This is a genomic window from Streptosporangium saharense (genome assembly GCF_014203715.1).
GTDB lineage: Bacteria > Actinomycetota > Actinomycetes > Streptosporangiales > Streptosporangiaceae > Streptosporangium > Streptosporangium saharense.
The window spans coordinates 1-54773 of the sequence record NZ_JACHJP010000013.1 but is presented as its reverse complement, the minus strand read 5'-3'; the positions used below and the strand labels follow the sequence as shown (position 1 = coordinate 54773).

Here is a 54773-nt window from a genome sequence, read left to right as displayed (position 1 = left end):
CCGGCGCCGTGCCTCCCGAGCCCGTCGTCCTGCCCTGGCACCACCCGGCCCTGCTCGTCGAGGACCATTGATGTCGCTCGACCTGACCGCCGACGACCTCGACCTCATCGAGCACGCGCGCCGGATCGTCGAGCGTGGCGGGGACGGATCCGTGCACACCGTGGGCTCCGCCGTACGCGACCGGGAAGGGCGGGTGCACGGCGGCATCAACCTGTACCACTTCACCGGGGGGCCGTGCGCGGAGCTGGTGGCACTCGGGCAGGCCGCGGCCCAGGGGTCGCGTGAGCTGGTCACGATCGTGGCCGTCGGTGACGAGGGACGCGGCCCGATCGCCCCGTGTGGCCGGTGCCGTCAGATCCTGTCCGACTACCACCCGGGCATCAGGGTCCTGCTGCCGACGGGGGACGGCGTCAGGAGCGTACGGATCTCCGACCTGATCCCGCTGAACGGCCGCTGGGACATGGACACCGGCACCCGGCCGTTCACGATTTTTCCTGACGAGAACTGACATATCCGGCTATTACAGTATTGATCCTTGTTGGCTGCCCTGAAAGGACGCCGGATGGAAGCCAGGGGACAGTCAGCCGAGATCATGGTCGCCGAGGCCCGCAAGGCCTTCTGGCTGATGGTCGGCTTCCTCGCCCTCATCTGGGCCGTCCAGATCGTCAACTGGACCTTCGGTTACTCTCTCAGCTACCAGTACGGCCTGCGCGCCTGGACTCCCTCCAGCCTGCCCGACATCGCCTCGGCGCCGTTCCTGCACTGGAGCTGGGAGCACATCGAGGCCAACTCGGGTCCGCTGTTCATCTTCGGCTTCCTGTCCGCCTACCGGGGAGTCGCCAGGTTCCTCGGGGTGACCGGCCTCATCATCGTGGTCAGCGGTCTCGGCGCCTGGTTCACCTCAAGCCCGATGACCGTCGGCGCGGGCGCCAGCGGCGTCGTCTTCGGCTACTTCGGCTACGTCCTGGTGCGCGGCGCCTTCGACCGGCACCTGATCGACATCGTGGTCGGCGTGGTCATGGCGCTGTGCTTCGCCTACCAGTTCACCGGCCTGCTGCCCAAGGAGGGCATCGGCTGGCAGGCCCACCTGTTCGGCTTCCTGGCCGGCGTCCTCGGCGGCTGGCTCTTCCGCGACCGCCACCCCCACGCCCCCAAGGCACCCCCCTCCCCCGACACCTCCCGCTCTGCCCTCCTGAAGGAACTCGACGACCTCGGCCTCTGAAAGTAGCGGTGCAAACCACCGCTAATCCCATCGAACTGGTCGGCTTGCCGGACCGTCACCACGGCCGTCAACGAAGCGGTCCACCTAAAGACACGGAAAAGAACGCGCCAGTACTTGGTCAGGTCCTAGCTTTCACCCCATGCCTCCACGCGAAGAAACCGCCCTGGCCCTTGATGGGCGGCCACCGTTACTGTCCAGAGCGCTGGTGTTGCGCTTCGTGACCGTGGTCGGCGCCCTGGGAAGTCTGTTCCTGCTGATGTCGGTCGTGCCGCTGCGCGCGACGACCTCCGGTGGACAGGACGCCGCCGGGCTGACCACGGGGGCGCTGATGCTGGCCACGGTGGTCGGCGAACTGACCGCGCCACGCCTCGTCACCCGGTACGGCCACCGCCTCCCGCTGGCCGCGGGCCTCGTCCTGCTCGGTGTGCCCGCCCTCCTGCTGACCGTCTCCGACGATCTCACGTGGACCGTGGTGATCTGCCTGCTGCGCGGCCTGGGGTTCGCGCTCACGATCGTCGCGGGCGGCACGCTGACCGCCGCGCTGATCCCACCGGAACGCCGCGCGGAAGGGCTGGGGCTGGTCGGCGTCGTGTCCGGGGTGCCGTCCCTGATCGGGCTGCCGCTCGGGGTGTGGCTGGCGGACAAGGCGGGCTACGAGACCGTGTTCGTCCTGGCGGCCCTCGTCGCACTGGCCGCGCTCCTGGCGGTTCCCGGTCTGCCGGACGGGCGGGACCTGCCGGGGCCGACGATCGGGGTGGCCGCCGGGTTCCGTACCGGTTCCCTGGTCAGGCCCGCCGTCGTCCTCGCCACCACGGCGCTCGGTTCGGGGATCGCCGTCACCTTCCTGCCGCTGGCCGTACCGGACAATCTTGGTGGGGTGATCGCCACGGCCCTGTTCGTGCACCCGGCCGCCGCGACCGTCGCCCGCTGGCTCGCCGGACGGCACGGCGACCGGTACGGCTCGGCCGGACTCGTGGTGCCCGCCCTGCTGGCCTCGGCCGCGGGGATGCTCCTGACCGCGCTGACCAATGACGCCGTGGCCGTCGTCACCGGGGTCGTCCTGTTCAGCGCGGGCTTCGGGATCGCCCAGAACGCCACCCTCGCGCTGATGTACGCCCGGGTCACGGCCTCCGGCTACGGCACGGTCACCGCCCTGTGGAACTTCGCCTACGACGCGGGCATGGGGGTCGGCGCCGTCGCCTTCGGCCTGATCGCCCAGCGGACCGGCTATCCCCTCGCCTTCGCCCTCACCGCCGTCCTCACCCTGGCCGCCCTCCTGCCCGCCTTCACCGACCGCGCCGCCAACGGCTGAGTCCTCACCCCCCGCGCGGGGGTGAGGGCTTCCCCGTTCGCCCATCGGGGTCTTTTCTCGCGTTGTCACCCACTTCACGTACCTCATGAACGGGGTAACCGAAATTGGGTTTTTGGTGCGTTCAGCGAAAACGCGGCCTCTTCATGGACCGGATATCTGCCATGTTCGTACGGCTTGACCGCTGGGCGAATTCCGAATGTGTCCCATAACACATGCCTTATCGGGCAAACCTCTACCGGGTCCCAGCCGTCCGTCTTCTGGCCCCTGTCTTCCTCTGCCCTGACCCCCGCGAACGGAGACAACTATGACCAGCATCATCAGCCCGGACGGCTCCTTCACCAACGCGACCGGAACCACCGACCGCCTTCTCACCCCCACGGAGGTCGCCCGACTTTTCGGCGTCGATCCGAAAACCGTCAATCGCTGGGCGTTGACGGGAAAGATCCCCTCGGTCCGCACCCCCAGCGGACAGCGCCGCTACAGAGAGGGTGACATCCAGGCCCTGTTATTCCCCGGCGACCCCGCGTGATCATGTGAGCGACAGCGCTCCTCCCCGTTTGGTTCAGGCGGTGCCGTCCGAGGGCGTCTCGGATTTCGTGTGGAGAATCTCGCGGGCCTGGTCCGCGGCGCGGACGATGCTTTCGGAGACGAAGGCGACGAAGCGGGCGATGTTCTCCAGACGGGCGGCGGCCGGGGTGCCGGCACCGAGAACGCCGGCGCCCTGTCGCGCGACCTCGCCGAGGTGGGCGGTGGCGCGGGCGCTGGCCATCATCGACTGATACAGAACGTCGTCGTCGACCACATAGCGTTCACGGCGGCGTTCGTCGCGCTCCCGGCGGACGAGGCCCTGATCTTCGAGGAACGCGACAGCCTTGGACACCGACGCCGGGCTGACCTGGAGGCGTCCGGCGAGCTCGGAGGCGGTGAGGCTGCCCGCGTCGGTGGTGTAGAGACCGGCCAGCACCTTGGCCGTCATCTTGGGCAGACCCGACCGCATGAAGACGGTGGCGAACTCCTCCTCGTACTCACGCACCGCCTCGGCGTCGCGTCCGTGGGCCTGAGGGGGCGTGCCGGGGCTCCGGGGGGCGCTCTTCCTGCGGTGGGTGCGGCGTTCGGTGGCGCGGTGGGCCAGGTCGGCGCGGTAGGCGGTGGGACCGCCGTTGCGCATCACCTCGCGGGTGATCGTCGAGGTGGGACGGTCGAGGCGCCTGGCGATCTCCGCGTAGGCGAGACCGTCGGCCAGCCCCAGCGCGATCTGCTGACGGTCCTGCTGGGTGAGCCTGCCTCCCGGCATCCCGGCCTCCTTCGTGGTCTGCGATCTCCCCAGCATAGCGTTCACTCCCAATCCGTTGCAACGAATCGACCGATGGACGTTGCGTTAAAATCTGATCCATCGCAACGATTTCTCGGCTTCTAACTGGGACGATAGCGCTTACACGCAACGAACTGGTTGCCAAAACTTGAAAGGCAACGTAGCATTTCCATTGTTCGAAACGACAGTTCACAGGAGAGCACATGAAGACCTTCGGTACCACCGCCCCGATCTCCGCCGTCCTGGACATCCCCGCGGGGCACGTCCAGCTCATCGCCGCCGACCGGACCGACACCGTGGTCGAGGTCCTGCCCACGGACCCCTCGAAAGGCCGCGACGTGAAGGCCGCGGAGCAGACCAGGATCGAGTACGGCGACGGCGTCCTGCGGGTCGAGGCCCCCGCCGGGAAGAACCAGTTCCTCGGCCCCTCGGGTTCCGTCGAGGTGACGGTACGGCTGCCCGCCGGTTCCCACATCGAGGTGAAGGTGGCCAGCGCCGAGTTCCGGGGAGTCGGACGGTTCGGCGACGTCACCTTCGAGGGCGCGCACGGCCCGGTCAAGATCGACGAGGCCGCGAGCGCCCGCGTCACCACCGCCGCCGGTGACGTCTCGGTCGGCCGCCTCAACGGCTCCGCGGAGATCACCGTCGACAAGGGCGACATCCGCGTCACCGAGGCCGTACGCGGCACGGTCGTGCTGCGCACCGAGGCCGGGGAGGTGTCGGTCGGCGCCGCCCCCGGGGTCTCGGCCTCCCTGGACGCCCACACCTCCTACGGCAGGATCCACAACTCGCTCAACAACACCGAGGGTGCCGCCGCCCAGCTCGCCATCCGCGCGACCACCGCCTACGGCGACATCGTCGCCCGCGGCCTCTGATCCTCGCCGCGGAGGTGTTCCGTCAGACGCCGAACGGGGCCGGATAGCGGATGGTGCCCGCAGGAGTTGGCCGGGTCTCGTCGAGGACCAGGGCCATCATCGCCTCGTCGGGCACCTCGAAGGGGGCACGGACGCCGAGGCGGGAGGCCGGGACGAAGCCGAACCTCGGGTAGTAGTCGGCGTGCCCGAGGACGACGACAAGGTTCTCCTCCGCGTGCCTGGCCCGGGCGGCGGAGAGGGCGGCGCGGATGGCCGTGGACCCGGCGCCCGTGCGCTGGGCCGAGGGCAGCACCGCGCAGGGGGCCAGGGCCAGCGCGGGGTGGCCGCCGACGTGGCAGCGGGTGAGCAGGGCGTGCCCGGCGGGGACGCCGTCGGGGCCGACGGCGACGATGGACAGGCCCTCGATCCACACCTGCGGGTCCGCGCGCAGGGCCTCGACGAGATCGGCCTCCTCGGCCGTGGGAAAGGCCGCGAGATTGACGGCGCGGATGGCGGCGACGTCGTCGGCGGTCTCGGGCCGCGCGATCCAGGTGGTCATGGCGTTTCCGTTCTTGTGTCCTGGGAATCGAAGGGGCAACCGTACGCCGTCATCTTCGCCAAGTCGCTCAGCTAAGTCGGGTGAGCGCGCGTTCCAGGTCGGTGTGGATCAGTTCGGCGTTGAGGGCGGCACCGGCGCGGTATCCGGCGCTGGCGGAGTTCACCACCTGTTCGGCAGGTCCCGTGGCGTTGCCCACGGCCCACACGCCAGGGACGCTGGTCTGGCCCGCCGGGTCCACCTCGACGAACGGCCCCGCCGGGGTGTCCTTCGTCCTGGCGCCGAGTTTGGTGAGGAGTTCGTCACGGGGCACCATCCGCGTCGGCACGACCACCACCGAGCGCGGGACCACCTGTCCGTCCGCGAGCCGTATGCCGGTGAGGTGGTCGTCCTCGACCACGAGTTCGCCGACCTCGCCGCCGATCACGCGCACCCCTGCCGCCTCGGCCATTCGCCGGTCGTGCTCGGGCGGTTCGGCGGCGCCGTTCAGGAACAGGATCACGTCGCCGGAGAGCTGGCTGAACAGCAGTGCCTGGTGGGTGCCCGTGGCCTCGCCGTACAGGACGCCGATGGGTTCGTCGCGGACCTCCCAGCCGTGGCAGTAGGGGCAGTGGATCACGTCCCTGCCCCACCGCTCGGCGACGCCGGGGACGTCGGGAAGCTCGTCGACCAGGCCGGTCGCGACGACCAGACGGCGGGCGTGCACCCGGCCGCCGTCGCCGAGCGTCACGGCGAACTCGCCGTCCCCGTCCGGCTCGGCCGCCGTCACCCGGTCGCGGACCAGTTCGACGCCGTAGGCGGCGACCTCCCGGCGCACCTCGGCCAGGAACTCCCCCGGCGGTGTGCCGTCGCGTGACGGGTAGCCCTGCATGTGCGCGGCGGGCGTGTTGCGTTGCTCGCCCGCGTCGACGACCAGGACCGAACGGCGCGAACGTCCGAGGATCATCGCCGCGGTCAGCCCCGCGATCCCGCCGCCGATCACCACGATTTCGTAGTTCCGCATGAAAAATCACCTCACGTGGGTAGGGACGCTTCGCCTATGACGATGCCCCAGTCATCCTGTTTTGGCAAAGGTTCTTGCTGAAACGGCAAGGGTCATCGTGGGCGGCGGATCACGCGGGCGTGCTTCAGGTAGGTGCCGGTGAGGCTGGTCTCGATGTGGGTCACGCCGTCGAGGTCGGCCAGGGTCGTGCTGACGTACTCGTAGAGGTCGCGAATCGTCGCCGTCACCACGGCCGCGAACAGGTTGACCGGCCCGGTGACCGCGGCCACGAAGGTCGTCGGCGCGTGCCGGGCCAGGGCGGCGCCCGCGGCGCGCAGGTGCCGGGGCTCGACGTCGATGTGGAGGGTCGCGCCGACCGGAAAGCCGAGAGGAACCGGGTCGAGGTCCCGGTCGAGATAGATCGCCCCGGAACGCAGCAGAATGTCGAGCCTGCGCCGTACTGTCGACTCCGGCTGGTTCGTCTCGGCTGCGAGGTCGGCGGCCGAGCGCCGGGCGTCGTGCCGCAGCGCGTCCAGCAGCACCCAGTCCTGGGCGGCCAGGCGGGGGGCGCTCTCCGGCATCGGGAGGGGTCCGACCAGCTCACGCTGCCGCTCGGTGAGCGGATCGGGGAAGCCCTCCCAGTCGGCGTGGCCGGGTGTCCGGTGGTGGTGCAGGAGTTCGTAGGCGACGACCCGGGTGACACGTCCCGTTCTGGGCAGCTGGTCGAGGATGAGGTGGTCGCGCTGTTCCGCCGAGGCCGCGCGGACGCCGCACATGATCTCGGAACCGGCCCCCGCGGTCCTGACCCAGGAGACGTCGTCGCGGCGGACGAGCGCGTCGGCGAGCCGGGCCGCCGACCCCGGGTGGACGTGGAGCCTGAGCATCTGCCCCATGTCCCCCTCGTGCGGCGTGGGCATCGCGACCACGCGGACAACGCCGCGCTCGGCCAGCGCCCGGTATCTCCGCGCGACCGTGTGCTCGGTCGCCCCGAGCGCCACGGCGAGCCGACGGAACGACACCCGCCCGTTGATCCCCAGGGCGTGCAGGATCTGGTGGTCGAGTCTGTCCACAACTCCTCCTGTATCGCGGTCTCGTGCTGGTTCCGCTCACTTCGGACCCGCTTCATGTCTGGAACCGTACGGTGCCACCCATGCTGTGCGGGTGAATCCCTCCTCCACGTCGACGCGGCGCTGGATCGCCCTGACCGGGCTCCTGGTCGCCGAGGCCATGAACCTGCTCGACGCGACGATCACCACCGTCGCCGCTCCCGTGATCAGGACCGGCCTGTACGGCACGGCCTCCGACGCCCAGTGGATCGCCGCGGCCTACACGCTCCCGTTCGCCGTCGCCCTGGTCCCCGGGGGCCGTCTGGGTGACATCCACGGCCGCCGACGCCTGTTCGTCCTCGGCGTGTGCGGCTTCCTCCTCGCCTCCGCGGCCTGTACGGCGGCGCCGACCATGACGGTGCTGCTCACCGCGCGGGTCGTCCAGGGCTGCTTCGCCGGTCTGGTCATCCCGCAGACCATCGGACTGATCAAGGCGACCTTCGACGGCCCCGCGCTCGGCAGGGCGCTGAGCCTCATCGGACCGGTCATGGGGCTGACCGCGGTCGCGGGTCCCGTCCTCGGCGGGCTCATCACCCACGCCGACCTCGCCGGGCTCTCCTGGCGGGCGGTGTTCCTGGTCAACATCCCGCTGGGGCTGCTCACGCTGGCCTGCGTCCGGTTTCTCAACGAGGACCGCGCGGCGCGCAGACCCGGGCTCGACGTGCCCGGGTTCCTGCTCAGCGGCGCGGTCGCCACGGCCTTCGTCATCCCGACGATCGACGGCGGAACATCCTGGGGGTTGTCGGTCGTCGGCGTCGCCGTGCTAATCGTTCATGTACGGCGACGCGGCGCGAGCGGCCGGGATCCGGTCTTCGAGCCGAGCCTGTTCCGCGACCGGGGGTTCCCCGCCGCGCTGGCATCGAGCGTCCTGTACTTCGCCGTCTCGACCGGTGTCGTCTTCGCCGTGGTCCTGCACGTCCAGGACGGCCTGCACCGCTCGGTGCTCGCCTCCAGCCTCACCGTCCTGCCGTTCTCCGCGGGGCTGGCGGTCTCGTCGCTGCTGGCCGGGCAGGTGTTGCTCGCCAGGACGGGTCCCGGGCTCATGTTCCCCGGCATCGCCCTGCTGGCGGCCGGAATCGCCGGGGGCGTCGCCGTTCCCACGTGGCTGCCCGTCGCGCTGGGGGTCGCCGGTCTGGGAGGAGGGCTGGTCACGGTGCCGTTCTTCACCACGGCGCTGTCGCGGGTACGGCCTCACGAGACGGGTTCCGCGGCCGGTCTCCTGAACGCGGTCCAGCAACTCGGCGGCACCCTGGGCGTCGCCGTACTCGGCAGCGCCTATCTCGGCACCGGGTCCCTGACGGCTCCCTTCCTCTGCTCGCTGGCCCTGTGCGGCGCCCTGGTCCTGACCGTCGCCCTCATGCTTGGGAAGCGGAAAACCGGTGGACACGGCTGTTAGCGTGCCGGGCATGAGCGTCGTTGATATCGACCGTTTTGTCACCGACGGGTTCGTCAAGCTTGAGGGAGCCGTCCCCCGTGAGGTCGGCGACGCCGCCAGGGCGCTGCTGTGGCAGCGGATCGGCCTGTCGCCGGACGACCCCTCGGGCTGGCGGGAACCGGTGGTGTGGGCCTCCGACCTCACCGGAGAGGGACCGTTCGGAGAGCTCTCCCGCGCTCCGGTGCTCGCCGAGGCGCTCGACGCCCTCTGCGGGGCCGGTGGCTGGCGTCCGCGTGGCGCGCTCGGCATGGTGCCGGTCCGCTTCCCCCGGGTGCCGCCCGCGAACGACAGGGGCTGGCACATCGACGGCAACGCCGCGCAGCCGGACGGCACCTACCTGTGCAGCGGGCGGCCGGAGACGATGTTGCTGCTGGTCCTGATGTCGGACGTCGGACCCGACGACGCGCCGACCCGGATCAGGGTCGGCTCACACCGTGACGCGGCGGAGCTGCTCGCGGGCCGGGCGATGGACCCGTTCGAGGCCGGGCCGCTGCTGGACGAGGTCAGCGCGCACCGTCCTGTCGTCCACGCCACGGGCAGGCCCGGCGACATGTATCTGGTCCATCCCCTCACCGTCCACGCCGCCGACGAGCACCGGGGAAGCGAGCCGAGGTTCATGGCCCAGTCTCCGGTCTTCCTCACCGAGCCGGTCTCCCTGGACGGGCACAACGCCCTGGCGAAGGCCATCGCGGCTTCCTGACACAAGGCTCCCGGGAACGGCGCACAGCCACGCCCACACGTGGCTGTGCGCCCCGCGACGCGGAGCCTCCCCGCCCCCGTCGTGTGTGCTCAACGTCCCGGACGGCTCTGACCTGCCGTTCCCGAAGGTTCCGGGCGTTGTTCACCCTCGTTGCCTCACGGCGAACCGTTCGTATGGTGGCAGCGCGCGGACGACGCCGTCATTGACGCTGAGCGCTCCTTGATTGGCGTGGAGCGCCATGGTCGCCCAGCGCCCGGCGCCGGAACTCCCCGGGAGGGACGCCGTGCGCGGCGCGGAAGGTCCTGCTGAACTGCGCTCCGTCGGTGAACCCCCAGCGTGCCGCGACGGCGTGGACCGGCCGTGAGCGCAGCGCGGGATCGGCCAGGTCGCGTCGGCAGCGCTCCAGGCGGCACGAGCGGATCCACGCGGCCACGCTGATCCCCTGGTCCTGGAACAGCCGGTGCAGGTGGCGGACGGAGATCTGGTGGGCCGCCGCGATGGTCTCGACGCCGAGGGTCGGGTCTCCGAGGTGCCGCTGGATGAAGGCGTGGACGCGCGCCTGCAACGCCTGCCTGGGCGGCTCGGTCTTCGATGAGGAACCGGCTTCGAGGACGTGGGAGCAGGCCGCGGCGACCAGGTCCAGGGTGATCGTGGACAGCCGGGCCGCGTCGGCTGCGCTGCAGTCGGGCGTGCGGCGGGACAGCTCCAGGAGGTGTCGGCGCAGCATGGCGCCGACCCCGGCCGAGCACGGCAGGCGTCCGCCGGTGAGCCGTACCAGGGCGTCGGCCGGCAGGGGCACCAACGCCTTGGGGATGTGCAGGATCATGCTCTCCGCGCTGCCGGTCGCGTCGGCCATCAGGTGGGTGTGGAAGGGCCGGGTGGCGTCGTAGAGCAGCAGGTCCCGTGGGCCCGCGGTCACCTGACGATCTCCCTGGTCCAGCAGTTTGACGCCGCGCAGCGACAGCGAGAGACAGTACGTCCCCGGGTCGGAGCGGCGGATCAGCCTGTCGGTGCGCCAGGCCCGCAGCGGCGGGGACGAAAGCCGCGACAGGTACAGCGCCCCGAGGCTGACCCGGTGCACGACGGCGTGGAAGGCCCCCTCGTGGTCGCTGCGGATGACGGTGGGCAGCAGGGACCGCCGGGCCATCTCCTGACATCGGGTGAAACGGTCGGCGGCGGGCAGGTCGTGGCTGCGGAACACGATCTCGCTCACCGCGGGACTCCGTATTCTTTTTCACTCACTAAAAATCCATTGCCACGCACGATAAAACCTCCCCCAGGATGCGGAACCGTCCTTTCCTTTTCACGTTATAGTCCCCAATTATCGCGATAAGGAAACGATCGTTACCATATGCGCGATCACTCGGTGATCATTTCTCGCACATACCCTCCGGCCGTACGGCATCGCCGGGCGTTTCCTGATGATAAAAGCGCTATTTCCGGCTGTCGGGAAATAGCGCGAGATGGTCCTGGAGGGCCGCGTGGCGGAACTGGTAGATGGGGCCTACGGTGCGGAGCAGGCCGAGGCGGTGCATGTCGTCGAGGAAGGGCATCAGGTCGCGGGGCAGCAGACGGCGGCGGGCGAGGCGGTGGGTGGCGATCAGATAGGCCGGCCACCCGTGGTGCTCTCCCACCGAGATCGCGGCCAGCAGCCCGAACATGAGCGCCGCCCCGACCGTGCTCGCGATCCCGACCACGAGCCCGTGCTCCCGCCCCGGGGTGGCGTCCGGCAGGAGCCCGTAGGCGAGGCCGAACAGCGGGCAGAGCACGAGACAGAGCACGAGGAACCGGACGAGGTTGAGCGCGCGGTCGTCGCGCAGACTCGACAACGGGGTGCCCGCCGTACCGGATGTCGGGGTTTCCAGTCGTACGACTACCGCGGACACGAGGCCGATGACCAGGCCGGACGTGAGGCCGAAGACGAGGCCGGTGGTGAGACCGAGGAGCAGCACGAGCAGGACCGGGGAACCGGAGACGAGGCCGTACCCGAGGCCGATGACCGCCCCGGGCACGAACCCGGCCACGGCTCCCCTGACGAACCTTCCCCTGCGGCCTCCACGACGGGGGCGGGCCAGGCCGGACAGAGAGCCCGGCGTCTCGCGGCTCCACCTGCTGATTCTGAACGCGCACACCAGGCCGAACAGCAGCCCGAACGCGAGCCCGGACAGGACCCATCCCCGGCCGTTGAAGGTGAGCCAGTCCGCCGCCCCGGTCACGGCCCCGTAGGCCAACCGGCCAAGGAAGCCGACCACGAGCCAGACGGCCATCGCGGTCACGGCTCCGAGCAGGAAGTCCGTACGGAACCGGCCGACGCCGCTGTGCCGGGCGAGCTGCCACCAGGCCAGGTCGCGGGTGTCGCCCGCGGTCAGCAGCCGGGCCAGGTAGGCGAGGTGGGCACGCGCCCGCTCCGCGTCCCACGCCCTGCGGGGACGGAAGTGCTCGGCCGGGTCACGGCTGGTCAGCCGGGAGCCGATGGCCGCGGGGATCAGCCGGTCCAGCAGGTGCGCCCGCAACCGGGCGGGGTCCTGGCCGAGGTCGCCGACGAGCGGGGCGGGGTCGGCGGCGGGGGTGACGTAGACGGCGCGGACCAGCCACAGGCCGAGCGCGGTCGAGGCCACCTCGGCCAGCCCCGGCGCCGTCCCCTCCGCCAGCGCCGTGAAGACCGGCGACCAACTGTGCCGGGGCCGCGGCGGCAGGCAGGCGCGGAGATACCCGGCGACATCGGAAGGAGCGAGGGGCCGAGGGGCGATGACGGCCGCCGCGGTGAACACGTCCCCTGCCTCCGCCACGGCCGTGGCCAGCTCGTCGGCCCTGCTGGTCAGCACGAACCCGTCCCGGTCGGCCAGCGAGGCGTTCAACGCCCGGATCACCGCGCCCCGGTGGTCCCCGGCCAGCTCGTCGAGACCGTCGAGAACGGGCAGCACGTGCCCCCGCCCGGCCAGCGCCCCGGTGACGGCGCCGCCGTACGCCGAGGTCAGCGCCGGATAGTCGCGCGCCAGCCGTACGGCGAGCCACTCGTGCAGGCGGGGATGCACGGTGGGGTCCCAACCGGTGAGGGTCACCAGCACCGGCACCGGCTCCCCGGGGACGGCGGAGTCGAGCAGCCTCAGCAGCAGTTGCACGGCCAGGGTCGTCTTGCCGCTGCCCGGCCCACCGGTGATGACCAGCCGCCGCCGGTGCAGGCTCCTGAAGGCCGTCGCCAGCTCGGACCCCCGGCCGCTGGAGACGGTGAACCTCAGCGGCTCCGGCCCGACCAGGTGCGGATGGTCCATCAGCCCCGCGTCCTCGGTCAGCCGCCAGCGAACGGGGATCGGGTGCGGATCGCTCAGCGAGCGGACCCTCGACTCCTCACGCCACTGCTCGGCGACCAGCCTCCCGAGCGCCTTCCTGGCCGCCCTGACGGTCCCCTCGGTGACCAGCGTCTCCTCGGTGACCTGCGGCGATGCGGGGGTACGGCTGTCGCGGAGCAGTCCGTGGACCGTCAGGGCGAGGCCGATCACGGCGACGAAGGCGCCGAGCACGCTGGCCCTCCGGTCTGCCGTCTCCAGGTCGGTCTGTCCGAGGAAGAAGAGCATTCCCGTCATGGCACCGACGAACAGGACAATGCCCGCCCAGGTGAGGACGCGTCTCCGCATGCCCTCATCGTCACGTCACGACAAGATCGATCGGGCGTTTTCCGCTTGTCGGCCACGGGATTTTATCGTTATCGGTCCGCCGTCCGGTGGCGACAGAGAGGCTCCTAAAGTGGCCAAATGATCAATAGCCTCCTGGCGGCCGTCCTGGCCGGATCGATGCTGACCGCTCCCCTCAAGACGGCCCTCCTGACGCCGGACGACCTCGGCGCCGAGTTCGTCCGTGGCGATTACCGTACGGACATCCTGCGGAATTCCGTTTTCGATCAGGACAGGAAATGCGGCGCCGCCGTCGGAAAGGTCTCCACGGTCTATCGGAGCAGGGTCGCGACGGCGCTGAAGTACGGGGGCCGGTGGGAAGGGGGTCACCGAGTACATCGTGCGCGCAACCGCCCGGGAGATCTCCGCCCTGGAACGCGCGGCCAGGGCCATGGCCCGGCACTGCCGTACGATAACCGTCAAAACGGACGCCTCCCGGGAGATCGTCCGCGCGCTGCCGACAGACCGGCTCGGCGAAGGAACGTACGGCATCAAGTACCGCGCCGGGCTCTCCGGCAGCAGGTTGGAGAACGACGCCAGGATGCGGGGCATGATGGTCGCGGTCGACGTCGTGTTCGTCCGGGCGAAGAACACCGTGATCGTGCTGGAGCACGACGGCAACGTCGGCGAGTTCGACCCCGCGCTCACCAGGTCCGCCACTCGGGCGGCCGTTTCGCGTCTCCGCCAGGCTCTGTGAGGTTCTGACCTGCGGATGTAACCCTTCTCCTCGATTCTCACCAAACAGGGGCGAAACGACGAAGGGAGCATGACCGGTGCGTCGCAAACAGGCGAAGATCGCTACAGATCCTGTGGCGTTCGACGCCTTCTATCGGCGGCATGTCGACGCGGTCACCCGTTTCCTCGCCCGTCGCGTGGACGACCCGCACACCGTGGCCGATCTCGTGGCCGAGGTGTTCGTGGCCGTGCTCGACTCGGCCCACACCTACCGGGCCGACCTGGGCTCCGAGATCGCATGGCTGTACGGGGTGGCCCGTAAGACGATCTCGGCCGAACGACGCCGGGAGTACAGACGGCACCAACTGACGGACCGGGTCGGTGGACGGCGACAGCTGGACACCGACGACGTCGCCAGGCTGGAGGAACGCATCGACGCGGAACGGCACGCCAGGCAGATGTTCACGGCCATAGCCGAACTGCCGAAGGGGGAGCGCGAAGTACTGGAACTGGTCGTCGTCGACCAGCTCACGGTCACGGAGGCCGCACTCGCCCTCGGCATCCGGCAGAGCACCGCCAAAACGCGCCTGCACCGAGCCCGCCAGACGCTCAAAGCCCTGCCCCTCGTCATGGAAGGAACACCGGGATGAGTTTCGAGGAGCAGATACTGATGGAACTGAAGACCGAGATCATCGCGCGTGCCGAGCGGCGTCGCCGTACGACCCGACGGATGTTCACCGGGGCGGCGGTGGCCGGACTGGCCGCCGCGGCGGCGATCGCGGTGCCGCTGCTGACCGGCTCCGAGCAGTCCGCCTACGCGGTGAGCAAGGGCGCCGACGGCACGGTCAAGGTACGGATTCACGAGTTCAAGGACGTCGACCGGCTGGAGCGGGACCTGAACGCGGCCGGCGTCCAGGCCGACGTCACCTATCTGCCGCCCGGCAAGGAGTGCAAGGACGGCAGGGGAAAGACGACCGGCCGGATGGCCATGGGGCCGTGGCCCGACGCGGCAGCCCGCCTCGTCAAGGGTGGCCTGGACATCAACCCCCAGCGCGTCGGCAAGGACCAGACGCTGGTGCTGGAGTTCGCCGGTGACCAGGAGGAGACGGCCAAGACGCGCAAGCACGAGATGCTGTGGCGCCTGACCGCGACCCTGATCACCGGCCAGGTCGGACCGTGCGTCGCGGTCGACGACCCGACCTGGAAGGGCCGCCGCACGAACTGACACGCTTCTCGCCACGCCGTACCTGATCAGTACGGCGTGGCGAGGACGTTTCCGTTTGGCGGTTCTATGTGACGGCGGGGACAGTTTCCGTGTCACCGCAGGTCAGTTTCCGCGCGGCGGCGAGGACAGTGGACACCTTGGGTGATCGACTGTTTACAGTGTGCGACCAGATGTAACTCGCACACGAGGAGACAGCCATGCGACGTGCCATCCCCAAGATCGCCGCCTTCGCGGCGGTCGCGATGCTCGCCCTGACCACCCCCGCCCAGGCCCAGGACCAGCAGGCCGCCTATTTCGAGTACACCGACATCACCCGCGACAAGGCCGTCCTCAAGCTCACCGACCCCGCCAAGATCCAGCACGCCAGGGACCTGCTGAGCGGCGCGACCACCGACAGGCCCCACATCGTCGGCAGGATCGTCCCGCGCCAGGCCTCCTACAACCCGCGCTGGAACTACCACTACAACTCCGACACGGTCGACTTCTTCGACGTCGCCATCGAGGTGTGCGACGCCACGATCCCCTACGTCGAGGACCACCTGGACGAGGCGGGCGGTGCCTTCCTCCCCGGCTACATCTGGTGCCCCTGGACCTCCCGCCTGACCCGGGAGATCCCGGCGCCGTAGGGTCCCGGTCCTCCCAAGAGGCGTTAGGGTCACCGGTATGTGCTTGATCATCTCTCCGCCGCCCGCTCACTAGCGGACGGCGCGACATTTCCACGCGCCGGGTGTTCACACCCGGCGCGTTTCCTCGCTGTCCGCGACTGACGATTCCGTCGAGACAGCGATCCCCGGAGATGATCGTGCTTCACTCAGGTTCCCTGCCGGTCGGCAGGGCCATGTTCTACATCGCCACGGCGGCCGTCGCATGGGGAACAGGTGGCGTCGTCGCCGCCGTGCTCCACTCGACCAGCGGACTCGATCCGCTGACGGTGTCGTTCTGGCGCTTCCTCTGCGGCACCGTCGCCCTCGCCGTGGCCCGGTCGCTGCTACGACCTTCGCTGGCTGGCCGGTTGAAGTCAGGTCTCTGGCGATTCACCGTGACCGGCGCTGGAATGGCCGTCTACCAGGCGGCCTATTTCGCCTCGGTGAACGTCGCCGGGGTCGCCGTCGCCACCATGGTGACCCTGGGATCCGGACCGGTTCTCGTAGCCCTGGGTGCCCGCCTGTGGATGGCCGAGCGCCTCGGCCGCCAAAGGATCCTGGTCATCGTCGTGGCGCTGACCGGCCTGGCGATGCTGGTGTTCGGCGGCGGCTCGACCGTCCGTTCCTCCCTGCCGGGCGTGGGGCTGGCGCTGTTGTCCGCCGTCGGATACGCGGGCACCACCCTGCTCAGCCAGGTGATCGGCGCCGAGGAGGGCGGTGACGACCCCGTCGGCAACGCGTTGATCGGCTTCGCCACGGGGTCGGTGTGCCTGCTGCCCTTCGCCCTGGCCATGGGGCTCCTGCCCGAGCGAGGTGCTCCGGTGACGGTCACGGCCCTCCTCGTCTACCTGGGGCTGTTCCCCAGCGCTCTGGCGTACGGGCTGTTCTTCACGGGTCTGCGGGCGGTGCCGGCGACCACGGCCTCGATCATCACGCTCGTGGAACCGCTGGCGGCGGCGGTCATCGCCGTATGGCTCCTCGGTGAGCGCCTCACGGTCCTCACCCTGCTCGGCGGCGCGGTACTGCTCGCGACGGTGGTCGCCCTGGCCACCTCCGGACGCGACCGTGCCGACGCCGTCCTTCTCGGTGGTGACCATGACGATCCACGGAATACGCCCATGTGACGGGACATGCCGCCGTCCAAGGTCAGGTGCCACCAACCATCCAGACAAAGATCAGGTACTCCGCGCACCTAGTTGACCACACAGAGTCAGCGGCTTTGGTAGCAGTGACTCATGTCCACCTCGGTCCGGCGCCCGTCATCGCGGGAGACCGCCGCCCTTCCCGTCACCGCCAAGGAGCACGCCGACCGTAGGCGGACTCCATTGGAGTACGGCACGCACGACGCAACCCCGGTCAGGACCAGGCCGGGCCGTACACCTCGTCGTGTCCGAGGCTCGCTCCGCTCGCCACGATCCGGAGCTCGGAACCGGGCGGCGGCGTGAGGTCCACGCCGACGACCAGCGATCACCGCACCCCACCGACCTGCCCGGACACGTCTCAGAGCCACCCGGCTCGCCGGGTTCCGACCGTATCTCTCACAACAGAGTGGAGTTTTTCGTGTTGATGTCACAGCGGCCCCGAGCCGCGCTCACCGCGTTGGCCTACTCCCTGGCGACGCTGCTGGCCGCGTCGGGCACCCAGGCGGTGACCGCCCCTGCGGCACACGCGACGGATGGCGTACGGCAGGCGGTCACCCAGGCCGCCCCGTCGTGCATCCGGCAGGGGCAGCACAACTACCCCGTCGAGTACTACTGGAAGAACATCATCGGCGTACGGCTGGGCAACGGGAACATCTCGGTCACCACCTCCCCGTCCCTGTGGGGCGGGGAGATCGCCCCGGGTGGCGTCTTCACCCTCTCCCTGAGGCACCAGACGGCCCGGTGGCCGCTGGTGGTCCGCACCTACACCACCACCTGGGACCTGTCGTCCCTGCTGGCCAACGCCGACATCGTCTCGCAGACCGGGACGGGCAGTGTCAGCGGTAACACCCTGACGATCACCTCGCCAGGCACCAAGACCGACCCCACCCCCAAGACCATCACCTTCCGGGTCAAGCCAGGCACCATCGGGCGGAGCATGACCATCCGACCGCTCGGGATCAGCAGCTGGCTGGCCGCTCCGGGACAGCTCGGGAACAACACCGCGGCCCCGGCGATCCGGATCGTCAACGGCCAGTCCATCCTGCCCACCAGGGCCGTCAACGACACCGCGACCACCACCGAGGCAACCGCCGTCACCGTGCCCGTGCTGGCCAACGACACCGCGACCCTCCCGGCGATCACGAGCGTCACCCAGCCCCGCCACGGCACCGCGACGATCTCCGGCAACAGCGTGGTCTACACGCCCAACGCGGGCCTTGGCGGCACCGACACCTTCACCTACACCGTCACCACCGCCTGCGGAACCAGCACGGCCACGGTCACCGTCACGGTCACCTGCCTCCGCGAGCCCATCAACCTGATCAACGGCGGCTTCGAGACCCCGCCCGTGGCCAGGGTCGACTGGAACATCCCTGACGCCTCGACCAACCCGACCGTCGGCTGGCACACCACCGCCACCGACCACAAGCTGGAGATCTGGAACAGCGCGAACGGCGTCCCGGCCGCGGAAGGCAACCAGTTCGCCGAGCTCAACGCCAACCAGGTCTCCACGCTCTACCAGGACGTCCCCACCGTCCCCGGCACCGTGATGACCTGGTCGCTGTACCACCGGGGCCGTCTCGGCACCGACGTGATGCGGGTGCTCATCGGCGCCCCGGGCGCCACCACGCCCCAGAACCCGACAGGAGCCTCCTCCCCGGACATCTCCGACGGCAACACCGCCTGGGGCCACTACACCGGCACCTACGTCGTGCCCGCAGGGCAGACCGTCACCCGATTCGCCTTCGAGTCGGTATCGGCCGCGGGAGGCCGCCCGACCTTCGGCAACTTCCTGGACGGCGTCGTCTTCCAGACCCCACCCTGCCGCCCCATGACGCAGACCCCCACCGCGCCGTAACCCAAGCCCGGCCGGACCGTGACCCAGAACCCGACCGGGCCACGGCTCACCTCCGGCCGGACCATGACGCGGAACCCGACCGGACCGGATCGTGACTCAGAATACGGCCGGACCGTATCCAGCCCTCCGCTGGACCATGACGCGGAACCTGGGCCATGCGCGGAACACGGCCATCCGTGTCCAGAACACGGCCGGACCGGACCGCGAACCAGAACACGGCCGGGGTGACCCAGTCCCGGAACCCGCACCGAACCCGGTGACCTCCCGGAACGTCATCCCGGCGACCGTACCGGCCCGCGACACGCCGGACGGAACATCCCGTTGAACAACCCCGGGGCGGCCCGCGCATCAGTGGCGGACCGCCCCGTGGCTTTCCACAACCGGTCTCCACCGCCTCACGGCCGTGGAGCCCAGGCGAAGGAGTTTCCCGTGAAACCGCACACCGTCGCACCACTGCTGCTCGCCGTAGCCCTGCTGCCGACCTCATCCCCTACCCCAGCCATCGCCCAGCCACTGACCACCACCCAGTCGTCAGCCACCGCCCAGGCACCAGCCATCCCACAGCCCGCCCGCACCCACGCATCGGTCACCACTCGGACGCCGGCCATCCCTCAACTCGCCGTCCAGCCAGGCCACGCCCAGACATCAGGCGTTCCATGGATCGCCCACGTCCACGCCCGCTCCCAGGCACCAGCCGCCCCATGGCTCGCCGTCCAGCCCGTCCACACCCAGACATCGAACGCTCCATGGCCCACCCACGCCCAGGCACCGGTCACCGGCCGGTCCGCCCATGCCGAGCCAACCCGGCGGCAGGCGGTCCAGGCCGCCCTGGACGCGCTCGTCGCCGCCGGAGCCCCCGGCGCCCTGGCCGAGACCCGTGACGAGAACGGCAACTGGACCGGCACCGCGGGCACCGGTGACCTCCGCACCCACGCCCCCGTCCCGCGCAACGGGCGCTGGCGCATCGGCAGCGTCACCAAGTCCTTCGTCGCCGCCCTGGTCCTCAAGCTCGTCGACGAGAAGAAGATCGTCCTGGACGCTCCCATCGGCCGCTACCTCCCCGGCCTGCTCCCCCGCCAGGACAAGATCACCGTCCGGATGCTACTCAACCACACCGGCGGCATCGCCGACTACGCCGCCACCTTCGACGAGACCCCGGCCGGACTGCGCCGCCTGGCCGAAACCACCTACACCCCCCGCAGGCTGATCGCCATCGGCACGAACCTGCCGCCGACCTCCGACCCCGGCGTCCGCTGGGCCTACTCGAACACCGGCTACGCCGCCCTCGGCCTGCTGATCGAGAAGGTCACCGGCCAGAGCCTGTCCGTCGCCCTGCACACCCGCGTGATCGCCCCGCTCGGCCTACGGTCCACCTACCTTCCCACCACCGCCCGCGGCATCGCCGGCCCCCACCCCCACGGCTACATGCGTGACGAGAAGAACCGACTCGAAGACATCACTACCTTCAACCCCTCCAACGCCTGGGCCGCGGGCGCCATCGTCTCCACCACCTCCGACGTCAACCGCTTCTTCGACCAGCTCCTCCGCGGCAGGCTGTTCTCCCCCGGCCTGCTGACCCAGATGAAGCAGACCGTCCCGGTCGCCCCCGGCTTCGAGTACGGCCTGGGCCTGATGAAACTCACCCTGTCCTGCGGCACGACCGTCTGGGGACACAAGGGCCACATCCCCGGCTACGCCACCTACAGCTTCCACACCGACCGCCGCAACATCACCGTCGCCGCGACCGCCCTCCCCTCCCTCAACGACGCCGCCATCGACCAGGCCATGAACCAGGCCATGAACGCCGAGTTCTGCTCCTGACAATGATCCGAAGGCCCTCTCCCTGGGAGGGCCTTTCGCCTGAGACGCCGGTGACCGCCTCCGAATGGTCGCGACGGTGAACACGATCTGGTGTTGCCTCGCAACGGCCGCGCATACTTTTCTCCAGCCAGGTCCTGATCACCCCGAAGGCCGGTCAGGCGCGCTGCTTCGAAGGGTTCCCCATGGGCGAAGAGGCCAGAACGGTTTTCGTGCTGTTGCGGGGACGCCAACCGGTCGCGGAACTGGAGGTGACCGGCGACGACTTCCCTCACACATACTGCGAGATCCGGCCTCTACCAGGCTTCGAGGAAATACGACCGATCCTGGTGACCGCCTGGGAATCGGCCATGAACAACGGCCCGATCTGGCCGATCCTACGCATGAAGATGCTGCGCCTACGCCTACGCCCCAGCTACGGCGGCCCATTGATCAAGCATGTAGTGCTGATCCTCGACGGCGACCGAGCGACCTTGCGGTACCGCTACGGACGTGTGAGCTTGAGGCGCTTTCAGCGATGGCGGAACCGTAAGCCCCGAAGAGGCTGAGAAGAGCGGGATCTCTCCAACTTTGGGTGTGTCGTCGCTGCCGCATTGGTCATCGGGTCGTTCTTGACCCAGTCCTTGAGCTGGTAGGCGTCACGGAAGAAGTTGTAGAGCCTGTCGCGGGCCTCGTCGGAGGTGAGGGCGGTGGGGGTGGTGGCGACCCCGGCCACCGCTGCTACCACCCGCACTTTCGCCCGCGCTCAGGGGAGGTGGGAGACCGCCGAGCCGCTGTTCCACGTCTGGTGGTTGATCAGAGAAGGATGCACTGGACCCGCGACCCCGACGTCCAGTCCCGGCGTGATCACAACCACCTCCTGGAATGAGACCTATAGCTACCTGAATGTGGGGACATTTGACGAAGTCAGTGTGACGGCCCCCGCAAAGGGCTGCGTTCGGACGTAGTGGCCTGGGCCCCACCCAGGAGAACGACGCGGGGCGTCGTGCAGGGCGTTCTTGGCTTGGTGAAGGCACAGAAAGCGCTTGTCTCGCTCTTCCTGGAGCGTATTGTCCGCTCAGGAAAGTTTCTTACCTGAAAGTGCCATTTACCTTCGAAGCCGGAGGAAGCGCACATGAGAAACCGGTTTACGGCCCTGTCCGCCACCGCCCTGCTCACCGCCTCGTTGCTGGTAAGCACCGCCTCCCCCGCCCAAGCCGCCCCGACGGGCTGCACCACCTGGCAGGTGGGATACATGGTCTACAGCAAGTGCACGGGCGGCACGGGCACGCAAGCGGTTTACGCGAGCGGCCTGCATGTGAATCCCGTGTGGGGACCGTTCGCTCTGGAGGGCCCGCGGGTGGGAGTGGGCGAGATATCGTCGGTCAACTTCCCGGGCACCGTGCAGTACCGAGGCACCGTCTTGTACAACTGACGCGACGCCGAGCGATATGGCGACGCCCTCGCGGTGCGGCTCCAGGAAGGCGAGGGCGACTTGGGCGACGCTGTCAGGCATCGGGTCATCGTCGGGTGTATCCCAGGGTCGCCCGGCGAGGTGGACGCGTGCAGGCACCGTCGAGGGCGTCGCCGTCCGCTTTCAGCCAGGGGTGGGACCCCGCTCTCCGGATTAGCGTCGAGGCGCTCCCCTGAACGGTCTCGCCACCCCTCGTGAAAGGGCACCCCGGGTCCCTGGCCAAGCGTGCGCGCCCGCGGGCACCTGGTCATTGAGGGAACGTCAAGACGTTGGTCTTCTGCGCCAGCGGCCTCTCCTGCCGACGGCGAAGGCCGGTGCGAAGCCGGCGCCACCACTCGACGTAGGCCGACTCGATGCCGCACAGACGGCACCAGGCCCGCAGATCATCCTCCAAGGCGCCTCGGTACCAAGCTCCAACCGAATCACCTTGGACAGGTGCCGGTCCGCCAGATCGGCCAGTTCCCGCCCTGAAAGTCGCGCGTCCTTGCGGATCTCCCTCAGGCGGATGCCCAGACCTTGGCGAGCCTGCTCGGTCACAGGAGGTCACACGACGGGCGGCCGGTAGTCGGCGTGCGGAGTGGCCAGCCACCACAGCAGGTCACGAACCCGGGCACACTGAGCCACGACAGTCGGGTCCGTGACGAGTTCCCGCTCGGTCGGCTGGCCGTCGGCGTCGAAGCGGCCGACGATCACCTCGGTGTTGTCGACCATCCACCAGTCGTTGCCGTCGACCGGCAGGACAGCGCCAGCCGGGATCCGGTGGCGGGGCAGCCACCGGATGTCTTCGCCGAGCTCCAGGTTGAGAGGCGTGCCTTCGTGCTCCCACCGGATGTAGTCGCTGAACGGTTCGGTGACGACCCGCGCTCGGCGCACTGTGCGGCCGGGTCTTCACTCGGGAGTACGGTGAGCCGCTGCGCCCGGAGTGAGTGTCGGAGCGGTTCGGCTCGCTCGCGACCCGAATTGGCCTGCCGCCGATTCGTTTCCATGAAGGTCATCTCTGAGATTCTTGGCCACGCGACCGCTTTCACCGGCGACATCTACACCTCGGTGGCGGAGGAACTGCAGGAGCAAGCGGCGGTGGCGGCTTTCGTGCCGCGGAAGAAACGCACCGCGCCCATATGTGTCCATCGGAGGCGAGTGGTGATCTCGGAAATGACGAAGGGAATCCGTGATCCCTCACAGTTCCCTGGCCACAGCGGAGGCTCAGGGATTTGAACCCCGGATCCCGTGACCTCCCGCTGCCCCCTCGTTTCCCGCCCCATCGGGCACGTGACGCGCACACCCCACCCGCCTGTCCTCGACAGGCGGGCAGCATGAGTACGTCATCCCGGAGCCAGAGATGTCAGCATGATCTGGTGCCGCAGCAGGCAACGTTCGCCCTGTTGTGATGTGATGCGCCGCCCGGACTCTGTCGGGCGCGGCGCGCGGCCGTCATGCTGTGCGGGTGGCGGAGCTTATGCCTCAGCCCAGACGCCCAGTTCGTTCCCGCTCGGGTCAGTGAAGTGGAACCGGCGTCCACCGGGGAACTCGTACGGCCCGTTCACCACCTGGCCGCCCGCGTTCTTCACAGCCTCCACAGACCGGTCCAGGTCGGTGGAATAAAGCAGCAGAAGCGGGCCGCCTGCCCGCACCTCCTGATCTGTGCGGAGACCGCCCACTTCGGGTGCGGCTTCCCCCTGCGGGCTCTGGATGCCGGCGTACCCTGGCCCATAGTCGTTGAATCGCCAGCCGAACGCTTCGGTGTAGAAGCGTTTGGCCTGCTCAAGGTCGGTGACCGTGAGCTCCACGTAGTCAATGGCATGGTGTCGGTGCGGAGATACCTGAGTCATGCGCTGCATTATGTACTTCGGCTACGACATCGTGCGCTGCCAACGCCAGCCCACGTCTCCACGCCGCTGATGCGCGACGCCGGGGAGCACCTGACCACGACGCCTCCGGAGATCAGAAAGGCCCCCTCTCGAGTTTCGAGAGAGGGCCTCTGGAGAGCGGAGGCTCGGGGATTTGAACCCCGGATGGGCGGTAAACCCAAACCGCATTAGCAGTGCGGCGCCATAGACCTGACTAGGCGAAGCCTCCTGGTTGCCGTGTGGCTCAGCACAGAGTACCGGCCATCAGGCGAGGCGGCAAAGCGGTTCCCGTGGACGTCGTGTCGGGGAGGCGTGTACCGGTTATCCACTCCTGTGGATAACTTTGTGCACAGCTGTGGATGATCGAGGGTTCCCGCAGGTGGGAGCGACCAAGCGACTGGGGATTTCCGGTATGCGAGACGGCCGATACCACCTGACGGAACATCAACTTCCCGGGAAGAACGGCCTCTGCCAGGAAAAGCACAGAAACCCCTGAAAACACTCAGGGCTTCCCCCGCGCACCAAACGCCGAAGAGAAGCCCTGTGAACAACCCGATGTCAGGCGGCGGGGTTCGCCTCGCCCTCGATCTCAATCTTGATCTTCTTGCCGACCAGGACGCCGCCGGTCTCCAGCGTCTGGTTCCAGGTCAGGCCGAACTCCTCGCGGTCGATCTCGGTCGTGATCGAGAAGCCCCACACGGCCTGGCCCCACGGGTTGGTGCCCGCGCCGCCGTACTCGACGGTGAGCTCGACCGGCCTGGTGACGTCGCGGACGGTGAGATCGCCGAGGACGGTGAACTCGTCGCCGGAGTGGCCGACCACGCGCGTGCTGCGGAAGGTGATCTCGGGGTACTTCTCGGCGGCGAGGAAGTCGTCGCCGCGCAGGTGGCCGTCGCGGTCGGCGACGCCGGTGCTGATGCTCTCGGCCTTGATCGTCAGCTCGGCGGACGACTCAAGGGGGTTCTCGGCGACGGTGACACTTCCGGCGAACTGGTCGAAGTGGCCGCGGACCTTGCTCACCATCATGTGCTTGACCACGAAGCCGATCCGGGTGTGGGCGGCGTCGAGGTTGAAGGTGCCCGCGGCGGGGAGCTGGAGGTTCTCCCAGGTCCGAGTGGTCATGTCTACTCCCGATGAGGTGCTTGCAGTGCGGATGTTTGCGCCAACAGATTTCTACACGAGGAATATTCCTCACGTCAACCATCGTCGGATACAGTGGGAGGCGTGATCTCCTTTGACGACTCCCGGCTGACGGCGATGGGCCTGTTCGCCGAGGCCTTCACGGGTTTACTGGCGAAGTCCCACGCGTCCTTCGCCGAGGCCGGGCTCTCGGACATCGACTTCGAGACCCTCATACGGTTGGCACGTTCCCCCGGCCAGCGTCTGCGCATGAGCGACCTGGCCGCGCAGACCAGCCTGTCCACCAGCGGGGTGACCCGCGTTGTGGACAGGCTCGAACGCGAGGGTCTGGTCGTACGGCAGGCGTGCGCGACCGACCGCAGGGCCTCCTACGCCGCGATCACGCAGGCGGGCACGGACCGGCTCGCCGCGGTGCTCCCCCGGCACCTGGCCGACATCGAGGAGTGGTTCACCGGCCTGCTCCCCCCCGAGCAGCTCGACGTCTTCCTCGACATGCTGAGAACGATCCGCGACGCCGTACGGCCATGCGCGACCGCGGGAGCGGAACCTAGCGCTGGGGCTCCAGCTGGCGCTGCTCAGGAATCGTGAGGTCGCCGCGTAGCCGTGCCATCGCCCGGGAGACCGTGCTCTTGACGGTGCCGACGCTGATCCCCAGGGCCCTGGCGATCTCCGGCTCGGTCATGTCCTCGTAGTAGCGCAGCACGACGGCGGTCCGCATCCGGACCGGCAGCCGGTCGAGGGCCTGTTCGACCTGTTCCGGCAGGTGGCCGGAGCCGCCGAGGAGGACGGGTTCGGGGATCTCCGCCGCGGGATACTCCTCCAGCTTGCGCCGCCGCCACCAGGAGATGTTGATGTTGACCATCGCCCGGCGCACGTAGGCGTCGAGCGCTGCGCGGTCGTGGATACGGTCCCAGGCCAGATAGGTCTTGAACAGGGCGGCCTGGAGCAGGTCCTCGGCGTCACTGGGGTGCCCGGTGAGCTGACGGGCCGCGCGCAGCAGTGCAGGGCCGCGAGCAACAACGTACTCGCGGAACTCCTCGTGGATTCCGCCGCTCACCGCGATCACCAGCCTGTGGTCAGGTGTGCCTCGTGGCCAGAATCGCAGCCGGAGCCCATAAACCGGCTGAACCGGAACCTATATTTCGTCCCGTCTACGGTAAAAAACGCCTCACCCAGTGGGCAGTGTCCCAAGTCGGAGTCAGGTACTGGTTTGCCCTAGAACGGTGGATGACGCGTTCCACCGGGAGGGGGAATTTTGCTACCCCACCACCCGGCTGACGGGATTATTGGCCGAAGCGAACGGCGAGACTCCCGTGAGCGTGTGACGCTGACCGGGAGACCTTCGCGAAACATGGGAGTGACGATGCCGTATCGCAGCGCCGACCGCCGTCGCGTGCTGGCCGCCGCCGTACTTGGCAGACCCCTCGACTCTCTCGACGAACGGGAACCGGATCCCGAGTCCGACCCGGAGGAGGGGGAGCCCCTGCATTCGATCACCGGCGAGATCCTGGACGTGAGTCCGCACCTGATCGTCGTGGAGACCCCCGAGGGCGAGGAGGAGCGGCTCGTCATCGCGCCGTGGGCGACCGCCTGGCGCGGCGAGAACGTCTCCCCCGCCGACCTGCCGATCGGCGCCCACGTGATCGTCAGGGCGCTCCAGGGTGGCCGGGTCGTCGACCGGATCTGGGCCGACATCACCCGCATCACCGGCGTGATCCAGTCCGTCGGCACCGGCCGCAGGGACCTCACCGTCGAGCTCTACTGCGGGCCGCACCGGGGACGGCGCACGATCGTCATCCCCTACGGCGCCTCGGGGCGTCTGCGGGTACGGCATCCGCAGTTCGAATCGGGCTACCTGTTCGACGCCATCGGCATCCGCGAGGACGGCGCCGCCCACGCCCGGCTGCCCGCGACCTCCCAGCCGCCCTACCGGTGGACCTCCGTCCCGAAACCTCCGCCGGGGTACGGCGCGCAGTCCCGCATCTCGGGCACCTCGACCTGGTCGGACACCTTCGACTGGGGTGAGCGGGGGGTGGCCTACCCCATGCTGGAACGCGCCGACAGCGACTGCCAGGACGCGGGCGTCTCCTGTACGGCGCTGCCGTACCTCGCGCTGGGCTCCGCGCTCAGTGTGCGCAACGTGTGCGCCGGGCGAACCACCGTGCTGCCGATCGTGGCGTGCGGCTGCCTGGCGGGCCGGTTCTGCGACCGCTGCCTGGAGTGCGGTACCTCTCCTCGCGGCCGGATCGTGGAACTGTCGCCGGTCTCCTTCGTGGAGCTCGGCGGGGAGCTGACCAAGGGGTGTTTCAACGCCCGGGTCGGATTGGGGTGACGCAGATGCTGACGATGATCGCCGCCGCGCAGCTCCCGGTGCTGAGCGCGCTGCTGGCCGCGGGAGCGCTCGCCAAGGTGTGGACGGCCAGGGGTGAGGCGGAGCCGGGGGTGCTGAGCAGGCTCGGTCCCGCGGTGCTGGTTGCCGACCGCTGGCGCGCGCCCGCCATGCTCGGCTGCGCCGTCGGGGAGGCGGCCCTGGTGGTCGGGCTGGTGACGACGGGGCATCCGGTATTCCGCTGGGGGACTGCCGCGTTCTTCGCCGTGTCCACCTACGTGCTGTGGGAGCTGCGGCGGCGCCGTCCCGATGTGGGGTGCGGCTGCTTCGGCGAGGTCAGCGCGGTGCCGGTCGGGCTGCGCTCGCTGGGACGCACGATGGTGCTGACCGCCATGGCCCTCGGGCTCGTCTGGACGCCGAGGGTCCCGGGGTGGGCGTTGCTGTCCGGTATGACCTGGACGCAGGCGTTCGCCGCCCTGGGCGGACTGCTGGTGCTGGCCGTACTCTCGCCGGAGATCGAGGAGGCGGCGGCCCGGTTGAGGTATCGCGCGCCGTGCGAGCAGCGGCCGCTCGACCCCGCGCACGCCCTCGGGCGGTTGCGGGCGAGCGCGACCTGGCGCTCGCACAGGAAGCTGCTGTCGAGCGTCGAGCCCGTGGACAGTTGGCGTGAGCTGTGCTGGCGGTTCTTCGTCTACGAGGGGCTCAGCCACGCGGGCGAACCGGTCGAGGTGGTCTTCGCGGTCTATCTGAGCGGGCGGCATCCGGCGGTGCGGGTGGCGATGGTCGGCTTCGACGGTCAGCCGGTCGAGGAGCGGCCTCTGTCGGAATCTATGCCCGTATCGGCGGGACGCTAGAGAGCTGTAGATCGTCTTAGCCGTAGGCATTCAGCTCTATACGGCTCTCTAGCTTCCCCACTAGAGAGCCGTATAGAGGGCTAGGGCCCCGTGTATGGCCGTGACGGCAGTATATCGAACATGTGTTCAAGCAGGCTGAGAACGCAGAAACTTTCCGAAGTGTGGCACCGTGAACGCGATGAGCCCGCGCTCGGCGCTGTAGATCAGGCCCTTCTTGATGAGGCTGTCGCGGGCCGGGGAGAGGCTTGAGGGCTTACGCCCGAGCCCCTCGGCGACCTCGGCCGTGGCCACCGGCTCGTCACCGATGGCGGCCATCGCGTGCATGTAGTCGCGCTCGGCGGGGGTCGCCCGCTCGTATCTGCTGCCGAAGAACCCGACCGCCAGCTCCTCCTCCGCCTCGGGCGCGGAGACCCTGATGTCGTCGGCGGTGATCGGACTGCGCAACGCCAGATCCCAGGCCACCTTGCCGTAGGCCTGGACGAAGTAGGGGTAGCCGTCGGCCGCCTCGTAGAGGGCGTCGAGGGCCTCCTGGGTGAACTCGACCCCCTCGCTCTCGGCCGGGGCGATGAGCGCCAGGTCAGCCGCCTCGCGGTCGAGCCGGTCGATCCTGGCGTAACGGAACAGCCGCTCCGAGTAGCTCTTGCTCGCCGACAGCACGCTGGGCAGGTGCGGCAGACCGGCGCCGACCACGATCAGCGGGCCGCCACTCTGGGACAGCTCGTGACAGGCGGCGCAGAGCGCGGAGACGTCCGGCGTCTGCACGTCCTGCATCTCGTCGATGAACAGGGCGATGCCGACGCCCAGGTCGGTGGCGACCCCCGCGGCATCGACGAACAGCTCGGTGAGGTCGATCTCCAGGTCGCCCGAGTCGGCCCGGCCCCGGCTCGCGGGCACGTCGATGCCCGGCGACCAGTGCGAGGTGCCCTTGGCCGCGCTCGGATCGCGCATCGCGAAGGCCTTGAGCACGCCGAGGAACTCCTCGATGCGCTCGGGCGCGCGGTGCCGGGGCGCCAGCTCACGGATCGCCAGGTGCAGCGCGGCGGCGACCGGGCGCCGGATGGACTGGTCGGGCCTGGCCTCGATCTTGCCCGTGCCCCACAGCCGCTGCATGGCCATGGACTTGAACGTGTTCAGCAGGACGGTCTTGCCGACACCGCGAAGGCCGGTGATGACCATGCTGCGCTCGGGGCGGCCACGGGCCACCCGTTCCAGGACGATCTCGAACTGCTGAAGCTCTCGGTCGCGCCCGGCGAGCTCGGGAGGGCGCTGCCCCGCGCCGGGGGCGTACGGGTTGCGCACGGGGTCCACGCTCTCGGACTTTATGACGGGATATAGCGGCCGACCTAGATTTCCGTAGAAAGCACTACGGCGTGTCGCGCGAGGCCGTGCGCAGGCGCGCGTCGCCGGGGCGTGAGGCGTCTCGGGCACCGCGAGCATTGCCATGACACACCCCCACCTGGGAAGACGCTGCCCGAACCCGTGTTCGATCCGGTGCGTCCGACTGTAGCGCCTCTTCGAACACCTGCGCGGGACTTTCGACAAAAACCTCGACCAAGGAACACCCGGCGCGGCGGCCGTACAGGGCGGTGAGCTGCGGCGACTACCCTTTATCACGTCAGGTAGCCGGACAACTACCACGATCTGCCCGGCGTGCGGCGACGACAAGTGAGAGGCTCCCGACTCGTGATGCGTATCCAGGCGACGCTCGCGGTGGCCACCGTCTGCCTCGCGACGGCGGCGTGCGGCTCGACCACCGCCCAGCAGCCCGCTTCCACCCCGGGCCCGTCCAGTACGGCCCCGCAGACCCCTGTGGCCCAGGAGACGACGACCCCGAGCCCTTCCAGTACGGCCCCGCCGAAGTTCTCGGCCACCGTGTCCAAGGTCACCCGTGAGCAGGTCAAACACTCTTGGCGACCGGGCTGTCCCGTCCCCCTCGACGGCCTGCGGATGATCACGATGACCTACTGGGGCTTCGACGACAAGCCCCACACCGGCAAGCTGGTCGTGAACAAGGACGCCACCGAGGCGATCACCACGGTCTTCGGCCGCCTGTACGGCTGGCGCTGGCCCATCTACAAGATGGAGCCCGTGGACGCCTACAAGGGCGACGACTTCGACTCCATCGAGGCCAACAACACCTCGGCCTTCAACTGCCGCGCGGCGACCGGGTCGAGCCACTGGTCCCAGCACGCCTACGGCAGGGCCGTGGACATCAACCCCCGCGAGAACCCCTACGTCACGGCCGACGGCTCGGTGGCGCACAAGAACGCCAGGAAGTTCGCCACCCGCCCGATCGACGCCCCCGGCGTGATCAACCCCGGCGACCGGGTCGTCAGGGCCTTCGCCCGCGTCGGCTGGGGCTGGGGCGGCGACTGGTCGGGCACCAGGGACTACCAGCACTTCTCCGCCGCCGGAAACTGAGTTCTGGAACGGCGGGAAAAGGCGGTGCGATGATGGGGGAATGGCGGCCAGGGACGGGGACGGGTGGGTCGAGTGCGCGCTCGGGCATCGGCACTGGGGGCTGTACGGCGCGGCCGGGCTGCTGGCCGTACATCATGATGGCGCCGGGGTTTCGCATGTCCTGATGCAGGAGCGGGCCGGGTGGAGTCACCATGGGGGGACGTGGGGCCTGCCCGGTGGGGCGTTGGACAGTCACGAGGACGCCGTCGCGGGGGCGTTCCGTGAGGCCCGTGAGGAGGCCGGACTCGACGGCGACAACCTGCGGATCCAGGGGGTCTACATCGACGATCACGGCGGGTGGTCCTTCCACACGGTGATCGCCGCGTCTCCCCGGCTGCTGGACGCCCTGCCCGCCAACGACGAGAGCGTTGACCTGCGCTGGCTCACCCCCGGCCAGATTCCCGACAGGCCGTTGCATCCCGGGTTCGCCGGGAGTTGGCCGGTGATCGGGCGGGCGCTCGATCCCGTGCTGGTCGTCCTCGACGCCGCGAACATCGTCGGTGCCCGCGCCGAGCACGGCTGGTGGCGCGACCGCGCGGGGGCCGCCGCCAAGCTGGTCTCCGAGGTCGGCGCCCTCGGGGTGAGCGGCGTGCGCGCGCTGCCCGCCGGGCTGCCCGCGCTGACCAGGTGGTTCCCCCGCTTCACCGTGGTCGTCGAGGGCGCGGCCCGTGACGTGGCAGGGGTTCCCGGCGTTCCTGAGGTCACTGTGCTCTCCGCGCCGGGCAGCGGTGACGACGCCGTGGTGCGTGCCGTACGGCAGGCGCCGGAGTGGGAGCACGTGCTGGTCGTCACCGCGGACCGGGGGCTGCGCGAGCGGGTGGTCGCGCTGGGCGCGGAGGTGACCGGCCCGAGGTGGTTGCTGTCCCAGCTGTGACGACCGTGGGGATCTGGCACGATATGGATCATGTTTGGGTCCCGGAGTGGCTGGGATGACGAGGGGGTTCTGCCGCCTGACTCGTGGGGGCGGGGCACGTCGCGGTTGCCGTGGGGGTTCGCGTTCGTCGTCGTCCTGCTGGTCGTGGGCAGGCTCACCCTCACTCCCCATCTGACCTCGCCCGCCCTGCGGACCTGGGCGACGGTGTTCGTCGCCGTGTGCGTGCAGGCGCTGCCGTTCCTGGTCTTCGGGGTGGCGCTTTCCGCGGCGATCACCGCGTTCGTCCCGGCGTCCTTCTGGACCAGGGCGCTGCCGAGGCGTCCGGCCGCCGCGGTGCCGGTCGCGGGCCTGGCGGGCGCGGTGCTGCCGGGGTGCGAGTGCGCCTCGGTGCCGGTGGCGTCCGGCCTGATGGCGCGGGGGGTGACGCCCGCCGCGGCGCTGGCCTTCCTGCTCGCCTCCCCGGCGATCAACCCGGTGGTGCTGGTCGCCACGGCCGTCGCCTTCCCCGGGCAGCCGATGATGGTCGTGTGCCGGTTCGGCGCGTCGCTGGCCGTCGCGGTGCTGACCGGCTGGCTCTGGTTGCGGTACGGCCGCCGCGAGTGGTTGCGCGTTCCCTCCCATGCGCACGGCGAGGGCGGCAGGCTCGCGAGGTACGGCGAGGCCATGCGGCACGACCTGCTGCACGCGGGCGGGTTCCTCGTCGTGGGCGCCCTGGCCGCCGCCACGCTCAACGTCGCCGTCCCCCGCGAGTGGCTGGACGCGGTCGGCGGGGTGCCGTGGCTTGCCGTACCGGTGATGGCCGTGCTCGCGGTGCTGCTGTCGATCTGCTCGGAGGCGGACGCGTTCGTCGCCGCGTCGATGACCGCGTTCCCGGCGACCGCGAAGCTGGCCTTCCTGGTGGTCGGGCCGATGGTCGACCTGAAGCTGATCGCCCTGCAGGCGGGCACGTTCGGCAGGGCGTTCACGGTCAGGTTCGTCCCGGTGACGTTCGCGCTCGCCGTACTGGTGAGCGTCCTGTTCGGAGGGCTGCTGCTGTGAGCCGCGTGACCCAGAGCCTCGTCCTGGCGCTGCTCGGCGGTGCCGTGCTGTGGATCTCGGGGTTCTCCACGAGCTATCTGAACTACGTCAAACCGGGCTTCCGGCCGTTCCTGGTCGGGGCGGGGATCGTGCTGGTGGTCCTGGGCGTCGCGGGGCTGTTCATCAGGCGCAAACATGACCATGCTCACGGCCACGGGGTCGCGTGGCTGCTGTGCCTGCCGGTCTTCGCGATCCTCCTGGTGGCGCCGCCCGCGCTCGGTTCCTTCGCCGCGGCCAGGTCGCAGGCACCCGCGCTGCCCAGGCAGGATCCCGGCTCCTTCGCCCCGCTGGCCGGGGGCGGTCCCGTGGACATGCCGGTCGGCGAGTTCATCGGCAGGGCGTGGGACGACGACAGGAAGTCCCTCACAGGCCGGGTCGTCCGGCTGACCGGCTTCGTCGTCCCGGCCAGACGCGGTGAGTGGTACGTCACCCGGATGCAGATCGCCTGCTGCGCGGCGGACGCCTTCGCGCTGAAGGTCCTGGTCAGGGGGCTCAAGGCGCCGCCGAGGGATTCCTGGGTCGAGGTCACCGGGACGTGGGTCCCGCACACGTTCGGCAGGATGCCCAACGGGCTGGTCTATCCGGAGTTGGCGGGCACCGGGCTGGCGAGGGTCCCGGCGCCCGCGGAGCCGTACGAGTAGGGCCTCCTAGACAGAGGTTGGCGCTGTCTCGGGCAGTTTGGCCGGGCCCAGGTCGCGGGTCGCCCGGTGGAAGAGCCAGTAGCTCACCGCGGCCACCACCGGGAAGAAGAGCCTGACGCCGCCCGGCAGGTCGAGGATGAGCAGGCCGTCGTTGAGCGAGTGGAGTACGGCAGCCGCCGCGAAGGCCGCGGTGACGGCGCTGGTCAGCACGACCCGCCTCCTGGCCTGCCACACCCCGAAGGCGACGGCGCAGACCAAGCCGGTCCAGGCCAGGTGGCTGAACGGGGTGGTGAGCCCGCGCATGAACAGCACCATCCCGGCCTCGACGGCACTGTCCTGCTTGATGCTCTTCCAGGCGTACGACATCGACTCCATGATGGCGAAGCCGGTCGCGCAGGACAGGCCGAGCGCGACGCCCGCCGGTTTGGTGAGATGTGTCCCGGTCAGCGCGACCGCGAGCAGGGGGACGAACTTGGCCGCCTCCTCGATCCAGCCGACGCGCAGGATCGTGGGGCTGTCCTTCTCCGAGATGAGCAGGGCGTCGAAGTAGCCGCCGAGCAGGAGGGCGACTCCCCCGCCGAACAGGAACATCCCCACCAGCGTGGTGCCCGGCACGCTGTCGCCGATGCGGGTGCGATCGTGGATGGCGACGAGGAGGGCCACCGGGCCCGCCGCCGCGCCGTAGAAGAAGGCCGCAGGCATCACGGCGCGGTTGCCGACCATCTCCATCATGAAGATCAGGGAGGCGGACAGTGCCATCATTGCGATCCACACTTTGAACCATCTATGGCGATAGAACCGTAAATGTCCTCGCATGTGGGGTAATTCCCCGTTCGGGGACATGCAAATTCGGACGAATGGTGCATTATTCGCTAAAGAGCACGCCCGCCAGGATGACCACGCCGATCACCATGAAGATCACGGGAACGAGCCAGCGCCCCCACCGTTCGACCAGGTCGATGACCTTTCTGTGCGAGCCGAGCCAGGAGGCCGCCACGCACCAGAACGCCACGAGCACCGCGAAGACCGCGACCATGACGAGGCTCGCCGCGGTGCCCGCCGTACGGAAAAGTGGGGTGTAGACCGAGATGTTGTCGGCGCCGTTGGCGATGGTCACGCCGGCGATCGAGAGCACCCCGGAGGCGACCGGCCGCTCGTCGTCGCCCTTCGCCAGCAGTCCCCTGACTCCCAGGCCGAACGGCACCAGTCCGAGCAGCCCGACCCACCGGTCCGGCACCACGGTCAGCCCGAGCGCGGCGACGGCGGAGACGGCCACCAGCGCCGCGATCCCGGCGTACTGTCCGACGACGATCTTCCACGGTCTGGGAACGCCCTTCGCCCTGGCCGCCAGGAACAGCACGGTCAGGATGACGATGTCGTCCACGTTTGTCCCGGCGAAGACGGCCGCCGCCGTACCGATCGTCTGACCCACGGACGCATTATGGCGTCCAGGGTGGTTCCAGACACGGGGGTTAAGATCTGTTCGTCGCGACTGTCCCGCCCGCCCCCAACGGTCCCCCGGAGGTCTCGCGTGGCCCACCCGCCGCCATACGGCAGGCCACAGCGAGGTGATGCGGGCCGGGGCGTGGCGGCGATCCTGGTCATGGTCGTCGGCGTCCTCATCGCGGCGGCCGTCACGCTGGTGATGGTGCTCAACCCCACCCCGACGCCGCAGGCCACCTTCCCCACCCAGGACCCCGAGCGCTCCGAGTCCTCGGTACGGCAGGCCGCCCAGCTCGCGCTCGACACCTATTCGAGCGGGTCGTACGGCGACTTCTGGGACCTGTGGAGCAGCCAGGGCCAGGCGTTGATCAAGCAGGAGGACTACGTCAGGCTGTTCCAGCTCTGCCCACCCCTCGTCCAGGACGGCCAGTTCACCATCTCCAGCGTCGTGATCGAGGGTGACAACGCCACGGTGCAGGCGACAGGGCCCGGGGACCAGACCGAGTTCGGTTTCGTCCTTGAGGGGGGTCAGTGGCGGTACACGCCCCCGGTGCAGCAGGAGACGGAGTACCGGACGAAGACCGTTGACCAGCTGGCCCAGGAACGGCGGGCCGCGGGCACCTGTGGCACTGGTCCTTCGGGTGATCCCTCGTACGACCCCTCGCCTGGGCCTTCTCCCGAGCCTTCGACGGGGCCGGATCCCTCCGTGGATCCCTCCTCCGTGCCGACGTCGTTCCTCATGCAGGGCTGACGCGGCCATGGGATCGGCGGGGAAAACGGTTCTCCCTTTCCCCGCTATTAACCTCTAATCTAGAAAAGTCCGGAAAAAGCACCGTAAAGGCTTTCATGGGCCGGGCGACAAATCAGCAACTATCCCGAGGAAACACCCCTCCTTCCCGGCAACGCCCCAGCGCACCTCCATCTCGCAAATCATCAGTCAACTTTGTGGTATCACCGGCGCGTCCCGAATATCGTGAGATCGTATGCCTTGCCGAGTAGCCGATTCTCATGCCGACGACCAGTGATGGAGGCCGGTCCTGATGAATGTGCACACCGGGATCGCGACGCTGTTCGCCTTCGCGACCGGAGCGCTCGGGCTGTACGTGCTGGCGACCAACCGCCTCCCCCGCTGGATCCGCGGTCGCGACGAGAGCGAGGCCCCGGCGTACGGCTGGGCGAAGCTGCTGATGGCCGTGTTCATCATCATGATCGTCGTCCCGCAGGCGATCGGCCTGCCGTACGGGCTGGTGGTGGGGTTGATTCTCCTGGGCCTGGTGGCCGCGGCGGCGTCCTGGTGGCTGACGCTGAAGCGGATCCGCTGACCGCCTCCGCTTTCCGCCGGATATTCCGTGGAATGGCCGCGCCCATGACAGAGTTTCAATGCGCGACACAAGGCTCGTTACCATAGCAATACGAAACGGACACGGTTTCGTGTTTTCCGTCCGGCACGTTCCGGGGAAAGCCGTCCGCGAGTCGAGTGGTCCAGCGTGAAAGGTCACAAAAAATCATCACGCATATGCCAGGTGCGGCCGGTTCGATATATTGGCGATGTGTCGCCCAGCGAACGCCCTCTGTCCGCAGATGAACAAGCCGTGATCCTGGCCCTTCTCGCCCGGGACTTCCCCGGTGTGGAAGAACTCAGGAGACAGGTCTCCTCGGTGATCGTGGCCAGAAACTGCGGGTGTGGATGCGCGACCGTGGACTTCCGCATCGGGGAGGAGCCCCCGACCCCGGGCAAGGAGCTGATCTCCTCCGCCTACGTGCGCGGACGCAACGACGGCGTCCTCCTCTTCGTCAAGGACGGCCGCCTCCTCAGCCTGGAGATCTACTCCAGCGACGGCGACCCGGCCCCGTTGCCGCAGGTCAAGGACCTGGTTCTCGACCCGCCCGACACATGGGAGTGAGGACTCCGTACCTCCTCCAGACGAAGGCTTGACCACGACCTGACGTGGGAAAAACCAACCCCGTGATCAAAACACTGTGCCCGAAGGACTACAACGAGGCCCTTTACGTCGGCCATTACTTCCGCACGGGGAACCCCGTGGTGATGGACCTCACCGCGCTGCCGGACAGTCAGGCCAGGCAGTTCGTGGATTTCGCGGCGGGTCTGGTCTTCGGCAGGGGCGGCGACATGGACCGCCTGTCACACAAGGTCTTCCTCCTGATGCCCCACGGCATGACCAAAACCCCACCCCAGGAAAGCGCCTGAGCCCCGGAATCCGCCCGCGAACCGCGACAATCCTCGACCATGGTCACGGGTCAGGTAGTCGGCGGGGACTTCACCAGGAGCGGGTGCTGCTCCGGGGGCCTCGGTATTCGGTGTCGCTGACGTGTTCGCGCCAGGAGACGTCGTCGCCCTCCCACAGCGCGAGATGGACCATGAAGCGGTCCGGGGCCGCGCCGTGCCAGTGTTCCTCGCCGGGTGGGGTGTGGACGACGTCGCCGGGATGGGCCTCGATGATCCCGCCCTTGCGTGACTGGATCAGCGCGACCCCCTCGACGATGAGCAGGGTCTGGCCCAGGCCGTGCGAGTGCCATGCCGTACGGGCTCCGGGGGCGAAGCGGACCATGTTGGCCCGCACGTGGTCGCCCCGGTAGAGCACGTCCGCCCAGGCGTCGCCGGTGAAACACGCGGCGGACAGCTTCGTGGTCGGCGGTCGCTTCAGGATCTCCATCAGACACCCCCTCCGCTCTGGGGGTATGTTCCCCGGTCGCCGGGGGTTCATCAGAGCAGGCCGTACCGCTCCAGCTCGCTCCGCAGGGCGGCGGCGTCGGTGAAGAGGAGCGCGCCCATGCCGACGGCCGCGGCGCCCTCGACGTTCGCGGGGCTGTCGTCGACGAACAGCGCCCGCTCGGCGGAGAGGCCGAAGCGGTCGAGCGCGTGCAGGTAGATCTCCGGGTCCGGCTTGATCATCTTTATCTCGCCGGAGACGACGATGTCCTCGAAGAGCTTCAGGACGGGGTAGCGGTCAACGGCCAGGGGATACGTCTCGGCCGACCAGTTCGTGATCGCGTACATGGCCGTGCCCGCCCGCCGTACGTCTGCCAGGATCTCTGACGTGCCGGGAACGAGGCCATCCAGCATCTCCGGCCATCTGCTCCAGTAGACCTCGATCAGTTCCCGGTGGTCGGGATGGCGTTCGACGGCCTCCCTGACGGCGTCGGCGAAGGGACGGCCCCGGTCCTGCTCGGCGTTCCACGAGCCGGGGCAGACCTCGGTGAGGAACCACTCCATCCGCTCCGGGTCGTCGATGAGCTTGCGGTAGAGGTGCCGTGGGTTCCAGTTGACGACCACCCCGCCGAGGTCGAACACCACCGCGTCGTACTGCCTGCCCATCGTCTCCCCCGTTGTGGTCATACCAGGATCACCTGGACCCCGGCGGCTTCGATCCTGCTGAGTTCCTCCGGTGGGGCGCCACTGTCCGTGACGACCGCGTCCAACTCGCCGATCGGGCAGACGTGGCCGAGGCCGGTCATACCGAACTTCGACGCGTCGCACACCGCGATCTTCCGCTGCGCCGCGGCGATGGCGGCCTGTTTGACCGGGACCTCGGCCAGGTCGTGGGCCGTCAGCCCGTGCCTGGCGGAGAGCCCGCACACCCCGAGGATCACGGTGTCCACCCGCAGGGCGCGCAGCGACATCTCGGTGAGGTGCCCGACGAAGGACGACGTCCTGGTCAGGACCTGTCCGCCGGGGACCAGCAGCTTCACGTCGGCCGCGCCGCTCAGCGCGTTCAGCGCGTGGAGGTCGAGGGCCATCGCGGTGATCCTGCGGCCCGCCAGGGCGCGGGCGACGTGCAGCGCGGTCGTCCCGCTGTCCAGCACGACGGACTCCCCGTCGGCGACCAGCGCGTCGATCTTGGCGGCGATCCGCCGCTTGGCGTCCACGGCCTCACGCTCACGCACCGCGAACGGTGGCGCCTCCCCACGCAGCATCAGGCTCACGGCGCCACCGCGCACCCGGCGCAGCACGCCCTGCTCGGCCAACTGGTCGAGGTCACGGCGGATGGTCATCTCCGAACAGCCGGTCCGCTCGGCCAACTCCCCGACCGTGACCCGCTCCGCCGTACGCAACAAGGAGATGATGTCCAGCAGCCGATTCGAACCTTCCACATGTTCAAATAAACGCGAACCATGTGCGAAAGTCAACCTCGGCGACTACGCGGATCCGGGCGTCGGGGAGGAAAGGCGCAGGTCGATCCAGGGGATGGTGTCTCCGGGGAGCAGGTAGCGTTCGATCTCGGTGAAGCCATGCCTCAGCGCGAAGCGCAGCCCGTCCTCGTTGGAGGACAGGACGACGGTCTCGATCGTCTCGGCGCCGAGTTCCCTGGCCCGCTTGAGACCGCGCGCGTAGAGCTCCTCGCCGAAGCCCCGTCCACGGTGTTCGGGGAGCACGCGGGCGATCACGGTGGCCGTCCGGGCGTCGTCCCCGGGAGGCCGTACGGTGCTACAGCCCACAAGCGTCTTTCCCAGGTAGGCGACCTCCAGATGGTGGCGTCCGACACGATCCCGCACTTCTTCCGTGGTCAGGACGTGGGTGGGGATGATCGTGTTGTGGACGTACCGCCAGTCTTCAAGCATGGCGTCGTCGGTGGGCCGTCGAACATGAAGATCAGTCACCGCAGCAGAACATCCCACCGCGTTCCACACTGTCAACCTGCCTTCGGGACGCGTCGCAGGTCGCCCTACTGGATGGTCAGGCGATGGCCGTGCTCGACAGAGCGGGGACACAGGAAAATGGTGAGGGCCCCGTAGCGGCCAAGGTTGAGCGTGGTCGGTTCGACGGTCTCCTGGCACTCGGGTGTTCCCTGTTCGAGATGGCGCTCTTCGAGGGGACGCCATCTCGGTCCGCTGCCCGCGTCCCACTCGCTACTGGCCAGTTTGAGAAGTGGCTCGGTCTCGGTCCCGCAGACCTCACAGGGCAGTTCGTACATGTCGCTGAGATGCCAGGACTCCCATCCGCCGATCTTGCAACCGGGCGCGATGGACAGAAGGGGCTGGTAATGGCCGTCGTCCCACTCGTCGAGAGCCGTCCGGAGCCGCTCGGGCAACTCCTCGGCATAGGGGTACTCGGTGACCCGCTCGGGGTGTAGCACACAGGGGCGCGGCAGACAGTGCTCCACGCTGAGGTCGGCCGCCGGAGCGCCGAGGATGCGGTCCGGGGTGGCATGGTGCCGCATGGGCGGCTCCGCGAGCACGTCGACGAGGTCCTCACTGCGGCGCCAGACCAGCAGCGGAGCAGGCCCGACGATGTCGTCCATGTCGTGCTCGTTGGGGCACCACAGCACCTGGAGCAGGTCCGTGCCCTCCGGGAAGGGGATCTCGGGGATGTCACGCGCGTAGAACTGCGCGACACCGACCATGGGCACCGGGCTCTCGGGAACATGGGCACGCTGCTCCAGCCAGCCGGGCTGGAAGGGAGGCGCGATGCTTATCTGGATGACCTGGTCACAGGCGGGCCATGGTTCGGTGACCGGCCAGATCAGTGGCCCTCCGATGTGGCTGTCATGGATGGTCGGCTTCCCTGGCCGCGGGTGAAGACGGACGGCTGTCCTGGCGTACGCGCCCATCCAGGGGAACGTCTCGACGAGATCGACCGGGGGACCGGGAGTCGTGAGGATCATGGCCAGGGAGCTTAGACAGCCGGACCGACACATCAACCAAGATCGACGCGATAAGCCCCATGACGAGAAACCATCCGAAATTGGGCGTTGACCGTGAACGGTCGGCTGCGTACGTTCCGGGTGGGTTGTTCGTGTGGCGGTCGGAGAGGGGCGCGATGGTCGGCAGGATCGTCCCCGGGCCGCTTGGTACCCCTTCGCCCGAGTACGCGCGGCGTCATGAGGAGGGGCCGCTCGATCCGGCCGTCATGCCGAGTGGGGACGCGGTGCCGGTCGCCGTCAGGTACGAGGACGTGCGGACCCTCCTCGGATCGACGGCCTCAAGCCGTAACCTGCGCCTGCCCGGTCTGCCCCGGCTGGTCAGCGGCGTGGGCATCGACGACGACCCCGACGCGTTGATCAACCAGGACCCGCCCGAGCACACCCGCTACCGGCGGATCATGTACGGAGCCTTCACGCCCCGCCGTACCGAACGGTGGCGGCCGTGGATCGCGGCGCTCGCCGGGGAGCTGCTCGACGGGGCGGGTGAGGAGTTCGACCTGGTCGAGGCGTTCGCGGTGCGGTTGCCCGGGCAGGTCATCTGCCGGTTGCTGGGGGTTCCGCACGAGGACTACGACCGGTTCGTGGCCTGGACGGACATGTTCCTCACCACCTCGGCCGCCACGGAGCGGGTCCGGTACCGGGGGTACACGGAGTTCATGGCCTATGCCCGCGACCTGGTGGCCCGGCACCGCGCGGAGCCCGGTGACGACCTCATCGACCTGCTCGTCCAGGCCCGTGACGAGGAGGATCGGCTGAGCGAGGGCGAGCTGGTCAACACCGTGTTCGCGCTGATCACGGCGGGGCACGAGACGACCGCCTCGATGGTGTCCAAGGGCGCCCTGCGTCTCATGCTCCACCGCGAGCAGTGGGACGAACTGGTCGCCAGACCGGAGCTGGCGCCGACCGCCGCCGAGGAGATCCTGCGCTACGACGGGCCTCCGGCCAGCGCGTTCATGCGCCGGATGACCGAGGACGTCGAGCTCTCCTGCGGCGTGCTGAAGGCGGGAAGCGTCGTGATGCCCGACCTCAACGCCGCCAACCACGACCCCAGCGCCTTTCCCGAACCGGGACGTTTCAACATCCACCGCTTCGAAACGCAGCCGCCGCATCCCCACCTGGCGTTCGGGTACGGCCCGCACCGCTGTCTGGCCGCCGCGCTGGCCAGGGTCGAGCTGACCGAGGCGATCAGGGCGCTGGTGACCAGACGGCCCACGTTGCGGCTTGCCGTACCGGCCGAGGAGATCGAGTGGAGTGACGGCCTGACCTGTCGTCCCGTCGCGCTGCCGGTGACCGAGGTGCCCTGTCCCCGTCCCCGTTGAGGACAGGGCGCCCGGTCAGTTCTCCTCGTACGGCGCGGGCGGCCGCAGGGAGGCGCATCCCTCCTGGATCTTCTGCCAGGCTGCCGACTTGGGCGCGAGCTCCTTGAACCCGGCGGGCTTCTTCTCGTCCTTGTCGATGGGCTGCCAGACGCCGTCCTTGCGCAGGCACTTGGCCCAGGCCGCGAACTTGGCGTCCTCCTCGGGGGTGGACGGCTCCGCGCCGCCGAGGATCGCCGAGTCCCACTCCTTGCACGCCTTCATGGCGGCGTCGAGCTTGGCCTGGGTGACCTTGGTGACGGCGCTGGTGTCGAGGTCCTGGCCCTTGACGGGGTCCGGGATGTCGATGCCGTTCTTCCGCATGCACCCGGCGAACTTCACCGCCGTCTCGTGCCAGCTCGGCTTGGCCGAGACGACGGAGGGCTTCCCTGCTGAAGTGACGGCGGGGCTCGCCGCGTCGGCGAAACTCTGCGCCCCGCACGCCGTGCTCAGCGCCAGGGTGGGCAGCGCGGCCAGTACGGCGAGGCGTCGCTTGGTGATCAACACGGTTCTCTCCAATGGGTCGGTTGGCTGCCCATCACCCTGGCCCGTCGATGTGAGCGGCCCGTGCACGCCATGTCATGAACCTGTAATAGCTTCCAAGACCGGACAAATCGCATGTCAGGGCCGCCGATACTGGAAGGCATGGCGCGCGTGTTGCTGGTCGAGGACGACCCGAACGTCAGGAATGCCCTGATACTCGCCCTCAAGGGCAGGGACCACGAGGTCGAGTCGGCGGCATCCGGGGAGGAAGGGCTGGAGCTGCTGACGCGCTTCGCCGCCGACGTCGTGGTGCTCGATCTCATGTTGCCCGGTATCGATGGATTCGAGGTCTGCCGCCGCATCCGCGCGACCACCTCGACCTCGATCGTGATGCTCAGCGCGCGGGGTGACGACTTCGACGTGGTCGGCGGTCTTGAGGCCGGGGCGGACGACTACGTGGTCAAACCGGTACGACCCCAGGTGCTCGAAGCCCGGATCAGGGCGGTGCTGCGCCGTACGGAGAGTGTGGCGTCGCCGGTCGAGACCTACGGGACGCTGCGCGTCGACCGTGCCTCCCTGACCGTGAGCAGGAACGGACGGCGGATCGCGCTGCCGCCGATGGAGCTTCGGCTGCTGCTGCACCTGTCGGCCATCCCCGGACAGGTCTTCAGCAGGCAGCAGTTGCTCGAATCCGTGTGGGACCACGACTACCTGGGCGACTCGCGGCTGGTCGACGCGTGCGTGCAACGGCTGCGCTCCAAGATCGAGGACGTGCCTGCCGAGCCGAAGTACGTGCAGACCGTGCGCGGCTTCGGCTATCGCTTCGGGCCGGTATGACCTGGTTGCGGGGACTTCGGGCTCGGCTGGTGATCACGTTCGTGCTGGTCGGCGGGCTGAGCGCGGTCGGGGCCGCCGGGCTGACCTACTACAAGGCACAGGTCAATCTGCTCACCGGAGTGCAGGACCGGCTGTTGAAGGACTTCAGGAACCGGGTGTTGCTACTGTCACGTGACATCGCACTGCCCGCGAGCGACGAAGAACTCGACCTGCTGGCCGAGGACCTGGAGGTCGGCGACCGCAGGGTGTACGTGGTCAGGGACGGCGCCGTCCCCTCCGACGCCCGCATCACCGCCGAACTGCGCGCGGCCGTCCTGCGGCGCTCCGAACTGCTCTGGCAGCGGGTGGTCCGGGACGGCGTGCCGTACCTCGTGGGCGGAAGCAGGGTCATGCTCCTCGCGGGCGGCGAGCCCTCGGGCATCACCGTCTATCTCGTCGAGTCGCTCGCGCAGGCCGCCGCCGACGAGACGGCAGTGCTGCGCGCCGCCCAGACCGCCATGCTGCCCGCCGTACTGCTGGCGATGCTGGCCGGGCTGCTGGCCGCGCGCGGTGTGCTGCGCCCGGTCGCCGAGCTGGACCGCGCGGCCCGGCGGCTGGGCGAGGGACGGTTGGAGACCCGGCTGCCGGTACGCGGCGGCGACGAGCTGGCCAGGCTGGCGGGACAGTTCAACGAGACCGCGGCCGCGCTTGAACGCTCCGTCGGCGAGCTGCGCGAGATGGAGGCCAGATCGCGGCGGTTCGTCGCCGATGTCTCCCACGAGCTGCGCACCCCGCTGGCCGCCGCGACCGCGGTCACCGACGTCCTCGAAGCCGGGGCCGACCGGCTCGACCCCGACGCGGGAACCGCCGCCCGGATGGTGACCGCCGAGGTCACCCGGCTCACCCGGCTCGTGGACGACCTGATGGAGATCTCCCGCTTCGACGCGGGCGCCGCCGTACTCAACCTCAACGACGTGGACGTCGGCGCCGCGGTGGCCGCCTGCCTGCGCTCACGCGGTTGGAGCTCCGAGGTCGTCGTGGACCTGCCGCCGGACATCCTGGTCCCCCTCGACCCGCGCCGCCTGGACGTCATCGTCGCCAACCTCGTCGGCAACGCCCTGCGGCACGGCGCGCCGCCCGTCACCGTCCGGGTCCGCGCGACCGACAGAGTCGCCACGATCGAGGTGTCCGACCGGGGACCCGGCCTGCCCGCCGATGTCCTGCCCCACGTCTTCGAACGCTTCTACAAGGCCGACGCCGCCCGCGCCCGCTCGGAGGGCAGCGGCCTCGGCCTGGCCATCGCCCGCGAGAACGCCCTCCTACACGGCGGTGACCTGACCGTCGCCCCCGGCCCCGGCGCCGTCTTCACCCTCACCCTGCCGAGGAACCGCCCATGAGAGCTCTCGCGGTCTGCGCGGCACTCCTCGCGCTCTGTACGGCCTGCGGAGTCGGCCCGAGCGACGTGATCCGCGCGGGCGAGCCCGCCCGCGGGTTCCTCCAGGGCACCCCCCTCTATTTCGTACGGCACGGCCGCCTTGTCGCCGTCAGCCGTCCCGAGGGTCCCCTGGCGGCGAGCGAGGCCGTCGAACTGCTGGTCGCGGGGCCGACCACGAAGGAACGTGAGCGCTCCTTCGACACCCGGCTGCCCAAGGACCTGGCCGTCCAGGCGACCGGCGACGGGTTCGCACTCGCCAGGAGCACCCCGCTACCGGCCTCCCGTCTGACGCGGCTGGCGACCGGGCAACTCGTCTGCACGATCGCCGCCGCCACCGCCACCGAACGCGGGGTGGACGTGGACGACGTGCGGGTGACCGTACCCGACGGAAACCAGTCCCGCTGCGCGGACTTCATGGCTCTTATGTGACATCTGGCTGGGCGTCGTGGAGCTCGTTGGCGCGGTCGATGTCGAGCATGTGCTCCTCGGCCCAGGCCCGTACGACGGCGAGCGCGGTCTCCAGCGACAACCCCAGCTCGGTCAGCCGGTAGTGCACCCGCGGCGGCACGGTCGGCTCCACCCGCCGGGCGACCAGACCGTCCCGCGTCAGGCTCCGCAGGGTCACCGACAGCATCTTCTGCGAGACACCCGGCACCCGCCGCTGGAGCTCGGCGAATCTCACTTCGTACGGCGCGGCCTCGGCGAGGACCTTGACGGTCATGGAGGTCCACTTCGTCCCGATACGGTCCAGCAGCCGCCGGGTGGGACAGCCGGGATCGAAGAGATCGCCGCGTGGCCCCTTCTTCGCTTTCGCGGTGGGGGTCGTATGCGCCGGTGAGGAGGTCACCTTGGGCTCACCACCTGTCGTCACAGTGCCGTCTTGGCCATGCCTGAGAGGTTACCTAGCCTCTTCTTGTCACCATTGGTAACCACCTGGAGAGACCATGCTTCCTGCTGGGACGTCGCTTCGGCGGGTCACGACCAACGGCATCGAGACCAACGTGGCAATCACCGGCACCGGGCCCGCCGTGCTGCTGCTCCACGGTTTCCCCCACACCTGGCGCCTGTGGAGCGAGATCATCCCCGGCCTCGCGGAACACCACCGCGTCATAACCCCCGACCTACGGGGCCTCGGCGCCAGCGACGGATCACGGGAACTTGGCGTCAGTGGTGGAGCGGTGGACGGCTATGACGCCGGGACCCTCGCGGCCGACGCCGAGGCGCTCCTCGACGCGCTCGGGGAGCCGTCGGCGACGGTGGTGGGCATCGATCTGGGCGCCCCGGTGGCGTTCCTCCTCGCGATGCGACGGCCAGGCCGGGTACGACGGCTCGTCCTCATGGAGGCTCTGCTGGGCCGGTTGCCCGGCGCCGGGGACTTCCAGCCGTGGTGGTTCGGCTTCCACTCGGTCCCCGGCCTCGCGGAAACCGTGCTGACCGGGCACGAGGCCGAGTACATCGACTGGTTCCTCACCGCCGGCACTCAGGGCCGCGGCGTCCCGCGTCCCGTCCGCGACGCCTTCGTCAGCGCCTACACCGGCTCCGACGCGCTACGCCGTGCCTTCTCCCACTACCGCGCCGCCCCCGTCAGCGCGCGGCAGATCCACGAGGCCGCCGACACACACCGGCTCACCATGCCCACGATGGCCATCGGCGCGTACCCGGTCGGAGACCGCCTCGAACGCCAGCTACGTCCCATCACCGACGACCTCACCGGCCACACGATCGACGACTGCGGCCACATCATCCCCCTGGATCGCCCCGACGCCCTCCTCCCGCTGCTGCTCGCCTTCACCCGCTGACGACAAACTGTGCGCTCGCCGGGCCGTACCGGACGATATGACAGACAGGCTGTGAACCCGTGGAACCCCAGCCTCTGGGCGCGCTTCCCGCTGTCCGGCAGGATGTCGATCATGTTTTTCCTCCGCTTCATGGCCATCGGACTTCTCAGCGGGACCGCGCTTGTCCCTTTCCTGTGGATCCAGCGGGGCGACAACTTCGATCACATCCGTCTGGCCGCACTGATGGGCCTGGAGATCGCGCTGTTCCTCACGGTCCCGCTCGCACTGGCGGTCGGAGCCTTGTGGAAGCGCTCCCGGCGAACTCCCCCGGGCTTCGTCCTCGGCGTGGTCACCTCCGTGTTCGGGATCCTGGTCGTCACGCAGGCGACGGCCGCGATGAGATGGCTCGAAGGCAACCCCTCCGGAGTCGGCAACCCGGACGGCGAAGTGGCCACGGCGGCGGTCACCACGCTCGCGGGAGGAGTGGCCCTGCTCGTCGGCACCCTGATCCTGATCGACCGGTCCGTCGCCCTCACCGTCCAGGAGAGGCACAGGGCGATCCGTCAGCGGATAGCTCAGCGCCGGGAAACGTTCCTGTCGTGACTCTTTATCGCGGGCCTGCCCCGAAAGGGCTGTCGATGACGTACCGCCAGCGCCCGTCGTGACCGCGTCGGGCCACGTCGGTCGCGGTGCCCTCGATGCGCAGGTCCGGGCCCTCGATGACCCAGTCAACGATCAACAGGGCGATGTCGCCGGTGGCGTGGACGTGCCGTGGCCGTACGGTGATCGGGAGGCCGAGACCCAGGAACCGCTCGTTGGCGGCGTGGAGCTCCTGTCCGGTCACCGGTGAGCCCGTCTCCGGGACGAACACCGCATCGTTCTCGTACACCTCCGCGACCGCCTTCGCATCGCCGGTGTTGAAGCGTTCGGCGAACACCAGGGGCACATCCTCGGGGCGTTCCGCGAGTTCTCGCATCATCGACGCATGTCCTTCCAGCAGGTAGAAAAGTCGGACGCGGCAACGCTAGGAGGTGCCCTTTTGACTCACCAAACGGTTAGTCACCCAGGCCTGCCCGACGACCCTTATGCGAACGTCACCGCGCCCACCCCCTCCTGCCCGGTGGAGATCACCCTGGCCGCTCTGCAGGGTCGTTGGACGACGCTGGTGATCCGCGAGTTCCTGCGCGGCAGCCGTACCTTCACAGATCTCCGGCACGCCCTGCCCATGCTGTCGGACAAGGTCCTGTCCGACCGGCTGGCACACCTGACGGAGGCCGGCGTGCTCGAACGCCACCGCCAACCCGGCCGCCCACCCCGGGTCCACTACGCCCTCACCCCCCGGGGCCACCGCCTCGGCCCCGTCCTCCAGGCCCTCTGGGACTGGGGTTCTCCCGCGTCAGGTTGACCTCAACTTTGGTTGGGGTTGCAAGGTATCCGAACAGGATACGGAGAGGGGTCAACATGCGGGTGGTACGGGTGACGCGTTTCGGAGGTCCCGAGGCACTGGTTCCGGGTGAGGCGCCGGACCCGGTCGCCGGGCCGGGACAGGTCGTGATCGACGTGTCCGTCGCGGGTGTGACATTCGTCGAGACGCAGATCCGGCGCGGTGTCGACAAATGGCACGACAAGCCCGCGCTGCCCTACGTGCCGGGCGGTACGGTGGCCGGACGGGTGAGTTCCCTCGGGGAAGGCGTGGATCCAAGCTGGTCCGGACGGCGTGTCATCGCCGATCTCGGAATGACCGGAGGCCTCGCCGAGCGCGCGGTGGCCGTCGCGGAGGACCTGATCCCGGTGCCCGAAGGGCTGGAGCTGCCCGAGGCCACCGCCCTGCACACCGACGGCAGCACCGCGTTCGGGCTGGCCGAGGGGGCCGGGATCCTTCCCGGAGAATGGGTGCTGGTCGAAGCGGCGGCCGGTGGGGTCGGCACCCTACTGGTGCAACTGGCCCGGGCAGCCGGTGCCAAAGTCGTCGGAGCGGCGCGCGGCACACGGAAACTGGACCTGGTCCGCGATCTGGGCGCGGACGCCGTGGTCGACTACTCCACCCCCGACTGGGCGGAACACGTCCGCGAGGTGACCGACGGCGTGGGCCCCAACCTGGTGTTCGACGGCGTTGGCGGGGAGATCGGCCGAACCGCGTTCGACGTCACGGCCGACGGTGGCCGCTTCTCCATCCACGGCGCCTCCAGCGGCGAGGTCACGATCATCGACCCCGCCCAGGCCCGACAGCGCGGGATCAGGGTGATCGGGGTCGAACAGCTTTTCGGCTTCGGACCGAAGATGCGGGAGTGGGCTCAGCAGGCGATGTCAGCGACGGTGGCGGGCCAGATCAGACCGGTCATCGGGCAGACCTTCCCCTTGGAACGCGCCGCGGACGCACATGCCGTAATCGAGTCACGCGGCGCCCTGGGCAAAACGCTGCTCCTGATCTGACGGCACCACCTGTGAGGACCTCCTGGCTATCCCCCGCTCGCGGCCAATCCGGAACGACGACTTCGACCGCAACCGCGAGGAGGCCAGTCGTTCTCCGTCCCCGGGAGCACATGCGCGTTCCTTCAACGCGCCCGGCACCGATGTGGAGCTGAAGGGACGCGCGTCAGCACCTGCGGTTCGATCATCTGCCCTGGGCGGGCTGACACCATTCACGACGTCACCAGGACCTGTTCGTGCTGGACGCCGCATTGCGCGGTGATCTTCATGAGCTGCAGAACGTCCATCCCCGATCTGTCGGCTCGATCGGGGATAGACGAATCCATGGAGCGCTCGGCGGCACCGGTAACGACCTTCGTTGTTCACCACAGAGCGCTACACGGGTTCGAATCTCCTCACAACTTCCAATGGCCGTTCACGGCATGGCCTGAAGGAAGTTGACGGGAATGCGTGTAGGACCGGGGCCTCACGGACCTACCGGATGCCGTCACGGCGACGGTCGCGTCTGAAACGTGCCAGTGCTCGCTGCTTCACCGCTGCTTGGCTGTGTTCCCGATCCACTCGCACCTGCCTGAACGGGAACGATGTCCACCACCCTCGCCCGGCCCCGCACGCCCTTCGCCGGCTGGCTCACGGTCACCTCGCTCATGCTGGGCATCTTCGCCATCGTCACCAGCGAAATCCTGCCCATCGGCCTGCTGACCACCATCGGCGCCGACTTCGGCATCTCCGACGGCGCCACAGGGCTGACCATGACCCTGCCGGGTATCGTCGCCGCGGTCGCCGCCCCCACCGTCACCCTGACCACCGCGCGCCTGGACCGCCGCGTGATGTTGTGCGTCCTGATGGCGGTGCTCGCCGTTGCCGACGTGCTGGCCTCGGTGGCGACCTCCTACTGGGTCATGCTGATCTCCAGGGTGCTCGTCGGCCTCACCATCGGCGGCTTCTGGTCCATCGGGGCCGGGCTGGCCGGCCGCCTGATGCCGCCGCACGCCGTCGGCACCGCCACCGCTGTGATCTTCTCTGCCGTGCCGCTGGGCTCCGTGCTCGGCGTACCGACCGGCACCTTCATCGGCAACCTCTCCGGCTGGCGAACCGCCTTCCTGGTCCTGGCCGCGCTGGCCGTCCTCGTCCTGGCCGCCCTGCTGATACTGCTGCCGCCGCTACCCGCCCACCAGGTCACCAGCCCTCGCGTCCTGCTCGGCCTGCTACGTACGCGGGGCGCCAGAACCGCCCTGCTGTCCACCTTCCTCATCGTCCTGGCCCATTTCAGCACCTATACCTACGTCACGCCCTTCCTCCAGGACGTCACCGGCCTGCACCCCGCAGCCGTCAGCGCCGTCCTGCTGGCGTACGGCATCGCCGGAATCGTCGGCAACTTCCTCGCCGGCAAGGCCACCGCCACCCGCCTGCGAGCCGCTTTCGCGACCTGCGGCGGCCTAATCGCGATCACCACCCTGCTGCTGCCCTCGGTAGGCGGCACAACCACCGGCGCCGTGGTGTTGCTCGTGATCTGGGGCCTCGCCTACGGAGGCGTACCCGTCTGTTCGCAGGCCTCGTTCATCACCGCCTCCCCTCACACACCCGAAGCCGCCACTGTCGTCTTCACCTCCTCCTTCCAGGCGACCTTCGCACTCGGCGCATTCCTCGGCGGACGCATCGTCGACGCCTTCTCGGTCTCCACCACGATGATCTGCGGCGGACTGACCGCTCTCCTCATGGCGATATCCCTGTGGTCACTCACCCAATCCCGCTGAACCAGGACCTTCGACCCGAGGGCGCAGCCGTACCACCTGATCGGCTTTCCCTGCGTCAGCCGACTGCCTTCCACCACCTCGGCACGGTTTTCTCAGGCTTGACCCGGGAAAGCGCGCCGGTTCCTGCCAGAAGCCGTGAGGAAGCGTCGCGGATCATCGCGGTTCTTCTGGCCGCGGGGATTACTGACTGTCTGGAGTGGATCAGACGGGAGACATCTCCAGAGCTCAGCACAAGGAAACGCCGGAGCCAGAAAAGCGCGGCGAGTTCACGATAGGTATCTGCTGAACTCGCGTTCCATGAGGTCCCAGAACGATCTGTGGCGGATTTCGCCTGGGTGCCAGGTGGCGAAGTCCCATGCCTCCCACTCGCCGTCCGGTCCGATGACGTGCGGATTGAGCAGGTAAACCTGTCCCTCAACGTACTCGGAGATGTAGAGGCTGCTGGACATGGACTCCTGGTGGAGATACCACTGATCCTGGGGGTCCTGGCCCTCCAGCTCATCCCAGATCTCGGCGAGTTCCGGGTCGACATCACGGGTCCAGCCGATTTCAGTCAGGGGCATCAGGCGGAGAGACGCATGGTTGTACTCGTCCCAGCCATTGGTGACCTGAAGGAATTCTCTGTAGCTCGGCGGCAAGCGCATGCCGAGCCGTTCCTCATGGCGTGCGATCTCGGCCTCACCGGCACCCGGCATGCCGAGCCACGTGACACGGCCGAATCCGTCGTCGGGGCCCCCTCGTCGTTCGGGCGGAACAGCCCTGGACTCGGCGAAGTACTTTTGAGCCTTGTCGTTAACGGTCCGAAGAAGGTCATCCCAGGGATAGCGAGGGGTGTTGGAGATCGCCATGGTGGAGACCCTAACGATCACATCCGACAGTTCAGCCGAGGGGAAACGAGAGTTGTATCAGTCGACTGTCTCGCTCCAGCCCTCGTCAAGTCTGGCCAGCAGCAGTTTCGCGCCCGGGCGATGCCCACCGCCTCCGGACGGATCATCGGCGACACGACGGAGCATCTCCGCAGCGTCCCGGACACGGCTCATGATCCCTTCGGCCAGGCCGACGGAATCTTCGTAGATCTCGAAATCTGGCTCGGGGAACCACCCCCACCAGTCCAGCAGCGTGTCAATCGCCTCCTGCCGGGGTGAGCCTGGTCGCTCGTCGATCGCCCAAAGGAACACACTCGTCGCGGGAACGGCAGCCGGATAGAGGGTGCCCGCATGGTCGTTCGTGACCGCGTGCCGGAGATCGGCCAGTGCGCGGACGGCCTGCTCGGCGGACACTGATCGGGTCAGCGCCTCTATCGCGGCCTGGGCGGTCTCGGGGAAATACCAGCGCGGCCCTGGGATCCGGCTCCAGTCCACCCGCTCCACCGCTGCCCCCGATACGAACCTCGCACATAGCCTGAAAAAACACGATCAACATATTCTGCGGCCGCCGGGCAGGAAACGCTCACCGCTGCGCGGCCTCGAAGCGACCAACGATGCCCCACCAGGCCACAATCCCTGGTCAGGCGCCGTTTTCCGCCGCAGTGGGGAGCGTGGGATTCGAACCCACGAGGACTGTCACCAGCCCTGGCGGTTTTCAGCCGGCAACGGCTCTGAGCTGATGCGATACATGTACTCCAGCGGGGAGACCTGTTAGCCGGTTCGAGGCTCTGGCGGTGCGGGTGCGGGAGTCGCACCCCTGAGGTGCCGCAGCCCGGTGTGGTTCCCCATGGGAATGCCCGCACCCCGCCGATATGTCAACTTTTTCCCCGGAAGGCGCGTCTCATCTTTATGGGCCTACTGTTCCGCGGTACCGCTGCAGCCATCGCCTTTTCCGTCGCCACGTGGCCGACCGTCGCCCTCGCCGAGGCGCCAGCCGATCAGTGGAGTGTCGTCCACAACGACCGCCGCGACTCCTACGACGCGGTGACGGTGACTCCGGGCGGGGCGGTCTGGGTCGCCGGGAGGAGGCACTCGGATCGCGGATCGACCGCCTTCCTCCTGAAGGGTGGCCGGTCCGCCTTCAAGCGTGTCACCGGGCCGGGCTTCCAGGTGAAGCGGTTGACGTCGGCCTCCGACACCAGGGTCTGGGCGTTCGGCGCGTCGCGATACGCCCGATGGGACGGCAAACGCTGGCAGGTCAGGCCGTGGAGCCACGGCCGGATCGATCGGGCGTACTCCATCGGCAAGAACCAGTGGGTCATCGAGAACTCCAGCACGTTCTCACCGGCCGGTAGCACCGGGTGGAAGGCGAAATCCACGCTGCGGCGCCTGGTCGGGTCGACATGGCGCAAGGTCCCCACTCCGATCGTGGTCAAAGGACTCGACAGCGCGTGGGCGGCGGGCTCAGCGGGGGGCAAGGCTGCTCTGGCCAAATGGAACGGTACGGCCTGGCGCGCGGTCCCGCTGCCGGCGGTTCCGGCCGCGCACCCGAGCCAGATCTCGGAGCTGACGGATGTCGCGATCGACGGCGAGACCGGCCGGGTGATGGCCGTCGGCTGGGTCGCCTGGCCGTGCGGCGGCGCAAAGCCCTCCTTCTGCGGTGAGACCCTGCTGCTGTCCGGCTATGCGGGCAACTGGAACTTCGAGGTCCATGGCGAGTTGGGTATCCAGCCGCGCGCCCAGGCGGAGCCCGACAACAGAGGCGGAGCCTGGATCGTCTACGACGCCAAGGGCGGAGGCAGCGGATTCCTGCACATCGGCGTCGACAACGTCGAGCCGGGCACCTTCCCGGTCCCGCCGAACCAGCGCTCATCCGTCCGTGACCTCGCCATTCAGCTGGAGAGCCGCTCCATCTGGGCAGTCGGCGCGGCACCCACCGGCCGCGACGGCTTGATCTGGGCCTACGGCCGCTGAGATACATCCAAGGAAGCTCGTTCACTACGGAGGCCTTCGTTCACACCTAAGGGGTCAGGGGTTCGAGACACCCTTGGGTTCGTAAATGGAAAATGACCTGACCCCTGGCTTGCGTCAGATCCAGTAGTCGCGTTCGGGCAGTCGCCGCCAGATATCGGCCGGGCCGGTGATCGGCCGCGCGTCGGTCAGACGCAGGTCTGCACCGGCGCAGCAAAAAGCCACAGGGTGGTCGCGGTAGAGATGGGCGGCTAGAATCTCCTCCGCGGGGGCGTCAGGGGAGATGCAGTGGACGCTGAGCGGCTCCCAGAACTCGACGACGTCATCTCGGGCGATCCGCCCGCTGTTACCGCCCTTGGGGTTGGAATACATGCTGTAGCAGACCGTGCCTGACGAGACGCGCCTAACGACGCCCGGGGTGGACGAGGTGTATCCCCAGGGCTGGGTGATCACGCAACCGCCGGGCACATCCGTGACCCCGACGATCAGCTCGGCTTCCGGGACGCCCTCGTGGAGTCCTTCCACATCTATTCTGTCGACGGGTACGGCTTCCAGCCGCACCGCCGCCTCAACCGCGGTGATGCCTGCAACGCAGGCCACACTCAGGCCGTCGTAGTGAAAGCCTCCCAGTGCGGTGATCAAACGTCTGGCCTCCGTCACGGCGGCGGCTTCGGCTTCGGACAGACCGATCTCCGGTGAGGGGACAGGGAAAAGGTCAGGAGTAGGGCTGGCCAGACTGAGACGGCCAGGAGACCAGCCGTCCATCATGATGCGCCACGGGTCGGCCCCGGCGGAGACGAGGACCCGGGCGTTGTCCAGACGGCCTTCGAAGACGGCCACCCACAGCGCCGTACGGCCCCGATGTTCCGCGTCAATGTCATCGACACGCATGGCCAGCTCAGCCACCACTTCAGGCGAACCGCGCTCAGCCGCGACGTGTAGCGGCTTCTCAAAGATGCGCACGCCGGAGTTCGGATCGGCGCCGCCGTCGAGCTGTGCACGGACCAGATCGAGGTCTGTCCACCCGTCCCAGGGGATGTTGAACCATCCGGCCTCGTCGGTGACAGTCATGGCACTCCTTGAGGGACGTACGGGACACGTGCGCCGATCATGGCGCACAAGGCCGACAGAACCGGCCCAGGGCCACCGGACAAGAAACGCTCCCGGCTGCGCGACTCCGAAACGACCAAAAGCGCCCCACCAAGCCATCAGACCTGGTCAGGCGCCGTTTCGTAAGCTGAGTGGAGAGCATGGGATTCGAACCCACAAGGGCTGTTATCAGCCCTGGCGGTTTTCAAGAGCACTGCGTTCCTGGCGCCAGCAACGACTCTGGGCTGTCGCAATACATGTACTCCAGCATGGAGACTTGAAGATCATCCCACCCATATCCCGCAGGGTCAGATCTGCTGGACAAGCTGCACGATCACCATGTAGGTGGCCTCGGTTTGGGCGTAGACAGCACGGACGGTGTAGCGCCCCGGCGGCAGGTCCATCCTGACAGCGTGTTTGAGAGCTGATCGTGAAGCCGTCCTGCAGCCGGGTAGGACCCCAGACATGACACGACAACCCTTTCTACCCTTCTGATCTCA

At 68.8% G+C, this 54773-nt stretch carries 62 protein-coding genes and 1 tRNA gene (1 of these 63 running past the window's edge); 38 read left to right on the top strand and 25 right to left on the bottom strand.

The window, feature by feature from the left end; genetic code table 11:
• The 5 genes from FHS44_RS36760 to FHS44_RS36740 all read left to right on the top strand — a co-directional run.
• Positions 1–71, top strand: partial view of an NUDIX hydrolase gene (locus FHS44_RS36760; RefSeq protein ID WP_184724341.1) — the 3' end only. It extends 472 nt beyond the left edge of the window; 71 of the gene's 543 nt are visible here — the last part of the coding sequence; its start codon lies beyond the left edge, outside the window; its stop codon occupies positions 69–71.
• Positions 71–508 (top strand): cytidine deaminase family protein, encoded by a 438-nt coding sequence (locus FHS44_RS36755; RefSeq protein WP_184724338.1) that lies wholly within the window; start codon positions 71–73, stop codon positions 506–508. Before FHS44_RS36760 ends, FHS44_RS36755 begins: the two co-directional genes overlap by 1 nt.
• 54 nt (positions 509–562) lie before the next feature.
• Complete coding sequence (locus FHS44_RS36750) at positions 563–1222, top strand: rhomboid family intramembrane serine protease (protein ID WP_184724335.1); 660 nt, start codon at positions 563–565, stop codon at positions 1220–1222.
• Positions 1223–1361: 139 nt separating this feature from the next.
• Positions 1362–2534, top strand: coding sequence for an MFS transporter (locus FHS44_RS36745; protein WP_184724332.1), 1173 nt, complete (start codon positions 1362–1364; stop codon positions 2532–2534).
• Positions 2535–2838: 304 nt separating this feature from the next.
• The gene (locus FHS44_RS36740) at positions 2839–3063 is read left to right on the top strand and encodes a BldC family transcriptional regulator (RefSeq protein WP_184724330.1); all 225 of its coding nucleotides are present in this window, start codon (positions 2839–2841) and stop codon (positions 3061–3063) included.
• Between the two features lie 33 nt (positions 3064–3096).
• Here the strand turns inward: FHS44_RS36740 and FHS44_RS36735 are convergent, their stop codons facing one another.
• The gene (locus tag FHS44_RS36735; protein WP_184724774.1) at positions 3097–3828 is read right to left on the bottom strand and encodes a GbsR/MarR family transcriptional regulator; all 732 of its coding nucleotides are present in this window, start codon (positions 3826–3828) and stop codon (positions 3097–3099) included.
• 221 nt (positions 3829–4049) lie between these two features.
• On the opposite strand from FHS44_RS36735, the gene FHS44_RS36730 reads away from it, so the two are divergent.
• Positions 4050–4721 (top strand): DUF4097 family beta strand repeat-containing protein, encoded by a 672-nt coding sequence (locus tag FHS44_RS36730; protein WP_184724328.1) that lies wholly within the window; start codon positions 4050–4052, stop codon positions 4719–4721.
• A 22-nt stretch (positions 4722–4743) separates the two neighbouring features.
• Here FHS44_RS36730 and FHS44_RS36725 read toward each other — a convergent pair whose 3' ends face one another.
• The 3 genes from FHS44_RS36725 to FHS44_RS42590 all read right to left on the bottom strand — a co-directional run bounded on the left by FHS44_RS36725 (position 4744) and on the right by FHS44_RS42590 (position 7308).
• Positions 4744–5259, bottom strand: a complete 516-nt coding sequence (locus tag FHS44_RS36725; protein WP_184724325.1) for a GNAT family N-acetyltransferase — start codon at positions 5257–5259, stop codon at positions 4744–4746.
• Positions 5260–5326: 67 nt separating this feature from the next.
• Positions 5327–6259 (bottom strand): NAD(P)/FAD-dependent oxidoreductase, encoded by a 933-nt coding sequence (locus FHS44_RS36720; RefSeq protein ID WP_184724323.1) that lies wholly within the window; start codon positions 6257–6259, stop codon positions 5327–5329.
• A 92-nt stretch (positions 6260–6351) separates the two neighbouring features.
• The gene (locus FHS44_RS42590) at positions 6352–7308 is read right to left on the bottom strand and encodes an Lrp/AsnC family transcriptional regulator (RefSeq protein ID WP_184724321.1); all 957 of its coding nucleotides are present in this window, start codon (positions 7306–7308) and stop codon (positions 6352–6354) included.
• 91 nt (positions 7309–7399) lie between these two features.
• On the opposite strand from FHS44_RS42590, the gene FHS44_RS36710 reads away from it, so the two are divergent.
• Entirely contained in the window at positions 7400–8740 is a 1341-nt protein-coding gene (locus tag FHS44_RS36710) for an MFS transporter (protein ID WP_221461750.1), read from the top strand.
• Between the two features lie 10 nt (positions 8741–8750).
• Positions 8751–9479, top strand: a complete 729-nt coding sequence (locus tag FHS44_RS36705; protein WP_184724318.1) for a phytanoyl-CoA dioxygenase family protein — start codon at positions 8751–8753, stop codon at positions 9477–9479.
• A 199-nt stretch (positions 9480–9678) separates the two neighbouring features.
• Here the strand turns inward: FHS44_RS36705 and FHS44_RS36700 are convergent, their stop codons facing one another.
• Complete coding sequence (locus FHS44_RS36700) at positions 9679–10692, bottom strand: AraC-like ligand-binding domain-containing protein (protein WP_184724316.1); 1014 nt, start codon at positions 10690–10692, stop codon at positions 9679–9681.
• Between the two features lie 220 nt (positions 10693–10912).
• Positions 10913–13114: an NACHT domain-containing protein gene (locus FHS44_RS36695; protein WP_184724313.1), complete on the bottom strand. Its 2202-nt coding sequence runs from the start codon at positions 13112–13114 to the stop codon at positions 10913–10915.
• A gap of 376 nt (positions 13115–13490) precedes the next feature.
• Here FHS44_RS36695 and FHS44_RS36690 point away from each other — a divergent pair, with 376 nt between their 5' ends.
• The 9 genes from FHS44_RS36690 to FHS44_RS36650 all read left to right on the top strand — a co-directional run bounded on the left by FHS44_RS36690 (position 13491) and on the right by FHS44_RS36650 (position 21926).
• A complete protein-coding gene (locus tag FHS44_RS36690; RefSeq protein WP_184724310.1) occupies positions 13491–13847 on the top strand; it encodes a hypothetical protein in 357 nt (118 codons plus the stop codon).
• A 76-nt stretch (positions 13848–13923) separates the two neighbouring features.
• Positions 13924–14475: an RNA polymerase sigma factor gene (locus FHS44_RS36685; RefSeq protein ID WP_184724307.1), complete on the top strand. Its 552-nt coding sequence runs from the start codon at positions 13924–13926 to the stop codon at positions 14473–14475.
• Positions 14476–14495: 20 nt separating this feature from the next.
• Positions 14496–15050, top strand: a complete 555-nt coding sequence (locus FHS44_RS36680) for a hypothetical protein (RefSeq protein WP_184724304.1) — start codon at positions 14496–14498, stop codon at positions 15048–15050.
• Between the two features lie 197 nt (positions 15051–15247).
• The gene (locus FHS44_RS36675; RefSeq protein WP_184724302.1) at positions 15248–15676 is read left to right on the top strand and encodes a BP74-related protein; all 429 of its coding nucleotides are present in this window, start codon (positions 15248–15250) and stop codon (positions 15674–15676) included.
• A 176-nt stretch (positions 15677–15852) separates the two neighbouring features.
• Positions 15853–16818 carry a DMT family transporter gene (locus tag FHS44_RS36670; RefSeq protein ID WP_221461749.1) on the top strand — a complete coding sequence of 322 codons (966 nt, stop codon included), beginning with the start codon at positions 15853–15855 and terminating at the stop codon, positions 16816–16818.
• 442 nt (positions 16819–17260) lie between these two features.
• Complete coding sequence (locus FHS44_RS36665) at positions 17261–18694, top strand: Ig-like domain-containing protein (protein ID WP_246436643.1); 1434 nt, start codon at positions 17261–17263, stop codon at positions 18692–18694.
• Between the two features lie 429 nt (positions 18695–19123).
• Positions 19124–20515 (top strand): serine hydrolase domain-containing protein, encoded by a 1392-nt coding sequence (locus FHS44_RS36660; protein WP_221461748.1) that lies wholly within the window; start codon positions 19124–19126, stop codon positions 20513–20515.
• Positions 20516–20697: 182 nt separating this feature from the next.
• Positions 20698–21060 carry a hypothetical protein gene (locus tag FHS44_RS36655; protein WP_184724296.1) on the top strand — a complete coding sequence of 121 codons (363 nt, stop codon included), beginning with the start codon at positions 20698–20700 and terminating at the stop codon, positions 21058–21060.
• A gap of 566 nt (positions 21061–21626) precedes the next feature.
• A complete protein-coding gene (locus FHS44_RS36650; RefSeq protein ID WP_184724294.1) occupies positions 21627–21926 on the top strand; it encodes a hypothetical protein in 300 nt (99 codons plus the stop codon).
• Between the two features lie 582 nt (positions 21927–22508).
• Here FHS44_RS36650 and FHS44_RS36645 read toward each other — a convergent pair.
• The 4 genes from FHS44_RS36645 to FHS44_RS36630 all read right to left on the bottom strand — a co-directional run bounded on the left by FHS44_RS36645 (position 22509) and on the right by FHS44_RS36630 (position 24934).
• On the bottom strand, positions 22509–22838 hold the full coding sequence (locus tag FHS44_RS36645; RefSeq protein WP_184724292.1) for a DUF6879 family protein: 330 nt from the start codon (positions 22836–22838) through the stop codon (positions 22509–22511).
• Between the two features lie 581 nt (positions 22839–23419).
• A complete protein-coding gene (locus tag FHS44_RS36640) occupies positions 23420–23794 on the bottom strand; it encodes a VOC family protein (protein WP_184724290.1) in 375 nt (124 codons plus the stop codon).
• A gap of 157 nt (positions 23795–23951) precedes the next feature.
• A tRNA-Ser gene (locus tag FHS44_RS36635) sits at positions 23952–24041 on the bottom strand.
• 329 nt (positions 24042–24370) lie between these two features.
• Positions 24371–24934 (bottom strand): YceI family protein, encoded by a 564-nt coding sequence (locus FHS44_RS36630; protein ID WP_184724288.1) that lies wholly within the window; start codon positions 24932–24934, stop codon positions 24371–24373.
• Between the two features lie 102 nt (positions 24935–25036).
• On the opposite strand from FHS44_RS36630, the gene FHS44_RS36625 reads away from it, so the two are divergent.
• Complete coding sequence (locus FHS44_RS36625; protein ID WP_312863966.1) at positions 25037–25540, top strand: MarR family winged helix-turn-helix transcriptional regulator; 504 nt, start codon at positions 25037–25039, stop codon at positions 25538–25540.
• Here the strand turns inward: FHS44_RS36625 and FHS44_RS36620 are convergent.
• A complete protein-coding gene (locus FHS44_RS36620; protein WP_184724286.1) occupies positions 25500–26009 on the bottom strand; it encodes a SigE family RNA polymerase sigma factor in 510 nt (169 codons plus the stop codon). The genes FHS44_RS36625 and FHS44_RS36620 overlap by 41 nt on opposite strands.
• Before the next feature lie 306 nt (positions 26010–26315).
• Between FHS44_RS36620 and FHS44_RS36615 the strand changes: the two genes are divergently transcribed.
• Both FHS44_RS36615 and FHS44_RS36610 read left to right on the top strand, forming a co-directional pair.
• Positions 26316–27284, top strand: a complete 969-nt coding sequence (locus FHS44_RS36615) for a hypothetical protein (protein WP_184724284.1) — start codon at positions 26316–26318, stop codon at positions 27282–27284.
• A gap of 5 nt (positions 27285–27289) precedes the next feature.
• Positions 27290–28135: a MauE/DoxX family redox-associated membrane protein gene (locus tag FHS44_RS36610; RefSeq protein ID WP_184724282.1), complete on the top strand. Its 846-nt coding sequence runs from the start codon at positions 27290–27292 to the stop codon at positions 28133–28135.
• Between the two features lie 126 nt (positions 28136–28261).
• Here FHS44_RS36610 and FHS44_RS36605 read toward each other — a convergent pair whose 3' ends face one another.
• On the bottom strand, positions 28262–29443 hold the full coding sequence (locus tag FHS44_RS36605) for an ATP-binding protein (RefSeq protein WP_184724279.1): 1182 nt from the start codon (positions 29441–29443) through the stop codon (positions 28262–28264).
• A 378-nt stretch (positions 29444–29821) separates the two neighbouring features.
• On the opposite strand from FHS44_RS36605, the gene FHS44_RS36600 reads away from it, so the two are divergent.
• Genes FHS44_RS36600 through FHS44_RS36585 form a run of 4 tightly spaced genes read left to right on the top strand, consistent with a single transcriptional unit; the run spans position 29822 to position 33187 of the window.
• Complete coding sequence (locus FHS44_RS36600) at positions 29822–30556, top strand: M15 family metallopeptidase (RefSeq protein ID WP_184724762.1); 735 nt, start codon at positions 29822–29824, stop codon at positions 30554–30556.
• A 40-nt stretch (positions 30557–30596) separates the two neighbouring features.
• Positions 30597–31469 carry an NUDIX hydrolase gene (locus FHS44_RS36595; protein WP_184724276.1) on the top strand — a complete coding sequence of 291 codons (873 nt, stop codon included), beginning with the start codon at positions 30597–30599 and terminating at the stop codon, positions 31467–31469.
• A gap of 30 nt (positions 31470–31499) precedes the next feature.
• Entirely contained in the window at positions 31500–32507 is a 1008-nt protein-coding gene (locus FHS44_RS36590; protein ID WP_184724273.1) for a permease, read from the top strand.
• 5 nt (positions 32508–32512) lie between these two features.
• Entirely contained in the window at positions 32513–33187 is a 675-nt protein-coding gene (locus FHS44_RS36585; RefSeq protein ID WP_221461747.1) for a TIGR03943 family putative permease subunit, read from the top strand.
• Between the two features lie 6 nt (positions 33188–33193).
• Here the strand turns inward: FHS44_RS36585 and FHS44_RS36580 are convergent, their stop codons facing one another.
• Together FHS44_RS36580 and FHS44_RS42585 are read right to left on the bottom strand one after the other, a co-directional pair.
• Positions 33194–33949 (bottom strand): PrsW family glutamic-type intramembrane protease, encoded by a 756-nt coding sequence (locus FHS44_RS36580; RefSeq protein ID WP_184724266.1) that lies wholly within the window; start codon positions 33947–33949, stop codon positions 33194–33196.
• A gap of 103 nt (positions 33950–34052) precedes the next feature.
• Positions 34053–34619: a cadmium resistance transporter gene (locus FHS44_RS42585; RefSeq protein ID WP_184724263.1), complete on the bottom strand. Its 567-nt coding sequence runs from the start codon at positions 34617–34619 to the stop codon at positions 34053–34055.
• A 153-nt stretch (positions 34620–34772) separates the two neighbouring features.
• On the opposite strand from FHS44_RS42585, the gene FHS44_RS42580 reads away from it, so the two are divergent.
• From FHS44_RS42580 to FHS44_RS36555, 4 genes are all read left to right on the top strand, one after another.
• Positions 34773–35381 (top strand): hypothetical protein, encoded by a 609-nt coding sequence (locus FHS44_RS42580; RefSeq protein ID WP_184724260.1) that lies wholly within the window; start codon positions 34773–34775, stop codon positions 35379–35381.
• A 289-nt stretch (positions 35382–35670) separates the two neighbouring features.
• Complete coding sequence (locus FHS44_RS36565; RefSeq protein ID WP_184724257.1) at positions 35671–35952, top strand: hypothetical protein; 282 nt, start codon at positions 35671–35673, stop codon at positions 35950–35952.
• 270 nt (positions 35953–36222) lie between these two features.
• The gene (locus FHS44_RS36560) at positions 36223–36534 is read left to right on the top strand and encodes a hypothetical protein (RefSeq protein ID WP_184724254.1); all 312 of its coding nucleotides are present in this window, start codon (positions 36223–36225) and stop codon (positions 36532–36534) included.
• Positions 36535–36596: 62 nt separating this feature from the next.
• On the top strand, positions 36597–36839 hold the full coding sequence (locus FHS44_RS36555; protein WP_184724252.1) for a cell division protein SepF: 243 nt from the start codon (positions 36597–36599) through the stop codon (positions 36837–36839).
• Between the two features lie 70 nt (positions 36840–36909).
• On the opposite strand, the gene FHS44_RS36550 is transcribed toward FHS44_RS36555, so the two are convergent.
• From FHS44_RS36550 to FHS44_RS36530, 5 genes are all read right to left on the bottom strand, one after another.
• Complete coding sequence (locus FHS44_RS36550) at positions 36910–37305, bottom strand: (R)-mandelonitrile lyase (RefSeq protein WP_184724249.1); 396 nt, start codon at positions 37303–37305, stop codon at positions 36910–36912.
• A 50-nt stretch (positions 37306–37355) separates the two neighbouring features.
• On the bottom strand, positions 37356–37988 hold the full coding sequence (locus tag FHS44_RS36545) for an HAD family hydrolase (RefSeq protein ID WP_221461745.1): 633 nt from the start codon (positions 37986–37988) through the stop codon (positions 37356–37358).
• Positions 37985–38743 (bottom strand): DeoR/GlpR family DNA-binding transcription regulator, encoded by a 759-nt coding sequence (locus FHS44_RS36540; protein ID WP_184724246.1) that lies wholly within the window; start codon positions 38741–38743, stop codon positions 37985–37987. Before FHS44_RS36540 ends, FHS44_RS36545 begins: the two co-directional genes overlap by 4 nt.
• Positions 38744–38788: 45 nt before the next feature.
• Complete coding sequence (locus FHS44_RS36535; RefSeq protein WP_184724243.1) at positions 38789–39211, bottom strand: GNAT family N-acetyltransferase; 423 nt, start codon at positions 39209–39211, stop codon at positions 38789–38791.
• Positions 39212–39315: 104 nt separating this feature from the next.
• Positions 39316–40254, bottom strand: a complete 939-nt coding sequence (locus FHS44_RS36530; protein ID WP_184724240.1) for a hypothetical protein — start codon at positions 40252–40254, stop codon at positions 39316–39318.
• Positions 40255–40385: 131 nt separating this feature from the next.
• Here FHS44_RS36530 and FHS44_RS36525 point away from each other — a divergent pair, with 131 nt between their 5' ends.
• Positions 40386–41612 (top strand): cytochrome P450, encoded by a 1227-nt coding sequence (locus tag FHS44_RS36525; protein WP_312863965.1) that lies wholly within the window; start codon positions 40386–40388, stop codon positions 41610–41612.
• Between the two features lie 15 nt (positions 41613–41627).
• On the opposite strand, the gene FHS44_RS36520 is transcribed toward FHS44_RS36525, so the two are convergent.
• On the bottom strand, positions 41628–42155 hold the full coding sequence (locus FHS44_RS36520; RefSeq protein ID WP_184724237.1) for a hypothetical protein: 528 nt from the start codon (positions 42153–42155) through the stop codon (positions 41628–41630).
• Between the two features lie 138 nt (positions 42156–42293).
• Between FHS44_RS36520 and FHS44_RS36515 the strand changes: the two genes are divergently transcribed.
• From FHS44_RS36515 to FHS44_RS36505, 3 genes are read left to right on the top strand one after another with little or no spacing between them, the layout of a single operon-like run.
• Positions 42294–42968 carry a response regulator gene (locus tag FHS44_RS36515; protein ID WP_184724214.1) on the top strand — a complete coding sequence of 225 codons (675 nt, stop codon included), beginning with the start codon at positions 42294–42296 and terminating at the stop codon, positions 42966–42968.
• Between the two features lie 29 nt (positions 42969–42997).
• Entirely contained in the window at positions 42998–44344 is a 1347-nt protein-coding gene (locus tag FHS44_RS36510; RefSeq protein WP_312863964.1) for a sensor histidine kinase, read from the top strand.
• Positions 44341–44811 (top strand): hypothetical protein, encoded by a 471-nt coding sequence (locus FHS44_RS36505; RefSeq protein ID WP_184724207.1) that lies wholly within the window; start codon positions 44341–44343, stop codon positions 44809–44811. Before FHS44_RS36510 ends, FHS44_RS36505 begins: the two co-directional genes overlap by 4 nt.
• On the opposite strand, the gene FHS44_RS36500 is transcribed toward FHS44_RS36505, so the two are convergent.
• Complete coding sequence (locus FHS44_RS36500; protein ID WP_184724204.1) at positions 44804–45229, bottom strand: winged helix-turn-helix transcriptional regulator; 426 nt, start codon at positions 45227–45229, stop codon at positions 44804–44806. The two genes, FHS44_RS36505 and FHS44_RS36500, sit on opposite strands and share 8 nt — an antisense overlap.
• 97 nt (positions 45230–45326) lie before the next feature.
• Between FHS44_RS36500 and FHS44_RS36495 the strand changes: the two genes are divergently transcribed.
• Positions 45327–46181 carry an alpha/beta fold hydrolase gene (locus FHS44_RS36495; protein ID WP_184724202.1) on the top strand — a complete coding sequence of 285 codons (855 nt, stop codon included), beginning with the start codon at positions 45327–45329 and terminating at the stop codon, positions 46179–46181.
• Between the two features lie 129 nt (positions 46182–46310).
• Positions 46311–46763, top strand: a complete 453-nt coding sequence (locus FHS44_RS36490) for a hypothetical protein (protein WP_184724199.1) — start codon at positions 46311–46313, stop codon at positions 46761–46763.
• 4 nt (positions 46764–46767) lie between these two features.
• On the opposite strand, the gene FHS44_RS36485 is transcribed toward FHS44_RS36490, so the two are convergent.
• Complete coding sequence (locus FHS44_RS36485; RefSeq protein WP_184724196.1) at positions 46768–47139, bottom strand: YybH family protein; 372 nt, start codon at positions 47137–47139, stop codon at positions 46768–46770.
• Between the two features lie 60 nt (positions 47140–47199).
• On the opposite strand from FHS44_RS36485, the gene FHS44_RS36480 reads away from it, so the two are divergent.
• The 3 genes from FHS44_RS36480 to FHS44_RS36470 all read left to right on the top strand — a co-directional run bounded on the left by FHS44_RS36480 (position 47200) and on the right by FHS44_RS36470 (position 50347).
• A complete protein-coding gene (locus tag FHS44_RS36480) occupies positions 47200–47565 on the top strand; it encodes a winged helix-turn-helix transcriptional regulator (protein ID WP_184724193.1) in 366 nt (121 codons plus the stop codon).
• A gap of 71 nt (positions 47566–47636) precedes the next feature.
• On the top strand, positions 47637–48593 hold the full coding sequence (locus FHS44_RS36475; RefSeq protein ID WP_312863963.1) for a zinc-binding dehydrogenase: 957 nt from the start codon (positions 47637–47639) through the stop codon (positions 48591–48593).
• 581 nt (positions 48594–49174) lie between these two features.
• Positions 49175–50347: an MFS transporter gene (locus FHS44_RS36470; RefSeq protein WP_184724187.1), complete on the top strand. Its 1173-nt coding sequence runs from the start codon at positions 49175–49177 to the stop codon at positions 50345–50347.
• A gap of 266 nt (positions 50348–50613) precedes the next feature.
• Here FHS44_RS36470 and FHS44_RS36465 read toward each other — a convergent pair whose 3' ends face one another.
• Together FHS44_RS36465 and FHS44_RS36460 are read right to left on the bottom strand one after the other, a co-directional pair.
• Positions 50614–51195, bottom strand: coding sequence for an SMI1/KNR4 family protein (locus FHS44_RS36465; RefSeq protein ID WP_184724184.1), 582 nt, complete (start codon positions 51193–51195; stop codon positions 50614–50616).
• Positions 51196–51252: 57 nt separating this feature from the next.
• Complete coding sequence (locus FHS44_RS36460) at positions 51253–51717, bottom strand: hypothetical protein (protein WP_184724181.1); 465 nt, start codon at positions 51715–51717, stop codon at positions 51253–51255.
• A gap of 405 nt (positions 51718–52122) precedes the next feature.
• On the opposite strand from FHS44_RS36460, the gene FHS44_RS36455 reads away from it, so the two are divergent.
• Entirely contained in the window at positions 52123–53187 is a 1065-nt protein-coding gene (locus FHS44_RS36455) for a hypothetical protein (RefSeq protein WP_184724178.1), read from the top strand.
• Positions 53188–53301: 114 nt separating this feature from the next.
• Here FHS44_RS36455 and FHS44_RS36450 read toward each other — a convergent pair whose 3' ends face one another.
• Positions 53302–54255: an ankyrin repeat domain-containing protein gene (locus FHS44_RS36450; RefSeq protein ID WP_184724176.1), complete on the bottom strand. Its 954-nt coding sequence runs from the start codon at positions 54253–54255 to the stop codon at positions 53302–53304.
• Between the last annotated feature and the right edge of the window lie 518 nt (positions 54256–54773).

What these genes read in the sequence shown, in the direction of transcription:
- FHS44_RS36755 (WP_184724338.1), top strand. Translation starts at nt 71, where the DNA reads ATGTCGCTCGACCTGACCGCCGACGACCTCGACCTCATCGAGCACGCG.
- FHS44_RS36750 (WP_184724335.1), top strand. Translation starts at nt 563, where the DNA reads ATGGAAGCCAGGGGACAGTCAGCCGAGATCATGGTCGCCGAGGCCCGC.
- FHS44_RS36745 (WP_184724332.1), top strand. Translation starts at nt 1,362, where the DNA reads ATGCCTCCACGCGAAGAAACCGCCCTGGCCCTTGATGGGCGGCCACCG.
- FHS44_RS36740 (WP_184724330.1), top strand. Translation starts at nt 2,839, where the DNA reads ATGACCAGCATCATCAGCCCGGACGGCTCCTTCACCAACGCGACCGGA.
- FHS44_RS36735 (WP_184724774.1), bottom strand. Translation starts at nt 3,828, where the DNA reads ATGCCGGGAGGCAGGCTCACCCAGCAGGACCGTCAGCAGATCGCGCTG.
- FHS44_RS36730 (WP_184724328.1), top strand. Translation starts at nt 4,050, where the DNA reads ATGAAGACCTTCGGTACCACCGCCCCGATCTCCGCCGTCCTGGACATC.
- FHS44_RS36725 (WP_184724325.1), bottom strand. Translation starts at nt 5,259, where the DNA reads ATGACCACCTGGATCGCGCGGCCCGAGACCGCCGACGACGTCGCCGCC.
- FHS44_RS36720 (WP_184724323.1), bottom strand. Translation starts at nt 6,259, where the DNA reads ATGCGGAACTACGAAATCGTGGTGATCGGCGGCGGGATCGCGGGGCTG.
- FHS44_RS36705 (WP_184724318.1), top strand. Translation starts at nt 8,751, where the DNA reads ATGAGCGTCGTTGATATCGACCGTTTTGTCACCGACGGGTTCGTCAAG.
- FHS44_RS36695 (WP_184724313.1), bottom strand. Translation starts at nt 13,114, where the DNA reads ATGCGGAGACGCGTCCTCACCTGGGCGGGCATTGTCCTGTTCGTCGGT.
- FHS44_RS36680 (WP_184724304.1), top strand. Translation starts at nt 14,496, where the DNA reads ATGGAACTGAAGACCGAGATCATCGCGCGTGCCGAGCGGCGTCGCCGT.
- FHS44_RS36675 (WP_184724302.1), top strand. Translation starts at nt 15,248, where the DNA reads ATGCGACGTGCCATCCCCAAGATCGCCGCCTTCGCGGCGGTCGCGATG.
- FHS44_RS36665 (WP_246436643.1), top strand. Translation starts at nt 17,261, where the DNA reads ATGTCACAGCGGCCCCGAGCCGCGCTCACCGCGTTGGCCTACTCCCTG.
- FHS44_RS36655 (WP_184724296.1), top strand. Translation starts at nt 20,698, where the DNA reads ATGGGCGAAGAGGCCAGAACGGTTTTCGTGCTGTTGCGGGGACGCCAA.
- FHS44_RS36650 (WP_184724294.1), top strand. Translation starts at nt 21,627, where the DNA reads ATGAGAAACCGGTTTACGGCCCTGTCCGCCACCGCCCTGCTCACCGCC.
- FHS44_RS36640 (WP_184724290.1), bottom strand. Translation starts at nt 23,794, where the DNA reads ATGACTCAGGTATCTCCGCACCGACACCATGCCATTGACTACGTGGAG.
- FHS44_RS36630 (WP_184724288.1), bottom strand. Translation starts at nt 24,934, where the DNA reads ATGACCACTCGGACCTGGGAGAACCTCCAGCTCCCCGCCGCGGGCACC.
- FHS44_RS36615 (WP_184724284.1), top strand. Translation starts at nt 26,316, where the DNA reads ATGCCGTATCGCAGCGCCGACCGCCGTCGCGTGCTGGCCGCCGCCGTA.
- FHS44_RS36610 (WP_184724282.1), top strand. Translation starts at nt 27,290, where the DNA reads ATGCTGACGATGATCGCCGCCGCGCAGCTCCCGGTGCTGAGCGCGCTG.
- FHS44_RS36600 (WP_184724762.1), top strand. Translation starts at nt 29,822, where the DNA reads ATGCGTATCCAGGCGACGCTCGCGGTGGCCACCGTCTGCCTCGCGACG.
- FHS44_RS36595 (WP_184724276.1), top strand. Translation starts at nt 30,597, where the DNA reads ATGGCGGCCAGGGACGGGGACGGGTGGGTCGAGTGCGCGCTCGGGCAT.
- FHS44_RS36590 (WP_184724273.1), top strand. Translation starts at nt 31,500, where the DNA reads ATGTTTGGGTCCCGGAGTGGCTGGGATGACGAGGGGGTTCTGCCGCCT.
- FHS44_RS36580 (WP_184724266.1), bottom strand. Translation starts at nt 33,949, where the DNA reads ATGATGGCACTGTCCGCCTCCCTGATCTTCATGATGGAGATGGTCGGC.
- FHS44_RS36565 (WP_184724257.1), top strand. Translation starts at nt 35,671, where the DNA reads ATGAATGTGCACACCGGGATCGCGACGCTGTTCGCCTTCGCGACCGGA.
- FHS44_RS36550 (WP_184724249.1), bottom strand. Translation starts at nt 37,305, where the DNA reads ATGGAGATCCTGAAGCGACCGCCGACCACGAAGCTGTCCGCCGCGTGT.
- FHS44_RS36545 (WP_221461745.1), bottom strand. Translation starts at nt 37,988, where the DNA reads ATGACCACAACGGGGGAGACGATGGGCAGGCAGTACGACGCGGTGGTG.
- FHS44_RS36535 (WP_184724243.1), bottom strand. Translation starts at nt 39,211, where the DNA reads ATGCTTGAAGACTGGCGGTACGTCCACAACACGATCATCCCCACCCAC.
- FHS44_RS36530 (WP_184724240.1), bottom strand. Translation starts at nt 40,254, where the DNA reads ATGATCCTCACGACTCCCGGTCCCCCGGTCGATCTCGTCGAGACGTTC.
- FHS44_RS36515 (WP_184724214.1), top strand. Translation starts at nt 42,294, where the DNA reads ATGGCGCGCGTGTTGCTGGTCGAGGACGACCCGAACGTCAGGAATGCC.
- FHS44_RS36505 (WP_184724207.1), top strand. Translation starts at nt 44,341, where the DNA reads ATGAGAGCTCTCGCGGTCTGCGCGGCACTCCTCGCGCTCTGTACGGCC.
- FHS44_RS36495 (WP_184724202.1), top strand. Translation starts at nt 45,327, where the DNA reads ATGCTTCCTGCTGGGACGTCGCTTCGGCGGGTCACGACCAACGGCATC.
- FHS44_RS36490 (WP_184724199.1), top strand. Translation starts at nt 46,311, where the DNA reads ATGGCCATCGGACTTCTCAGCGGGACCGCGCTTGTCCCTTTCCTGTGG.
- FHS44_RS36485 (WP_184724196.1), bottom strand. Translation starts at nt 47,139, where the DNA reads ATGATGCGAGAACTCGCGGAACGCCCCGAGGATGTGCCCCTGGTGTTC.
- FHS44_RS36470 (WP_184724187.1), top strand. Translation starts at nt 49,175, where the DNA reads ATGTCCACCACCCTCGCCCGGCCCCGCACGCCCTTCGCCGGCTGGCTC.
- FHS44_RS36465 (WP_184724184.1), bottom strand. Translation starts at nt 51,195, where the DNA reads ATGGCGATCTCCAACACCCCTCGCTATCCCTGGGATGACCTTCTTCGG.
- FHS44_RS36455 (WP_184724178.1), top strand. Translation starts at nt 52,123, where the DNA reads ATGGGCCTACTGTTCCGCGGTACCGCTGCAGCCATCGCCTTTTCCGTC.
- FHS44_RS36450 (WP_184724176.1), bottom strand. Translation starts at nt 54,255, where the DNA reads ATGACTGTCACCGACGAGGCCGGATGGTTCAACATCCCCTGGGACGGG.